The following is a 57671-nucleotide window of genomic DNA, read 5'->3' on the forward strand; positions in this document are numbered from 1 at the left end:
CGCCATCAAGGCGGTGTCGCAGACGCGGCTCGCCTATGTCGTCACCGGAAATGCCGACGTCGATTCCATCGTCAAGGCCGGCATGGCCGGGCTGACGCTGTTCCTGGCGCAGCGCACGGCGCTGGAAGCCGGCGATCCCGTCGGCATCGATCCCGCCCGCGACGAACTGGCGTTCTTCCCGCTGATCTACTGGCCGGTGGTGCCGGGCGCGCCAAAGCCGCCGCAGGACGCCATCAACCGCATCGACGCCTACATGAAACAGGGCGGCACGGTCGTGTTCGATACCCGCGACGCCATCGAGGCGCCGCCGGGCGACAACGGCGCGTCGCAGACGCCGGGGATGCAAACCCTGCGCGAGATTCTTTCCTCGCTCGACGTGCCCGAGCTCGAGCCGGTGCCGCGCGAGCATGTGCTGACCAAGACGTTCTATCTGCTGCGCGACTTCCCCGGCCGCTTCAACGCCGGCCAGACCTGGGTCGAAACCCTGCCGCGCGAGGACGACGACGAGACCGCCTCGAAGCCGGCGCGCGGCGGTGACGGCGTTTCGCCGATCATCATCACCTCGAACGATCTCGCCGGTGCCTGGGCGATCCGCCCCGACGGCCAGCCGATGCTGCCGCTGACACCCGGCGAGCCGCGCCAGCGCGAATTCGCCTTCCGCGCCGGCGTCAACATCGTGATGTACACGCTGACCGGCAACTACAAGGCCGACCAGGTTCACGCGCCCGCCCTCATCGAACGGCTGGGACAGTAGAGCATGCAGTACGGTATCGCGTTTACACCCCTCGTTCCCACGCTCGTGCTGTGGATCGCACTCGCCGCGATCGTCGTGATCTCGACGCTGCTGCTGCTCGGCCGCGCGCGCGGGGCCGCGGTGCGCGCGGCGGCGCTGGCGCTGATCCTGCTGGCGCTCGCCAATCCTTCCTTCACCCGCGAGGACCGCGAGCCGTTGTCCTCGGTCGCCGCCGTCGTGATCGACAAGAGCCCGAGCCAGAATTTCGGCACGCGCAACGACGAGACCGCGAAGGCGCAGGAAGCGCTGGTCGATACCCTGAAGAAGATCAAGGGGCTGGAAGTGCGCGTCGTCGAGGCCGGACAGGCTGATGGCGAGACGGATGGCACCAAATTGTTCGGCGCGCTGTCCTCGGCGCTCTCGGACGTCCCGGTCGATCGCGTTGCCGGCGCGTTCCTGATCACCGACGGCCGGGTGCATGACATTCCCGCCAACGCCGCGGCTGTCGGCTTCCAGGCGCCGGTGCATGCGCTGATCACCGGCCGCAAGGACGAGCGCGACCGCCGCATCGCGATTTCGGCGGCGCCTCGCTTCGGCATTGTCGGACAGACCCAGACCATCACCTACCGGCTCGACGATCAGGGCGTCACCAACCAGCGCGCCAAGATCGTGATACGCCGCGACGGCGAGGTGATCAGCGAGCGCACGCTCACGAGTGGTCAGACTTCCAGTGTCGAGATCGACATCAAGCATGCCGGCCCGAACATCGTCGAGATCGAGGCCTCGCCGCTGGAGAACGAACTGACACTGGTCAACAACCGCGCCGTGGTCGCGATCGACGGCGTCCGCGACAAACTGCGCGTGCTGCTGGTGTCCGGCGAGCCGCATTCCGGCGAACGCACCTGGCGCAACCTGCTGAAGTCGGACGCCAGCGTCGACCTTGTGCACTTCACAATTCTGCGTCCGCCGGAGAAACAGGACGGCACGCCGATCAACGAGCTATCGCTGATCGCGTTTCCGACCCGCGAACTGTTCCAGCAGAAGATCAACGAATTCCAGCTGATCATCTTCGACCGCTATGCCCGCCAGGGCGTGCTGCCGATCGCCTATTTCGACAACATCGCCCGCTACGTCCGCGCCGGCGGCGCGGTGCTGGTATCGGCCGGGCCGGACTACGCCTCGACCACCAGCATCTGGCGCACGCCGCTGGATTCGGTGCTGCCGGCCGAACCGGTCGGCGTCACCGAAAAACCGTTCTATGCGCATCTGAGCGACGCCGGCAAGCGCCACCCGGTGACGCGTGGCCTCGAAGGCTCCGCCACCGAGCCGCCGCACTGGAGCCGGTTCTTCCGCACCGTCGAGACCCGCAACAGCGTCACCCCGCCTGTCATGACCGGCGCCGACGGCAAGCCGCTGTTGCTGCTGTCGCGCTTCGGCGAAGGCCGCGTCGCGCTGTTGCTGTCGGACCATATCTGGCTGTGGGCGCGCGGCTATGAAGGCGGTGGACCGCATCTGGACTTGCTGCGGCGGATGTCGCACTGGCTGATGAAGCAGCCGGACCTCGACGAGGAGGCGCTGCGCCTGCAGATCCAGGGCAAGGACCTCGTGGTGGTGCGCCAGACCATGGCCGACACCGTCGCACCTGTCACGGTGACCTCGCCGAGCGGCACCACAAAAGAATTGACCCTTGTTGTCGGCGATCCCGGCGAATGGCGTGCGACGCTGCCTGCGAACGAACTCGGGCTGTGGCAGGCGACCGACGGCACGTTGAAGGCGCTGATCAATGTCGGGCCTACCAACCCGAAGGAATTTTCCGAAGTCACCTCGACCACCGAGATGCTGAAGCCGCTGGCGCAGGCGACCGGTGGCGACGCGCGGCGCGTGGTCGATGGCACCAGCCTCGACATGCCCCGCATCGTGCCGGTCCGTGCTTCCGGCATCTATCGCGGCGACGGCTGGCTCGGCGTCAAGATGCGCGACGCCAGCGTCGTCAAGGGCGTCGGCGTGCTGCCGATGTTCGCAGGCCTGATCGGGCTGTTGCTGCTGCTCGGTGCTTTCGCAGCAACGTGGGTACGCGAGGGGCGGTAGGCGCGACTGCCACGCCTGCTCTATGTCCCTCATCCTGAGGAGCGGCCACTTGGCCGCGTCTCGAAGGATGAACAGCCCGGCCGTATCCTTCCAGGCTCGCCCAACGGTGCAAGTGCACCGCAAGGCTCGCACCGCCAGCGATAACGGCGAAGCCATTACGCGGGGATGACGGGTCGAACATCAGGCGGACATCACGCGCTGCTCCCGCCGTTGCATCAATCCCACATCACGCGCCGAACTATCGCCGCGCACCCGACCTACGGTTGACATCGCCCTTTCCTTCCGATGTTATAATATAACATTGGGACGAAGACCCGGATGAACTGGTTCCGAAAACATCTCAGAGGTGGCTCGCGGCTGGCGCTGTTTGCGCTCGCGATCCAGTTTGTGATGGCGTTTGGCCATTTCCACGGGTTGGCGGCGCAGGCCGCGCCTTCGATTCAGACCGGCGTAACGAACGCCGACTTCGCCCACACCGCAGGAATAGCCGCGCAAACGGCGGCCGATGAGGTCGCGCAGAAGCAGCAGCCTTCCACCCCGGACACCGATCAGCAACCGACGGATAATTGCGCGATCTGCGCCGTCATGTCGCTTGCCGGCAACCTGCTGTTCGCAACGCCGCCGCTGTTGCAACTGCCGCAGGCGGTCGAATTTCTCTATCTCACGACCGACGCCGAGTTCGTTCACCTGAACTCGATCTATCCGGCGTTCCGGTCCCGCGCACCACCCGCCTCCTGACATCGATTGATTGATGCGCCCTTCCGAAGCCGTTCGCATCAAGCGGGCCACTCTCAAGGGATAAATCGAAATCGGTCCGTCGCACATCGACGGCAAGGCGCTTCCAAAGGTTCGTCGATAACGCGAATTCCGGTGGCAGCCTCTCAGGATCGGACAATGACGCTCTCGTTAAGAACCACTCTCCTGCTCTCCAGTTCAGCGTCACTGCTGCTCGGCCTGGGAACCCCTGCAATGTCGCAGACCGCAGCTCCCGCGGCGGGCGGCTCTACCACGCTTCCAAAGATCGAGGTCGTGGCACCGCCGCGCGCCCAACCAACGCGCCGGCCCAAGGCGCGCGTCGTCACGGGGGTACGCCGCGAGACGCCCGCCGCACCGCCGCCGCAGACCGAGGCGCAAGTGGTCGCGGGCAAGAACGAGAAGTTTGACACGACGCGCCAGAACATCTTCGCGCCAACCGGCGCCAACTCCTCTCAGATCAACCACCAGGCCATCGAGGCGCTGCCGCAAGGCACCAATACGACGCTGGACAAGGTGCTATTGCAACTACCCGGCGTAACGCAGGATTCGGCCGCAAGCGGTGAATTGCACGTACGAAACGAGCACGGCAATCTTCAATATCGTATCAACGGCATCATGCTGCCCGACGGCGTCGGGGCTTTCGGGCAAATCCTCGACACCGGCATCGTCGGAAGCCTGGCGCTGCTTACCGGGGCGCTGCCGGCGCAATATGGCTTGCGCACCGCGGGCGTGCTGGACATCCAGACCAAGACCGACGCCTTCAACAACTCAGGCAGCGTCAGCGTCTATGGCGGCAGCCGCCAAACGATCACGCCGAGTTTCGAATACGGTGGCACCGCCGGACAAACCCAGTATTTCGTCTCCGGGCGCTATTTCACGAGCAATCTGGGGATTGAGAATCCGACGCCGGCGAAAGAAGCGATTCACGATCGCACCTCGCAGGAGAAAGGATTTCTCTATCTATCGACCGTGCTCGATCCCACCAGCCGCCTGACCCTGATCAGCGGCGTATCGAATGCGGCGTATCAGATCCCCAATAATCCGGGACAGCCGTCCAACTTCACGGCGTTCGGGGTATCCAACTTCGATTCGTCGATGCTCAATGAACGGCAGTACGAGACGACCCAGTTCAACGTATTGGCCTACCAAAAATCGATGGAGGATATCGACTACCAGGTCGCCTATTTCAACCGCTATAACCAGTTGCACTTTCGGCCGGATTTGGTAGGCGACCTCGTCATCAATGGCGTGGCCTCCGATGTCTACCGTCAGAGCGTTATCAATGGCATTCAGGAAGATACCGCCTGGCGCATCGGCTATGCTCATACTCTGCGGTATGGTTTTTCCGTGAGTGCGGAGCGCTCCCTGGTCACCAACATATCCACCGTGTTGCCGCTCGTTGATCCCGCCGATCCAGGCCAAGGCACGATCGATGCGCCGTTCCCCATACTCGATTCCAGCTCCAAGACCGGTTGGCTGCTTGGCACCTATCTTCAGGACGAGTGGAAGATCACCAATAACCTGACCTTGAACGCCGGGTTACGCTTCGACCAGATGTACCAATACGTCAATGCCAACCAGTTCAGCCCGCGTGTCAACGTGAGCTGGGTGCCAGTGGATGGCACCACCTTCCACGCCGGCTACGCGCGCACATTCACGCCGCCGCCGCAAGTGGTGGCTGCTCCGGTTAATCTGACGCTGGTCCAGGGCACATCGCAGCAGCCTGCCGTGCAGCAGAACGATCCGGTGCGGCCGGAGCGGGCGCACGTGTTCGACGCAGGTGTGGTTCAGAAGATCCTGCCGGTACCCGGCCTCGAGGTCGGGATCGATCTCTACTACAAGATCGCGCGCGATCTGCTAGACGACGGGCAATTCGGCGCGGCCTATGTGTTGTCCGGCTTCAATTATGACCGGGCCAATAACGCGGGTGTCGAGCTCAAGGCATCCTACACCAACGGCAACTTCCGCATGTATGGCAACCTCGCCTGGGCGCGCCAACTCGGCACCGACATCGTATCGAACCAGTATTTGTTCGACCCCGATCGTCTGGCCTATATCGCCACCCACTACATCTACACCGACCACAGTCAGACTCTGACCGCGTCAGCCGGTGCATCCTACCTCTGGAACGGCACGCGGTTCAGCGCGTCAATGATCTACGGCAGCGGACTTCGCTCCGGCTTTGCGAATACCGACCACGTGCCGTCCTATACCCAGGTGAATGTCGGAGTATCGCGCGAATATCTCCTCCCGGGATGGACCAAGCCGACGACGGTAAGGTTCGATGTCGTCAACCTGTTCGACAAGATCTACCAGATCAGGGATGGCTCAGGTATCGGCGTGTTCGCGCCGCAGTTCGGACCGCGACGCGGCTTCTATGTCGGCATCACGCAGAAGCTGTGACGCGTGCGCTTTCGCGTGAAGAAAACGCGTCAGAACAACGTCCAGAGTCCTGCAACTAGGACGAAGTCCTGATGCAGGGCATCGGCGTGCGGGCGTTCGCGAACTTGAAGTTTTAGCTGTGCTCCCTCGCCCCGCACTTGCGGGGTCGAGACGAGCGAAGCTCGCTCTTAGAACCTGTATGCTCGTGTGCAGTTTTGTTTTGTGCAATCGCACGCGAGACCGCGGGTGCAGCGCGCCCCCGGTCTTTCCCGCGCCCTCTACTTTTTGGGGGCGGCACGTGACGCAAAGCCCGGGCGCATCGCGCCGCGGCAATGCGGGGTCGTGCCCTCACGCTGTTTGACAATTGAATAGGAAACCGACCCGACATCGAGAATTCGTAGCCCGGATGAGCGAAACGATATCCGGGGCTGACGGCAGTTGCTTATCGTGCTGCACCCGCATATCGCTGCGCTCATGCGGGCTACGGGCTGCGGATGACGCGCCGCTATCTTGCCTTGGTCCAGTCGGGCTGGATCGCGCCGGAGACGTCGTTGAAGGCGCCTTCGACCAGTTCGGCCACCAGCAGGCGGCTGTAGTCGACCGGGCCCGGCATCGTCGCCCGTCCCTTCGGCACCGCCTTGAAGCCGACGCGGCTGTAATAGGCTTCATCGCCGACCAGGATCACCAGGCGATGTCCCTTGGCCCTGGCATCCCCGAGCGAACGATCGAGCAGCATGCGCCCGACGCCGCGGCTGCGGAACGGCGGCTCGACCGTCAACGGCCCGAGCATCAAGGCCGGCGTATCGCCGATGCAGACCGGCAACTGACGCACCGAGCCGACCATCAGCGTGCCGATCCGCGCCGTGAACGACAGATCGAGCAGATGGTCGACGTGTTCGCGCAGGCGGTAGGCGCTGAGCACGAAACGGCCGGGCCCGAAGGTGCGTTCGTGCAGGCGCTCGATCGCCTGCGCGTCCTTTGGCGTTTCGGCCAGGATGGTGACGGAGAGTTCGCTCATGATGAGGCGCGGGATAGCATCTGGCGGCGGCGCGGTCCATCGGCGGAAGCGCCAAAATTCCGCGTTGCCTTAATCCCTGTTGATGGCGGGCTGGGACAAATAGGCCAGCAGCTTCATCTCGCGGCGGCCGCGCGTCACCGTATCCAGCACCAGCCCGGACGAGACCGACAGCACCGCCAGGATCATCAGGCCCATCGACAGCACCGCGGTCGGCAGCCGCGGTACGAGACCTATCTCGAGATAGGTGACGACGACGGGGATCGCGAGCCCGATCGAGACCAGCATCAGGAAGATGCCGATCACGGTGAAGAACCGCAGCGGCTTTTCCGACCGGTACAGTTTCAGGATGGTGCCGAGAATCCGGAAACCGTCTTGCCAGGTGTTCAGCTTGCTGACCGAACCTTCCGGCCGCGCGTAATACGGCGTCTCGATTTCGATAGCCGGCAACGCCAGTTCGAGCGCGTGGACGCTGAGTTCGGTTTCGATCTCGAAGCCGTCGGACAGCACCGGAAAGGATTTGACGAAGCGGCGCGAGAACACGCGGTAGCCGGACAGGATGTCCTTGAAGGCCTGGCCGAACACCGTCGAAAGGAAGCTGGTCAGCATCCAGTTGCCGGTGCGGTGGCCTGGCCGGTAGGCGGCGACCGACTGGTCGACGCGAAAGCCCACCACCATGTCGAGATGATCGCTGACCAGGCGATCGATCATGTGCGGAGCGCTCGGGGCGTCATAGGTCGCATCGCCATCGACCAGCACATAGACGTCGGCGTCGATGTCAGCGAACATGCGCCGGACCACATGGCCCTTGCCCTGGCGGCGCTCGCTGCGCACCACCGCCCCGGCCGCGCGCGCCATCTCGACGGTGCGGTCCCTTGAATTGTTGTCGTAGACGAATATCTCGGCCGCCGGCAGCGCCTTTCGAAAGTCGGCGACCACGGTCGCTACCGCGGTTTCCTCGTTGAAGCAGGGCACCAGAACCGCAACCCGCAACGCTGGTGTCGTCATCGCAGGCCCGCCGAATCACGTTTGTCCATGGGGCGTTTATACCGCAATCGGGCTTTGGCCGGTTGTGCGAAGGCGGCGTAATTCACGACCGCTCAGCGCCAGGTCGAAACCGGCGTCACGCCGTCGAGCACTTCCGCGATCCGCAGCCGCGTACCCGTGGTGGTATCCGCCGGCAGCGCGGTTGCATCGTAGAATCCGCACTCCACGATCTCGCGGTTCGGCTCCGGCAGGCGGTCCTGCCGGAACTGCCTGACCACATAGACCGCTACATGGTCGCGGGGCGATACGTGGCTGTTGAAGAACAGGCCATGCAGGGCCGGTTCGCCGACCAGTTCGATCCGCCCCTCCTCGATCAGTTCGCGCCGCAGGGATTCGAGGAAGCTCTCGCCGACCTCGACACCGCCGCCCGGCAGATGCCAGCCGGACACGTAACTGTGCCGGACCAGAAATACCCTGTCATCGGCATCCAGCACGACACCGCGAACGCCGAGCGTCATGCCGCGGGCGATCCGCCAGTAAAGATGAAACACCTGCCGCAATTGCGGCTCGATACGCTTTCGCAAGGTTTGCAGAGCGGTCACAGATCCCCCGGATGGACAGACGTCACGTTTGATCCTTATATCTCAGCATGATCGCGCGACAGCTCCATATCACGGGCCAGCCGGCGGAATGCCTATGACAGCCTTCACGCTGGCGCATCTGTCCGACCCGCATCTGCCGCCGCTGCCGGCGGCCCGCCTGCGCGATCTCGCCGGCAAGCGTGCGCTGGGTTATCTGAACTGGACCCGCAACCGCCACAAATATCACCGGCGCGAGGTGCTGGATGCGCTGGTCGCCGACATGCAGGCGCAGCGGCCGGACCATATCGCCGTGACCGGCGACCTGGTCAATCTTGCCCTCGAAGCGGAATTCGCCCCCGCGCAGGCCTGGCTCGAAGGCGTCGGCGCGCCGCAGCATGTCACCGTCATTCCCGGCAATCACGACGCGTATGTGCGCGCCACGCAACATCGTTTCGCCGGCGCCTTCGGCGACTATCTGCGCGGCGACGCCGGAACGGAAGGTGAAGCGTTTCCGTTCCTGCGCCGGCGCGGCCCGCTGGCGCTGATCGGCGTGTCCTCGGCGGTGCCGACGCCGCCGCTGATGGCGACCGGCAGGCTCGGCCGCGCGCAGCTCGACACGCTCGACCGTCAGCTTTCGCAATTGTCGGCTGAAGACGCCTTCCGGGTGCTGCTGGTGCATCATCCCCTGCACTCGAAGTCCCGCATGAAGCGGCTGACCGATTCGAGCGGCTTGCGCGCGGTGCTGAAGGCGCGCGGCGCCGATCTGGTGCTGCACGGCCACGACCATATCCATTCGACGATGTGGGTCGAAGGGTCCGACAAGCAGATTCCTGCGATCGGCGTTCCCTCCGCATCGGCGCTGGCGCACCGGCATTATCCGGCCGCGGCGTATAATCTGTTCTCGATCGAACGCGACGGCAACCAATGGCGTTGCTTGCAGACCGTGCGCGGCATCACGGATGGTCTGCGCGTCGAGGAAATCAGGCGGACGCAACTCATCTGACGTCATTGCCTGCAACAAACGCGAAGCGTTTGTGCAAGGGAGCACCGCGACGAAGCAATCCACTCTTCGTCGTGCGGCAAGATGGATTGCTTCGCTTCGCTCGCAATGACGGTCAGAGATTCCGCAAGCTCGCGAACAACGCCAGCGCGAACAGTGCCAGCACGCCGAAGAGGAAGCCGAGCACGAACGTGCCGAACCCGCGGCGGCGTGGCTTTGGCTCCGCCACCGGCTCGGCCAGCGGCGTTGCCACCATCGCATGCTCGCGCTCGATCATGCGGCGTGCGACATAACTGGTGACGGCATCGACGATGACGGGCACGTCATGCGATTCGGCGAGCACGATGCGGCCGAACCTGGTGTCCTGCACGAAGCGATAGATCCGCTTGTCGCGCCCCATCACGACATGGGCGACCACGTCGATCCACAGCCTCGGCGTTTCGCCCTGGCTGACGCCGCGATCGAACAAGTCGACCTTCTCCGGCACCTGGGCAAACAGCGGATCGAGCGCCTCGTTCAGGATCTCGAGCCGCGCGACTTCGGCGTCGCGCAGTTCGACGACGACGCCGGTGCGATCGGCGGCCTCGATCCGGGCCTGGCGCAACGCGTCGCGCAGCCGCGTCGGTCGCGTTTCGCGGGCCTCGTTGCCGGTGTTCTGCGCGTCTGACATTTGCAAGCCGCCTTTGTCCTGAAGGGGGTGGGCCCGGTTAACCTATCAGTAACCGCAACTAGCGCAAAGGTCTTTTATTTTCAATGGCTTACGGCGTCGCCAGCCTCAGGACTCACCGAACACAAGCAAGCGCAAGGCGAAGGAGACGATCGTTCGGCCTGTCCGCAAATTGCAGGCGGCCCCACCCGGAAATCCGGATGGGGCCGCCTGTCCTTGGCGTTTCCCTAGATTCTAGTTGCAGCCGGCCGATCAGGCCGAGACGCGCGAGGGCTCTTCCACGATCGAAAAGCGTACGCCGGCCTTGTGACGGTTCTCTTCAGAAACCGTACGCCAGGCGTCCTCGGCTTCCTTGCGGGTCTTGAACGGACCCTGCACCTGGGCCGAGCCTTCCACGAGCTTGTGGAAGTTCATCGATCCGAACTCGCCGCCAATCACCCAGAAATTGCTGTTCGTCATGGTCGTCTCCTATCGTTACCGTTAGCCGAACTGGTTCATCGTGTTGTGGGCGCCGCCCGCCTTCAGCGCGGCTTCCCCGGCGAAGTATTCCTTGTGATCGTCGCCGATATCGGAGCCGGCCATGTTCTGATGCTTGGCGCAGGCGATACCCTGACGGATCTCCTGGCGCTGAACATTCTTCACATAGCCCAGCATGCCCTGCTCGCCGAAATACTCCCTCGCGAGATTGTCGGTCGACAGCGCTGCCGTGTGATAGGTCGGCAACGTGATCAGATGGTGGAAGATGCCGGCACGCTTGGCCGAATCGGCCTGGAAGGTGCGGATACGCTCGTCGGCTTCAATGGCCAGCGGCGTATCGTCGTATTCCACCTTCATCAGCTCGGCACGATTGTACTTGCTGACATCCTTGCCGGCTTCCTTCATCGCGTCGTAGACCTGCCAACGGAAGTTGAGCGTCCAGTTGAACGAGGGCGAGTTGTTGTAGGCCAGCTTCGCGTTCGGAATGACCTCGCGGATGCGGTCGACCATCTTGGCGATCTGCTCGATATGCGGCTTCTCGGTCTCGATCCACAACAGGTCGGCACCGTTCTGCAGCGAGGTGATGCTGTCGAGCACGCAGCGGTCTTCGCCGGTGCCGGCGCGGAACTGGTAGAGGTTGCTGGGCAGCCGCTTCGGACGCATCATCTTGCCGTTGCGGTTGATGATGACATCGCCATTGCGGGCGTTGTCGGCCGTCACTTCCTCGCAATCGAGGAAGCTGTTGTACTGATCGCCGAGGTCGCCGGGCTTGTGGCTGACAGCGATCTGCTGCGTGAGGCCGGCACCCAGCGAGTCGGTACGGGTCACGATGACGCCGTCTTCGACGCCCAGTTCGAGGAACGCGTGGCGGCAGGCACGAATCTTCGCGATGAAGACCTCGTGCGGCACGGTCACCTTGCCGTCCTGGTGGCCGCACTGCTTTTCGTCAGACACCTGGTTTTCGATCTGCAGGGCGCATGCGCCCGCCTCGATCATCTTCTTGGCGAGCAGATAGGTCGCCTCGGCATTGCCGAAGCCGGCGTCGATGTCGGCGATGACGGGCACGACATGGGTCTGGAAGTTGTCGATCTTTTCGATCAGCGCCGTTTCCTTTGCCTTGTCGCCGGCCTTGCGGGCGGCGTCGAGGTTGCGGAAAATATCGTTGAGCTCACGGGAGTCCGCCTGACGGAGGAAGGTGTAGAGCTCTTCGATCAGCGCCGGCACCGAGGTCTTCTCGTGCATCGACTGATCCGGAAGCGGTCCGAACTCGGAGCGAAGTGCTGCGATCATCCAGCCGGACAGATACAGATAGCGGCGATCGGTCTTGCCGCCGAAATGCTTCTTGACCGAAATCAGCTTCTGCTGCGCGATGAAGCCATGCCAGCAACCGAGCGACTGGGTGTATTTGGTGGGATCGGCGTCATAGGCAGCCATATCGCTGCGCATCAGCGCCGCGGTGTACCGGGCGATGTCCAGGCCGGTCTTGAAGCGGTTCTGCAGACGCATGCGCGCCACGGCTTCGGCGGTGACGCCGTTCCAGGTCGGCTGGGTCTTGAGAAGCGCCTCGGCAGCTCCAAGCTCGCTCAGATAGGAAGCCGGTCCCTGGATAGCCTGGTCGCCGATGCCGCGTGGCTGATAGTTCATTTGCGTGATCCTTTAATCGACATTCTTGACAGTGCATTGCGAAACGTGCCGAGAGGTAAACGCTAAAAAGCTAAATTCGTATAGTCTGCTTGCGTTTGAATGGTGATGTTGTGTAACATCTAAACTTGTCATAGATGTCATTTTGTAAAGTTAGTCACAAAATGGGTCAGGAAAGCTGTCATGCCCGCTGATTCCGGAAAGAAGCTGTTTGTCGGGCCGAGATTCCGGCGAATCCGCCAGCAACTCGGCCTGTCGCAGACCCAGATCGCCGAGGGGCTTGGCATTTCTCCGAGCTATATCAACCTGATAGAGCGCAATCAGCGCCCGGTTACGGCGCAGATCCTGCTCCGGCTGGCCGAGACCTATGACCTCGATCTGCGCGATCTCGCCACCGCCGACGAGGATCGCTTCTTTGCCGAGCTGAACGAAATCTTCTCCGATCCGCTGTTCCGCCAGATCGACCTGCCGAAGCAGGAACTCCGCGACCTCGCCGAACTGTGCCCCGGCGTGACCCATTCCCTGCAACGGCTCTACGCCGCCTATACCGAAGCCCGCCGCGGCGAGACGCTGGTGGCGGCGCAAATGGCCGACCGCGACGAGGGAAGCCGATTCGAAGCCAACCCGATCGAGCGTGTGCGCGACCTGATCGAGGCCAACCGCAATTATTTCCCCGAGCTCGAAACCGCCGCGGAAAACCTCCGCGACGAACTCAACGTGCCGGCCGAAGGCCTGTTCGCCGCACTGGCGGCGCGCTTGCGCGAAAAGCATTCGATCGTCACCCGCATTATGCCGGTCGACGTGATGCGCGAGACGTTGCGGCGGTTCGACCGTCATCGCCGGCAACTGCTGATTTCCGAGTTGGTCGATGGCTCGGGGCGCAGCTTCCAGCTCGCGCTGCAGATCGGTTTGACCGAATCCAGCACCGCCATCGACGCCATCGTCAACCGCGCCGGCCCGCTCGACGACACGCCACGCCGGCTCTACCGGATTACGCTGGCGAATTATTTCGCCGCGGCTGCGATGATGCCCTATCAGGCGTTTCACGCCGCCGCCGAAGCGCTGAGCTACGACGTCCATGTGCTGGCGCAGCGCTTCAATGCCGGCTTCGAACAGGTCTGCCATCGCCTGACCACGCTGCAGCGGCCGAATGCGCGCGGCGTGCCGTTCTTCCTGCTGCGCGTCGACAATGCCGGCAATGTCTCCAAGCGGTTTTCTTCCGGCACGTTTCCGTTTTCGAAATTCGGCGGCACCTGCCCGCTGTGGAACGTGCATTCGACCTTCGACACGCCGGACCGACTGCTCCGCCAGGTGATCGAACTGCCGGACGGCACCCGCTATTTCTCGATCGCGCAGATGGTGCGCCGCCCGGTGGCGCCGCATCCGCAGCCGCAGCCGCGCTTTGCGATCGGGCTCGGTTGCGAAATCCGCCACGCGACCAAACTCGTCTACGCTGCCGGAATGGATCTGGAGAAGGCCGAGGGGACGCCGATCGGCGTCAACTGCCGGCTCTGCGAACGCGAAAACTGCAGCCAGCGCGCCGAGCCGCCGATCACGCGGACGCTGATCCTGGACGAGAACACGCGGCGGGTGTCGTCGTTCGCGTTCAGTAACGCAAGAGAGTTGTGAGCCATCTAATCCGCTAATCCTTTAGCTTGGACAGGACAATCGAATGTTCGTCTCATTCTTCCCGCGCCCAAAGTTGTTCTTCATCTCCGCGATCGTGTGGACCGCGCTGGCGATGACACTCTGGTACAGTTTTGCCGCCGAGTTGATCGGCTCGTCGGCACCCGGGGTCGTCGGCGTCGATATGTTCTGGACGGCGCGCTCGCTGTGGTTCGATCTTTATTTTGTGCTGAGCGTCGCTGTCTTCACCGGCTTCTGGATGTGGTTCGCGCCGCATCCCTGGACGCCATGGTCGATCGTGGGCTCGGCGCTGATCCTGTTCGCCACTTACTTTCAAGTTCAGGTAAACGTCGCCATCAACGCCTGGTTCGGGCCGTTCTACGATCTGGTCCAGGCCGCGCTTGCGAAAACGAGGCCGGTGACGCTGCCGGAGTTCTACGGCCACATATCGACCTTCGCCTCCATCGCCGTGGTCGCGGTCGTGGCCGGCGTGATGACGCGCTTCTTCGTCAGCCATTACATCTTCCGCTGGCGCACCGCGATGAACGACTTCTACATCGCCAACTGGCCGCGGCTGCGCACCATCGAGGGTGCCTCGCAGCGCGTGCAGGAAGACACCATGCGGTTTGCCAGCACCATGGAAAGTCTCGCTGTCGAACTCATCAGTGCCAGCATGACGCTGCTGGCGTTCCTGCCGGTGCTGATGAAGCTCTCCAGCAGCGTCACGGAGCTGCCGCTGGTCGGCTCCATCGCCTATCCACTGGTCATTGCTGCGGTGCTCTGGTCCGTGCTCGGAACCGGTTTGCTGGCGTTGATCGGCATCAAGCTGCCCGGCATTGAGTTCTTCAACCAGCGGGTCGAAGCTGCCTACCGCAAGGAACTGGTGCTCGGCGAAGACGACACGGCCCGTGCCGATCCACCGACCCTCAACGAGCTGTTCATCAACATTCGCCGGAACTATTTCCGGCTTTATCTGAACTTCCTGTACTTCAACGTCGGCCGCATCGTTTATCTGCAGATTGACGCCGTTTTCGCCTACATCCTGCTGGGACCCACCATCGTGGCCGGCAACATCACGCTTGGCACCATGAACCAGATCATCAGAGCGTTCGGGCAGGTCCGAACCTCGTTTCAATATCTGATCACCTCCTGGAGCACCATCGTCGATCTGATCTCGATCTATAATCGCCTGCGTGCATTCGAGGCCACGCTCCACGGCGAACCGCTGCTCTCGATCGAGTCCGTGGCGGACCCGGCGGGGTTGTGATTCGGTTTTGGTCATCATCGCGAGTCACCGGGGCGGCGTCAGGCGCCGCCCCAAGCCGCTTCAATCCGCGAGCGCGAACGCCTTGCACCAGCCATCCTTGCTGACCTCCCCCTCCACCACCTTGCAGCCGCTTGGCGGCTCGAACAGCGTGCATAATCCGCAGCTATAAATGCCGTTTGGCGTGTCCCGATACTCGGCCTGCTGCCGTGTCATCTTGTCCGACGCTTCGGCATGCGCGATCCGGGACCAAAGCCCCGCCGTTGCAACCCCGGCCGCCGCGCGCATGATCTTTCGCCGCGAGGGGTTCGATCGCTGTTCAGCCATGAGGCTTCTCCTGTCGTTGCGCGGATATTGTAATGCGCTCTCCCCGTCATTGCGAGCCAACGGGTCGCGCGAACGCGCGCCCGATGACGGTTGATGGATACAACTTCGCATTCTCGCGGCGCATCAAACAGAAAGGCCCGCCGTCAAGGCGGGCCTTTTGTCGACGGATCGCGCGAAGATCAGATCGCGCTGCCGTAGTAGTCGTTGACGGCGCGGGTGCGGGTCGCGTCGCCCCAGTTCCATGCATTGTCGTTGCCGTATTTCGGCGCGCCCTTGAGCTGCGCCTCGGTCACGCCGGTGATGTAGCCGCCGAGCGAGGTGTCGTACTTCAGCGTTTGCCACGGCAGCGGATAGTGATCGTCGCCGATGCCGAGGAAGCCGCCGAACGACAGCACCGCGTAAGACACCCTGCCGCTCTGCTTGTCGATCATGACGCGTTCGATCGAACCGATCTTGGTGCGATCGGCGCCATAGACCGCAGTTCCCTCGACCTTGTCGCTGCCGATCAGATTGCCTTGTTCCCGTACTTCCGTAACCATGTGTCTTCCTCCATGTGTGAGTAGATCGAGGAAAACGACGGGCGCGGTCAAACGTTCCTGTGGTGACATCAATCAGAATGACGCGTCGGGTGCGCGGTGCGGGTTCCTGTGTTACGTTTTGTACCGAGCAACTGAATCGGTCGCTCGTGCCAAGATGACTTTGGGGAGGCCGCATGCGTTCGGTTCTATTCGCACTCGCGCTGTTGTTGATCGGCGGCAGCGCTGTCGAAGCGGCCTGCACCTGCCTGTGCGTCGACGGGCAAATGCAGCCCGTGTGCGATAGTGGGATCAACCCGCCAAAGGTCTGCCCGCCGACGGTGTGCCGGCCTCCGAAACCGTCGGTCGCTCCGGTCATCCCGCCGAACGTGCTGCCGCTGGGTGGGTCGGAGTGCAAGCAGGCCCAGGTTTGCGATACCTCGGGCAAGTGCGTGTGGGAACAGGTCTGCCGCTGAGGCGCAGGGTCTAGGTCGGCGCACAGGCCGTGCTGATGATTTTTCCGGTTTCACTGAAACGGAAATGGGTGCGAACGGACCGGCCGTCGTGATCCCTGTAATCCAGCGACACGCCGCCGGCCTCGGGCAACAACGCATCGATCGCAAACGCGCCCGGCACCGGCTCCTTCAACTTCGGAAGCCAGTAGCGTTCCACGCCGGACTTGCCGCGAAAGCTGCCGCCTTCGCAACAGTCGACCTTGGCCGCATCGTCGTAGAGATCGACAAGGGCTGCGAGACTGCGCTGCCGGCAGGCGTCAATCCAGTCCACCACGGTACCAATCGGATCGAAAGCCATTGAAGAGTTCGACATCATCCACCTCGCGTACCGGCGCCCGCAGCCAAAACTAACGGTAGTGCGATGAACCGGCTGTGAACCGGCCGTTCGCTCGAAAACGCGATCGAGGGAACTTACCTCTCGCGCGGTTGTTTTCATTGCAGCTTCCCCGGAGGAACCCAGCATGAAATTTGCCATCATCGCGCTCGCGGGTGCCGCACTTTTCGCAAATTCGATCGCGCTGGCGCAGAACGCCAGCACGGGTTCGACCACGACGACCGGCGATGCCGCGGTTTTCCCCGCCACTTCAAATCCAGCCAACGCCGGTTCCAGCAGCGAAAACCGTGCAAGCCCCGGCGCAGGTATTGCCAGCGGCGCCATGAACAACGGCACCACCGGTGACACGATCGGAACCGGGCATGGAACGCCGGTGGCTCCAACGACTGGAACTGGAACGGCGCCCGCACCGGCGGGGCGCAACTAGACCGCGGCTGCGAACCCCATCAACGCTCTGCTTCGACGCGCTGTGCCGTAAAAGTCCCGTTCGGCTGATGGAAGATCACTTCGTCGATGGTCGTCCCTTCGCCGCGGAATTCGACGGTAAAGCCTTCCAGTTCGACAATGCGGAACCTGCGGCCCTGCTCGGGCGCCAGGCGATAGGCCGGTTGGAAGTCGGGCTTCAGCACCAGCCCGCCTTCATCATCGAGCGTCACGCGATGCACGGTCGCGCCACCCTTGAACTGGCCGACGCAGCGCGCGCGGAAGCCCGCATCGAGGCAGTCGCCGGACGCCTGGCGCGCGAACACGATATCCTTGACCATCGGCTCGAGCGAGGTCGAGAGGCTGACGATGTTGCCGTTGCGATCGGTCAGGAAGGTGATGGCGAGCCAGTCCGGCAAAAGGCGGTCCGGCGCCTCCGGTAGTTCGAACGTCTCGTAATGACGGTGCAACAGCGGCGCGAACATGCCGCGCCATGACCAGTGCAGCGCGCCGTCCTGGTAGCGGACCGACATCACGCCATAGGCCGGATGTTCGTAGTCGGCGGCGTAGGCGCCAAGTTCATGCGCGGGTCGCGTGTTCTTGTGGCGGGCTTTTTCCCGCGCATCCTTGTCGGCCTGCAGATGGGCGATAAACTCGTCGCGGCGCTTCCTGGCCCGCCCGCGCCAGTCGATCGGCTCGCGGCCGCGCAGCCGGTCGAGGATGTACCAGGTCAGGGCGGACGTCACCTCGCTCTGACTGCGGTTGGTGAAAACGGCAACGCCGATGCCATGATCCGGCAGCATCGCCATCTCCGTTCCCCAGCCGGGCCAGCCGCCGCCGTGCCGCACCAGCCGGTCGCCGCGATAGGAATTGCACTGGAAGCCGAGGCCGTAGTGCGCTTCGCCGAACTCCGCCTCGCCGGGCTGGGAGATGTAGACGCGTGCCGCATGCAACTCGCCGACCAATGCCGCCGGCAGCAAACGCTCGCCGCCGAATTCGCCCTTGCCGAGATGCAGCCGCATCCAGTTGGCGAGGTCTTCGACCGAAGTATTGATTGCGCCGGCAGCCGTGGTGCGGATCGGCAGGCGCATCGCCGGCAGCCGCGTATCCTCATGCATCATGTACGGCCGCGCGGCGTTCGCTTCGGCTTCGAGGTCCTCGAGGCTGAAGCCGACCTTCATGCCGAGCCTGTCGGTCAACCGTGCGCGGACGAACGCCTCAAAGCTCTGGCCGCTGAGCCGCTCGATCAGAAGGCCCGCGACGTTGTAGCCGAGATTGCTGTATTGCCAGGTGGAGCGGATATCGCGGCTCGGCTCGAGATACCGCATCGGGCCGAGCATTTCGGCAGGCGCCCGATCGCCGGCAAAGTGCACCTAGTCATGGCGCGGCAAACCCGAATGATGAGACAGCAGGTCGCGCACGGTGACGCGGTCGGTCGCGACGGAATCGTGCAGCCGAAACTCGGGCATGTAGTCACGCACCGGCTTGGTCCAGTCGAGCCGCCCTTCATTGTGCAGCAACGCGATCGCGGTCGCGGTGAAGGATTTGGTGATCGAGCAGATCACGAACTGCGTCGCCGTCGTCATCGGCAGATCGCGCTCTACATCGCGCACGCCGTAAGCCCGCGTCAGCGCCACCTTGCCGTCCTGCACCACCGCAAGCGCGGCACCCGGCACTTTCCAGTCGGCCATGACGCCGGCAGCGAGTTGATCGAGTTCGGGGATCAGGGCAGGGATCAGAGACTGGATCGGCGCGTGAGACGCTTCGGGAAAGGAGCTCATGGAAACTCTCTTCGTTCAACCATCAACAAACGGCGCCCCCCACAGCAAGGGCGCGGCGGTGTTCCGGCAAGTCAGTTTCCCGACCGGCCAGCCGTTCGTCAGCGTGGAAGGAGATCGAAGAAAATTGTCAGCATGGGTTACGTCCTCAGCGTGCCCCACAAAATTACATGGGGTGAGGCTTCCGTCCAGCAGCGCCGGCGGCAACACGCCGAGGGTTACGAAGAATTAATGCGAACTTGCAGGATGGGTGGAGCCAACGGGGCCGGCCGAAGGCCGGACCCGTTGGCTCCACCCATCCTACTGGATCGCGCTACCCCTCGATCACTTCCAGCACCTTCGGCGGCGACATCGGCAGACTGTAGAAGCGCTTGCCGAGCGCCTGGTGGACGGCGTTGGAGATGGCGGACATCACAGGGATCAGCGGCACTTCGCCGACGCCCTTGACGCCCTGCGGGTGTTTCGGATTCGGCACCTCGACCATGATGGTGTCGATCATCGGCAGGTCCGAACACACCGGCATGCGATAATCGAGGAAGCCGGGATTATCGACCTTGCCCTGCTTGTTGTAGATGTATTCCTCGTTCAGCGCCCAGCCGATGCCCTGGCTGACGCCGCCCTGCAACTGGCCTTCGACGTAACTCGGATGCACGGCGCGGCCGACATCCTGGATCGCGGTGTAGCGGATCACTCTGACAATGCCGAGTTCGACATCGACCTCGACGTCGGCGATGTGGGTGCCGAAGCCGCCTTCGGCGCCAACCGTATTGAGCTGCACGCCGGCGCCGATCGGTCCGCCCATCGACGGCGCCTTCTCGGCCAACTCGGCCAAGGTCAGCGGTTCGAACTGGCCGGCGTTCGGGCTGACCGGATGCGCCGCGCCGTTTTCCCATTTCACCGCTTCGGGATCGATGTCCCAGATCTTCGCCGCGCGTTCGCGCAGCGTGTGGATGACCTTCTCGGTCGATTGCGTCACCACGATCGAGGACGCGAACAGCACGCGGCTGCCGCCGGTGAGGTTCGAGAAGCCGATCGTCGCGGTGTCGCCGATCAGCACCGAGATGCGGCGGTAATCGATGCCGAGCAGTTCGGCGCAGATGTTGGCGATGCCGGCGCGGGAACCGCCGATGTCGGGATGGCCGGTGGTGACGACGACGTTGCCGTCCTCGGTGATGTTGACCTGCGCCGAGGATTCGCCGCCGGCGTTGAACCAGTAGCCGGAGGCGACGCCCCTGCCCTGAAACTTGCCGAGCGGCGCCTTGTAATGATCGGAGTCGCGCGCGGCCTCCAGCGTCTCGACATAACCGATGCGCGGATAGACCGGGCCGTGGGCGGCTTTTGTCCCTTCCTTGGCCGCGTTCTTCAGGCGCAGCGCCAGCGGATCCATCTTCAGCGCTTCGGCGAGCTCGTCGAGCACACATTCCACGGCATAGGCGCCGATCGGTGCGCCCGGCGCGCGATAGGCCGCGACCTTGGAGCGGTTCGACAGCACGTCGAAACCTTCCGAGAGAACATGCGGAATATCGTAGGGCGCAAAACTACAACCAACCGCGCCGCGGATCGGCGAGCCCGGAAACGCGCCGGCCTGCAGATAGAAGATGCCGTGCGCGGCGACGATGGTGCCGTCCTTTTTCGCGCCGATCTTCACCGTGCTCTTCGAGCCCGATGTCGGCCCGGTCGCCCGCATCACTTCCTCGCGGGTCATCACCATCTTGACCGGACGGCCGGATTTCTTCGCCAGCATGGTCGCCAGCGGTTCGAGATAGACGATGGTCTTGCCGCCGAAACCGCCGCCGATCTCCGCGGGAATGGCGCGGATGTCGCTCTGGTTGATGCCGGTGAGGTACGAGGTCATCGCCCGCACCATGAACTGGCCCTGGCTCGAGCTCCAGATCGTGGTCTTGTTGTCGGCGGCGACCGAAATCAGACAGGCGTGCGGCTCGATATAGCCCTGATGCACCGGGCGCGTGGTGAAGGAGCGTTCGACCACGATCTCGGCTTCTTCGAAGCCTTTTGCGATGTCGCCCTTCTTGACCTCGAGTCGCCCGGCGATGTTGGACGGCTTGCCTTCGAACTTCACGAAGTCATGAAGGATCGGCGCGTCGGGCTTGAGCGCATCGTCGATCTCGATCGACCATGGCAACACTTCGTAGTCGACCTCGATCAACTCGCAGGCTTTTGCCGCGATCGCCTCCGACGTGGCGGCAACCGCGGCGATGGGATGGCCGGGAAACAGCGCCTTCTCGCGCGCCATCACGTTGCGGCACATCCAGCGCATGTCCTGGATGCCGAGCATCACGGACTTGTCGAGCGGGAAATCGACGATGTCCTTTGCGGTAACCACGGCCTGCACACCAGGCAGGGCCTCCGCCTTCGAGGTGTCGATCGATTTAATCCGCGCATGCGGATGCGGGCTGCGCAACACCTTGCCCCAGATCATGCCGGGCATGGTGGTGTCGGCGGCGAACGCCGCGCGGCCGGTGACCTTGTCGACGCCGTCAGGGCGAATGGTGCGCTGGCCGATCCACTTGTTGTTGGTGACGACGTTCATCATTGTGCTGCCTCCCGCATATCAGCGGCGGTTTCCATTACTGCGCGAACGATCTTGTCATAGCCGGTACACCGGCAGAGGTTGCCGGCGAGCCAGAAGCGAACCTGCTCCTCGCTCGGATTGGGATTTTTCCTGAGCAGCGCGTCGGACGCGATCAGCATGCCCGAGGTGCAGATGCCACACTGCAGCGCCGCCGATTCCAGGAATTTCTGCTGCAGCGGGTGCAACTTGTCGCCATGCGCCATGCCCTCGATGGTGCGGATCTCGTGGCCTTCAGCCTCGACCGCAAGCATCAGGCAGGAACAGACCAGCTGGTCATCGAGCGTGATCGAGCAGGCGCCGCAGTCGCCGGAAGCGCAACCTTCCTTGGAACCGGTCAACCCAAGCGGGCCGCGCAGCGCGTCGAGCATGGTGTCTGACGGTTCGCACAGATATTCCATCGGCTCGCCGTTGATGGACGTGGTGACGTGAACTTTGGCCATGAAAATGATTTCCCGAATTCAATTAGTTTGGGCGCGCTTCGCCGCGATCAGGGTCGTGCGCTTCAACAGCACGCCGGCCACCTTGGTGCGGTAGACGATGGTGCCGCGCTTGTCGTCAATCGGACGGCAGGCGGCGGAGCAGGCACTGGCTGCTTTCGCCAGCGCGGCGTCATCGAGCTTGCTGCCTACAAGCGCCTTCGCGGCGTCTTCCACCAGCAGCACCGTCGGCGCCACGGCACCGAGGCCGACCCGGGCGGCGGTGCAGACGCCGTCCTTCATGGTGAGGCTGACGCCGAGGCCGACGACCGCGATATCCATTTCGGTGCGCGGGATCATGCGCAAGTAAGCATCGCTGGAGCCGGGGGCGCGCGGCGGCAACGTGAAGCTGACCAGGATTTCGCCGGGCTTTAAATTGGTGCGGCCGGGACCGGCCGGCACGTCTTCGACCTTGATGTCGCGGCGGCCGTTCGGGCCCTGCACCGTGACGATAGCGCCGGCCGCGACCATCGCGGGCACGCTGTCGCCAGCCGGTGAGCCGTTGCAGAGATTGCCGCCGGCCGACGCCCGCCCCTGGACTTGTTTGGAGCCGATCAGGTTGACAGCCTCCAGCACGCCGGGCCAGATCTTGCCAAAACTGTTGTGCTCGGCCAGCGCCATGCCCGACACGGCGGCGCCGATGCGAAACCCGCCATCCCTCGTCTGTTCGATGGAGGTCAGGTCGGGAATTTTCTTGATGTCGACGATCAGGCCCGGCTTCACCACGCCGGCGCGCATCTGCACCAGCAAATCGGTGCCACCGGCCAGAATGCGCGCGGCGCTGCCTGCGGCGGCAAAAGCGCCAATCGCTTCATCCAGCGTCGCTGGCGCCATGTATCGGAGTTCCGTCATACCGTTCCCCGTCTCCCTGATCTGTGCGCCCCATATGGGCGGCGGCCCTTTTTCGACCTGCGCCACAAGCCTACACGGCGAGAACGGGTTGGAACAGCCTCCGGGCTGCGGCTCTGATGGCAGGCTCCTATGCGCTTAGCGGGGCTTGCGGGACGATATTGCTCCGAGTTTTCGGCCGTAGGGCGGCATCCCTGCTCTTTTCATCCCTCGCATCTGCTCAACCGGCACCCGCCCCTGTTCGGCCTGCGCAGCCGCGACCGGCTGCGCCAAGGCCGCCAGCCGCAGCCGTCCCGGGCCAGCCGGTAGCAACGGCGCCCAGCCTGCGCGCGGCGGCCTGTCACAATGGGATGTCGTTCGACCGTTTCCTCACTGAGCTGAAGCAGCAGGCGATCGCGGCCGGCGTGTCGCAGCGCGCACTTAGCGAGGCCGCGCCCTACCTCGTCTACGACCAGAGCATCGTCAACCGCGACCGCGGCCAGCGCGTGTTCGGCCAGGTGTTCACCGAATTCGCACGGCGCAGGGCATCCGACAGCGCGGCCCAGCAGGCGCAGGCGCGGGTCCGGATGTATGCGGCAGCGTTCAACCGCGCCGAAAAGGAATATGGCGTGCCGCCGGCCGTGATCGCCGCGTTCTGGGGGCTGGAGAGCAGTTTTGGCGCCGAGCTCGGCAATCTGCATACGCTGCCGTCGCTGGTATCGCTGGCCTATGACTGCCGCCGCTCGGAGATGTTCCAGAACGAGACCATCGCGGCGCTGAAGATTGTCGATCGCGGCGATCTTACGGCAAGCGAGATGATCGGCTCGTGGGCCGGCGAGCTCGGGCAGACGCAATTCCTGCCGACGCATTATTTCAACTATGCGGTGGACTATGATGGCGACGGCCACCGCAACCTGTTGCGCAGTGCGCCCGACGTGATCGGCTCAACCGCCAACTACATCGCCAACGGCCTGAAGTGGCGGCGCGGCGAGCCGTGGCTGCAGGAAGTGCGCGCGCCGCAAAACCTGGCTTCAAGTTTTCCTTGGGACCAGGCCGACCTGACGATAAAATTGCCGCGCTCGAAATGGGCGCAGCTCGGCGTCACCTATACAGATGGAAAACCGCTGCCCAACGACGACATGCCGGCCTCGCTGCTGCTGCCGATGGGCCGCACCGGACCTGCGTTCCTCGCTTATGCAAATTTCGCGGCCTATACCGAGTGGAATAATTCGCTGATCTATTCGACCACCGCGGGCTATCTCGCCACCCGCATCGCCGGTGCAGCACCGATGCGGCAGCCCACGGCGCCGGTGGTGCAATTGCCGTTCAACGAGATCAAGGAATTGCAGCAGCACCTGGTGCGCGCCGGATTCAATGTCGGCAAGGTCGACGGCGTACTCGGCCAGCAGAGCCGGATTGCGGTGAAGACGATGCAGGCGAAATACGGGCTGCCGGCCGATTCCTGGCCGACAGCCGAATTGCTGGCGCGGATGCGCAGCGCGCCGAGGTAGAGCCGTATCGCTCCCTCGCCCCGATCTTGCGGGGAGAGGGTTGGGGTGAGGGGCTCTCTCCACGAACTTTGTCGCCAATGGATAGACCTGTACCCCCTCACCCGGATTGCATCTATCGATGCGATCCGACCTCTCCCCGCAAGCGGGGCGAGGTGAAGTAGCGACGACACGGAAAATAATTCACCGTGATCGGCGGTGTTCGGCAGTTGCATTTTGCTACTGGCCGCCCCACCTGCAGCACGCAGTCTCTGCACGCAACGATATTCCACAACACGAAAAGAGCATCATATGTCTTTCTACGACGCCACCGTGCCGGCTTATCTTCAGGTTCTCGGCAGCCTTTCCGGCCTGCTCACCAAGGCCGAGGCGCATTGCGCCGCCAAGAAAATCCAGCCCGAGGTGCTGCTCAATTCGCGGCTTTATCCGGACATGCTGCCGCTCTCCAAGCAGATCCAGCTCGCCACCGATTTCGCGACCCGCGGCTGCGCCCGCGTCACCCATAGCGACGTGCCGCAAACCCCCGATACCGAAAAGACCTTTGAGGAATTGCGCGCACGGCTCGCCAGGACCATCGACTACGTCAAGTCGTTCAAGCCCGCACAGTTCGAGGGCGCCGATACCAAGGACGTCACCTTCCCGATGGGTCCGGAAAAAACGATGACGATGAAGGGCCAGCAGTTCATCTCGAACTTCTCCCTGCCGCAGTTCTACTTCCATGCAGCCATCGCCCACGGACTGCTGCGCCACAACGGCGTCGAAGTCGGCAAGCGCGATTTTCTCGGAGCGAATTGACGGCCGCCCCTCATGGTGAGGAGCGCGAAGCGTCTCGAACCATGAGGCCACAGGCGGGCCTACATCCTTCGAGACGCGGCCAATCCCCGCTCCTCAGGATCAGGAGAAACGATAATGCCACCCGGTTTCGCCAGACGAGACCGGGTGACATCGCCTCAAGCATCATGACGTGCTAGTGCTCTCCCCAACAAGAAACTCAGGGAGAGCCAACCGATGTCCACCACCACGCACGCCCCTCAAAAAATCGATCCGTCCGCCTCGCTGCATGCGGAATCGCTTGGCCTTGCGAAGAGCCATGGCCGCCTCGCCGGCCGCCGCATCATCGTGGTCGGCGCCGGCCAGCGCAAAATCATCGACGAGGAGCCGCCGATCGGCAACGGGCGGGCGATGTCGGTGTTGTTCGCGCGCGAGGGCGCGCATGTCGCCTGCATCGACGTCAGCAAGGAAGCCGCCGACAACACCGTGGCGCAGATCGCGCGCGAAGGCGGCAAGGCCTTCACCGATGTGGTCGATGTCTCCGACATCGCGGCGATCGCGCCCGCGGTCGAGCGCTGTGCGAAGCAGCTCGGCGGCCTCGATGGGCTTGCGCTCAACGTCGGCATTTCCTGCGGCCTGTCGCTGCCGAAAATGACGGCGGAGGCTTGGGACAAGGATTACGCCGTCAACGTGCGCAGCCACATGCTGTTCGCGCAGAAGGCGCTGGAGATCATGGCGCCGGGCGGCGCGATTACACTCACCTCGTCGATGGCGAGCCAGCGCGGCAATGGCCGCAACCCGGCCTATGAATCCTCCAAGGCGGCGCAGATCGCACTTGGCCGGGCCATTGCCCGCGCCGGTGAAGAAAAGGGCATTCGCTGCAATGTGATCGCGCCGGGCTTCATCGACAGTCCGATGGGCCGCGACGCCAGCCGCAGGCGGGCCGATCGCGCCCTGACGGTGCCATTCGGCCGCCAGGGCACCGGCTGGGAGGTCGCCTATGCTGCGCTGTTCCTGATTTCGAATGAATCATCCTACGTCAACGCGCACACGCTGTTCCTCGATGCCGGCCATATGGGCGGGATCGTGCGCGGCTAATCTGCGCCAACAGGATGGCTGGGGCATTGCACTGCACGCGGCAATGCCCAACTGTTCCCTACCCGCCAACTTTCCGGAACCTAACAACATGAGCCAGACCAAACTGTTCGAGCCCTTCAAACTCGGCCCGATTACGCTGCCCAACCGCCTCGTCATGGCGCCGCTGACCCGCAACCGCGCGATAGCGCCCGGCATGGTGCCGAGTCCGCTGGCGGTGGACTACTACGGCCAACGCGCCTCGGCAGGATTGCTGATATCAGAAGCCAGCCAGGTTTCGCAGCAGGGCCAGGGCTATCAGGACACGCCCGGCATCTATTCCAAGGAACAGGTCGCCGGCTGGCGCGAGGTCACCGACCGCGTCCATGAGAAGGGCGGACACATCTATATCCAGCTCTGGCACGTCGGCCGCATCTCGCACGATTCGCTGCAGCCCGGCGGCGGCAAGCCGGTTGGGCCCTCGGCGATCCGCGCCAAGGGCAAGACCTTCGTCAACGGCACCTTCACCGACATTTCCGAACCGCGCGCGCTCGAGCTTTCTGAAATCCCAGGGATTATCGAGGACTTCAAGCGCGGTACCGCGAACGCACTTGAAGCCGGTTTCGACGGCGTTGAAATCCACGGCGCCAACGGCTACCTGCTCGACCAGTTCGCCAAGGACGGCGCCAACAAGCGCACCGATGCCTACGGCGGATCGATCGAGAACCGCGCCAGGCTGATGCTCGAAGTGTCCAAGGTGGTGGCGGCCGTCGCCGGCGCCGATCGTACCGGCATACGCATCTCGCCGGTGACGCCGGCCAACGACGTTTCGGATTCCAATCCGCAGCCGCTGTTCGATCATATCGTGGAAGGGCTCAACGCGCTGAAGCTGACCTACATTCACGTCATCGAAGGCGCTACCGGCGGCCCGCGCGATATTGCGCCGTTCGACTATGCGTCCCTGCGCAAGCGCTTCAAGCAGGCGTATATCGCCAACAACGGCTACGATTTCGATCTCGCGACGAAAGTGCTGGCCGAAGGTGCGGCCGACCTGATCGCGTTCGGCAAGCCGTTCATCTCGAACCCCGACCTGGTCGAGCGCCTGAAGAAGGGCGCGCCTCTGAACGCGTTCGACAAGGCCACGTTCTATGGCGGCGGCGCGAAGGGATATACGGATTATCCGACGCTCGAGGCTGCGCAGGCGGCGGAGTAACGGACTGTCATGCCCCGCGAAGGCGGGGCATCCAGTAATCACTGACGCCGGTGATTGAACCGCAAGGCCGCTGCGTACTGGATCGTCCGCCTTCGCGGACGACGACGGCAATCGTGGTGCCCACGACAACGCGTAATCGGGATAGGGGGGAGCCTCACAGCTCCGCCCCTCCCACACCACCGGACATACGGGTCCGTATCCGGCGGTTCGGTGGATCATGCGGTCTGTGGTGCCGCGACGGAAGTTAGGCCGAGTGCACTGAAGAACGCGATTGGCATGGCGATGGTGAGCGCGGGGCTGTTTGCGAGCCGCCAAGGGCCATGTGGGCTGCCGGCGGTTTGTGCCGCCAGATCCCGGCCGACGCCGCAACGTCGCAACTCGGCAAAGCGAGTGTCACCCCGTTTCCATTGTTTCCAGGCGATGGCGCGCAACCGCCGCCTGAGCCACTCATTAAGCGCGCGCAACACTGACGGTGTTTGGCAGAAGCCGAAGTAGCCGCGCCACCCGATCAGGTAGACCGACAGCTTCTTGACGATCTGCGCGAGGCTTTGCCCGCACGTGCGCCGCGTCAGCTCCCGGACTTTTGCTTTGAAGCGGGCGATCGCCTGCGGCGCGATGCGCCGCCGTGGCTCTTTCCCGCCGGTGAAGCTGAAGCCCAGGAACTTGCGGACACTCGGTTTGGCGACCGCGCTCTTGGCTTTGTTGATCTTGAGCTTGAGACGCTTTTCCAGGAACTTCTCGATGCCGGCCAGTACCCGCTCGCCCGCCTTCTGACTGCGCACATAAATGTTGCAGTCATCAGCATAGCGCACGAAGCGGTGACCGCGCTTCTCCAATTCCTTGTCCAGCACATCCAGCATCAGGTTCGACAACAGCGGCGAGAGCGGTCCGCCTTGCGGCGTACCCTCCTCCGTCGGACTGACCAGTCCTCCCTCCATCACCCCCGCATTCAAGAATGCGCGGATGAGCTTCAGGAGGCGCTTGTCAGCGACCCGCTTGGCAACCAGCCCCATCAGGATGTCGTGGTTGACCCGGTCGAAGAACTTTTCCAGATCGATATCCACGACGACGGCATGCCCGGACGCGATATACGCCTGCGCCCGTTCCACCGCCTGATGCGCCGAGCGGCCCGGCCTAAAGCCGAAGCTTGTCTCGGAGAACGTTCCGTCCCGGTCCGCTTGCAGCACCTGCATCACCGCCTGCTGGATGAACCGGTCGAGCACCGTCGGAATGCCGAGCGGCCGCAGGCCGCCCGACGCCTTCGGTATCTCCACCCGCCGCACCGGCTGTGGCTGGTAGGTGTCCTCAAGCAGTTGGGCTCGGATCGCGAGCCAGTGCTCCTTCAGGTAGGCCGGCAGTTCGCCGGCGGTGATCCCGTCGACGCCCGCCGCACCCTTGTTGCGCGTTACTCGCGCCAACGCTTTCTTCAGGTTCTCACGCTCGATCACTACTTCCATCGACGGTCCCGCGACCGCCGGGCGTTCGAGACAGGCTTTCGCCGTGCCGGCTTCAGTCCCTTGGGAGGGGGCGCTTCGGGCTTCACCCGACGCGTCGCGGCCCAAGTCCAGTGTTTGCTGTGTCTTCTGCTGCACGGTCTGCACGAGATTGCCGCTCTACTGACCTCTTCCACCGTTCAGGCCTTCGGCGGCGCGCGACCGCCTACTATGCCCTCTGCTGACTTCTGCGCGGCGATCAGGCCGCCTTACGACAGCCTCAGTCCCGTTGCCGGGACACCGCGCAGACCTCCCGAGGTAAGACCGACCGCCTTCGCCGCACGCCCGCCGGATTTACCACCCCGGCCCTTGATGACCATGGACTTCGCGATCATGTGCTCGCTCGTCCGCCCGGGTAGGCCTCGTTATCCGGTACTTGTCCATCGAGCCGCGGTTTTGCTCCACGCTTTCTTCAGACCCCACCTCGCGGTGACGCCCTTGCGCTTCACTAATCCTTCGCCGTCATCAGGCTGGATAGAGGACTTCCACCTCCAAGCTGTCGTTCATACTCGGCACACACAAAAAAGGCCGGGATCGCTCCCGGCCTTTCGCTTTCCCGTTCCGTCATGCCCCGCCACCGGGTCTCGCCCTCGACCGGCCCGATGATAAGCTCCGCAACGATGCAATCCGGCCTTCCCGCGCTGCTCTGGATGGCTTCGCTTCGCTCGCAATGACGGCTAGGATGAACCGCGCAGCCGCAGCGTTCGTCTTCGTCGGGGAGCATGGTCGAAGGATATGAGCCGGAACACCGCCGAGGACATCGCGCGTGATGCGACCGCAGCCTTTAACTCCGGCCAGCCCGACCGGGCGCGCAAGCTATGTGAGGAAGGTCTGACGCATCGGCCGGGCGAACCGATGCTCCATCATCTTCTCGCCGCCGTGCTGTTTTCCAAGGGCGAGGTTGAATCCGCCCGTGCCCATGTCGAGGCCAGCCTTGCCAGGCGGCCGGACAATGCGGCCGCGCGCCTCCTGGCGGCGCGCATCGCCCGCACCGCGGCGGATTTCGACAGCGCATTGTCGCATCTGGACCTGATCATCGCAGCCGCGCCCCAGCGGGAAGCCTTTCTGGAGAAGGCGCGAACGCTTGACCAGGCAAGTCTTCACCAGACGAGCCTTCGCGAACAGGCGCGCGAGGCGTGGCGGGCCATTCTGAAAGTCATTCCGCAGAGCCAGGAGGCCGCAGCGCGGCTCGGGCGGCTGGCATGGGAAGATGGCGACCATGCTGCGGCGCTGCCCTTGCTCGAGCGCGCAACCGAGGGCGACACGCCGGCGTCCACCTGGTTCGATCTCGGCCTCGTCCGCCAGGATTTGCGCGACTACGCCGGAGCCGCAACCGCCTATCGGCGTGCCGTCGAGGCAAAGCCGGACTTCGCCGAAGCCGCGCTCAACCTCGGCGTGGTGCTGCAGGAGAGCGGCGATATCGACAACGCCATGCAGGCCTACGCGCAAGCCTATCGCCTGCGCCCGCAAACCTTCGGCACCATCGCGATGGCGCTGACCTCGGCACCCCACGGCCGCCTGTGGATCGATGAGGCAGCGCTGCGCCGTTCACTCACGCAATGATTTCGCTGATGGAAACGCGCCAGGACAAAGGATCGCCGCTTCGGTTCTGATTCAATCGGAACCGGGAGATGTCAGCCTGCCGCGCCGCGCGCGAAAACGCTTGCGGTAGACGCCGGGGCTGGCCAGCACGTCGGCGACGGTGCTGCTGTAAGCCGTCTTGTGAACCTCGTCGAAGCATTCGAATTCGAGTTGCGGCGCCGCGCGCGGGACCGCAAAGCACTGCGCCACAGGCGTGCCCTTCGGCAGCACGCCGGAAAAATCAGGCTGGGTCCAGATCGCCGGAAAATTGATTCCGCCGTCGTGGAAGCGATCGGAATCCACCAATCCCGAGATCAAGCGAAATGGCAGGTCATCGCGATTGACCGGATGGGTTGCGAACAACGACCAGCCGGGTTCAAGTTCGATGGTCCAGAAACTGTTGAATTTGATCGCGGCCTGACCGGCCTTCGCAAACGGCGTATCGGGGAACTGGGCCGGGACATGAAAGCTCAAGGGAGCGCGCGGATGTCCTGATGTCAGCGGCTCGGGAATGTCCCAGGCCCACGAAAACGAACCGCTGGTGACGGCAACATCGCAAGGCAGCAGTATCTGGACGCCGTAAGCCATCGCATCAACAAAGGGCGGGCATTGCTTGACGGTTCGGATTTCCCGTCCGTGGATCTCCGAGTGGGCCTTCGCCGGCATTGCCCGCAGCCAGTCGGGAAGCGCGCTGCGCGCCGGAATCGGCCGCGGCAGATGATCTGACAATGCGGGGTCGCAACGGAACACCATGCGCATGGCGGACTCCTTCAGGCTGGCGGCCGATATGGTGCGGCGACGACGGGCGAGCGTCAATGACGCGATGCGCCCATCAGCGCAATGACGGCGTACCCGGACTTGACAGACGTGGCACATCGCCATTGCGATGACAATCGGGATAGGGGGGAGCCTCACAGCTCCGCCCCTCCCACACCACCGGACATACGGGTCCGTATCCGGCGGTTCGGTGGATCATGCGGTCTGTGGTGCCGCGACGGAAGTTAGGCCGAGTGCACTGAAGAACGCGATTGGCATGGCGATGGTGAGCGCGGGGCTGTTTGCGAGCCGCCAAGGGCCATGTGGGCTGCCGGCGGTTTGTGCCGCCAGATCCCGGCCGACGCCGCAGCGTCGCAACTCGGCAAAGCGAGTGTCACCCCGTTTCCATTGTTTCCAGGCGATGGCGCGCAACCGCCGCCTGAGCCACTCATTAAGCGCGCGCAACACTGACGGTGTTTGGCAGAAGCCGAAGTAGCCGCGCCACCCGATCAGGTAGACCGACAGCTTCTTGACGATCTGCGCGAGGCTTTGCCCGCACGTGCGCCGCGTCAGCTCCCGGACTTTTGCTTTGAAGCGGGCGATCGCCTGCGGCGCGATGCGCCGCCGTGGCTCTTTCCCGCCGGTGAAGCTGAAGCCCAGGAACTTGCGGACACTCGGTTTGGCGACCGCGCTCTTGGCTTTGTTGATCTTGAGCTTGAGACGCTTTTCCAGGAACTTCTCGATGCCGGCCAGTACCCGCTCGCCCGCCTTCTGACTGCGCACATAAATGTTGCAGTCATCAGCATAGCGCACGAAGCGGTGACCGCGCTTCTCCAATTCCTTGTCCAGCACATCCAGCATCAGGTTCGACAACAGCGGCGAGAGCGGTCCGCCTTGCGGCGTACCCTCCTCCGTCGGACTGACCAGTCCTCCCTCCATCACCCCCGCATTCAAGAATGCGCGGATGAGCTTCAGGAGGCGCTTGTCAGCGACCCGCTTGGCAACCAGCCCCATCAGGATGTCGTGGTTGACCCGGTCGAAGAACTTTTCCAGATCGATATCCACGACGACGGCATGCCCGGACGCGATATACGCCTGCGCCCGTTCCACCGCCTGATGCGCCGAGCGGCCCGGCCTAAAGCCGAAGCTTGTCTCGGAGAACGTTCCGTCCCAGTCCGCTTGCAGCACCTGCATCACCGCCTGCTGGATGAACCGGTCGAGCACCGTCGGAATGCCGAGCGGCCGCAGGCCGCCCGACGCCTTCGGTATCTCCACCCGCCGCACCGGCTGTGGCTGGTAGGTGTCCTCAAGCAGTTGGGCTCGGATCGCGAGCCAGTGCTCCTTCAGGTAGGCCGGCAGTTCGCCGGCGGTGATCCCGTCGACGCCCGCCGCACCCTTGTTGCGCGTTACTCGCGCCAACGCTTTCTTCAGGTTCTCACGCTCGATCACTACTTCCATCGACGGTCCCGCGACCGCCGGGCGTTCGAGACAGGCTTTCGCCGTGCCGGCTTCAGTCCCTTGGGAGGGGGCGCTTCGGGCTTCACCCGACGCGTCGCGGCCCAAGTCCAGTGTTTGCTGTGTCTTCTGCTGCACGGTCTGCACGAGATTGCCGCTCTACTGACCTCTTCCACCGTTCAGGCCTTCGGCGGCGCGCGACCGCCTACTATGCCCTCTGCTGACTTCTGCGCGGCGATCAGGCCGCCTTACGACAGCCTCAGTCCCGTTGCCGGGACACCGCGCAGACCTCCCGAGGTAAGACCGACCGCCTTCGCCGCACGCCCGCCGGATTTACCACCCCGGCCCTTGATGACCATGGACTTCGCGATCATGTGCTCGCTCGTCCGCCCGGGTAGGCCTCGTTATCCGGTACTTGTCCATCGAGCCGCGGTTTTGCTCCACGCTTTCTTCAGACCCCACCTCGCGGTGACGCCCTTGCGCTTCACTAATCCTTCGCCGTCATCAGGCTGGATAGAGGACTTCCACCTCCAAGCTGTCGTTCATACTCGGCACACGCAAAAAAGGCCGGGATTGCTCCCGGCCTTTCGTTATTCGTGGATGGCCGGGTCAAGCCCGGCCATGACATCTACGATGTCACTTCGCTTCGGCGCGCTTCGGCGGCGATGCCGGCCACGACTTGATCAGCGTGTCGTAGTCGATGGTTTCGCCCTTCGGCTTCTCGTTGGCCAGCTTGCGCTGGGGCGCGATGTTGCCGTCCTTGGCAGACTTCGCGAACCAGTACTCAGCCGTTTCCTTCTTGTTGAGCTTCGGTCCGCAGGCACCCTGCACCCCCGACTTCTCAAGCCGTTCCATCACCGAGTCCTGCGCGGCTGCGAGCGAGTCCATCGCCGCCTGCGGCGTCTTCGCACCGGACGACGCATCGCCGATGTTCTGCCACCACAATTGCGCAAGCTTCGGATAGTCAGGCACGTTGTTGCCGGTCGGCGTCCACTGCACGCGCGCGGGCGAGCGGTAGAACTCGATCAGACCGCCGAGCTTCGGAGCACGCTCCGTGAACGACTTGTCCCAGATATCGGACTCACGGATGAAGGTGAGACCGACATGGCTCTTCTTCAGCGACACCGACTTGGACACGATGAACTGCAGGTAGAGCCAGGCTGCCTTGCGGCGATCAACCGGGGTCGACTTGAGCAAGGTCGCAGAACCCACGTCCTGATAACCCAGCTTCATGCCGTCCTTCCAGTATGAGCCGTGCGGCGACGGAGCCATACGCCACTTCGGCGTGCCATCGGCGTTCATGACCGGCAGACCGGGCTTCACCATGTCGGCGGTGAAAGCGGTGTACCAGAACACCTGCTGGGCAATCGCGCCCTGCGAGGGAACCGGTCCCGATTCGGAGAAGGTCATGCCTTGCGCCTGCGGCGGGGCATACTTCTTCATCCAGTCGAGATACTTGACGATCGAATAGACCGACGCCGGTCCGTTGACGTCGCCGCCACGCTCGACGGACGAGCCGACCGGACGACAGCCTTCCATTCGGATACCCCATTCGTCGACCGGAAGTCCGTTCGGGATGCCCTTGTCGCCGTTGCCGGCCATCGACAACCACGCGTCGGTGAAGCGCCAGCCCAGTGACGGATCCTTCTTGCCGTAGTCCATGTGGCCATAGACGCGGACGCCGTTGATTTCCTTGATATCGTTGGTGAAGAACTCGGCGATATCTTCATAGGCCGACCAGTTCACGGGGACGCCGAGGTCGTAGCCGTACTTGGCCTTGAACTTCGCCTTGTACTCCGGATTGGAGAACCAGTCGTAGCGGAACCAATAGAGGTTCGCGAACTGCTGGTCGGGCAACTGATAAAGGTGTCCATCCGGCGCGGTGGTGAAGGACTTGCCGATGAAGTCGTTGACGTCGAGCATCGGATCGGTGACGTCCTTGCCTTCCTTGGCCATCCAGTCCGTCAAGTCGACGGCCTGACCGTAGCGGAAGTGCGTTCCGATGAAGTCGGAGTCGTTGATCCAGCCGTCATAGACATTCTTGCCCGACTGCATCTGGGTCTGGATTTTCTCGACAACGTCACCTTCCTGGATGATGTCGTGCTTGACCTTGATGCCGGTAATTTCCTCGAAGGCCTTTGCAAGCGTCTTCGATTCATACTCGTGCACGGTCAGGGTTTCGGAAGTGACGTTGATCTCCATGCCCTTGAACGGCGCAGCGGCCTTCATGAACCACTGCATTTCCTTCATCTGGTCGTCCTTGGACAACGTCGATGGCTGAAATTCAGAATCGATCCACTTCTTGGCAGCAGCTTCGTCCGCCAATGCGGGCGCGGTGATCGCAGCGGATGCTGCCATCAGCGCGACTGCGCTTGTCATCATCAAAACTCGGGTCCTGATCGCAGGCCCTTTGCTTCTCTCTAGACGTCGCATTTTTTGGTTCCTCCGGTTGCAGCGACAAACAATACCCAGGCCCGGGTTGACCCCGGATCTGCTCTTCTTCGCTGCTCAGACGGTGCGGAAAATCGCAACGGCCGAAGCAAGCGAAATCACGGTAGCGAGCCACAGGCTCGATATTTCAACGCCCTCCCCGATCGGCAGCGTGAAAAGCGTATCGGTGCCTACAAAGGCCATCCACAGCAGATGGATGACGGCGGCGAGTATCAGCGAAACGAACAGGCGGTCGCCGCGCGTCGTCGGAATGCGCAAGATGCCGACGCGTTCGGCTTCGGGATAGGCCACCGCGAGCCATGTCATCACGCCCAGGGTGAGCGACAGCATCACGAAGAAGATCGCGGTCGGCACCGTCCAGGCCATCCATGCGATGTTTTCCATTGGTGCGCCCTCCTACACCCGGCCGAGCGCGAAGCCGCGCGCGATGTAGTTACGAACGAACCAGATCACGAGCGCTCCGGGGATGATGGTCAGGACGCCGGCCGCGGCCAGCAAACCCCAGTCCATACCGGCGGCTGAAACCGTGCGCGTCATGATCGCCGAGATCGGCTTGGCGGCCACCGTCGTCAGCGTGCGCGCCAGCAGCAGTTCGACCCAGGAAAACATGAAGCAGAAGAATGCCGCGACGCCGATGCCGCTGGCAATCAACGGCACCAGGATCTTGATGAAGAAGCGCGGGAACGAATAGCCGTCGAGGAACGCGGTCTCGTCGATCTCGCGCGGCACGCCCGAAACGAAGCCTTCGAGGATCCACACCGCCAGCGGCACGTTGAAGATGCAGTGCGCGAGCGCAACCGCCCACGGCGTATCGAACAGCCCGATCGCCGAATAGAGATTGAAGAACGGCAGCGCGTAGACCGCCGCCGGCGCCATCCGGTTCGACAGCAGCCAGAAGAATAGATGCTTGTCGCCGAGGAAACGGTAGCGCGAAAATGCGTAGGCCGCCGGCAACGCCACCGAGATCGAGATCACGGTGTTGATGACGACATATTTCAGCGAGTTGATGTAGCCGGAATACCAGCTCTCGTCGGTAAAAATGCGCATATAGTTGGCGATGGTCGGTTGATGCGGCCACAGCGTCATGGTCGAGACGATCTCGGTATTGGTCTTGAAGCTCATGTTGACGAGCCAGTAGATCGGCAACAGCAGGAAGATCAAGAACAGCGAGATGATGAGGCGGCGGCCGGGAATCGAATGCATCACGCGACTCCCTCTTTGCGCCCGCGATCGGTGCCGGCGTTGGTCATGACGGTGTAGAACACCCAGCAGACGATGATGATGATCAGGTTGTAGACCAGCGACAGCGCCGCCGCCTTGCCGAGATCGAACTGTCCGAGCGCGATCTTGACCAGCTCGATGGAAACGAACGTGGTCGAGTTGCCCGGCCCGCCGCCGGTCACGACGAACGGTTCGGTGTAGATCATGAAGCTGTCCATGAACCGCAGCAGCACCGCGATCAAGAGCACGCGATTCATCTTCGGCAACTGGATCGCCTTGAACACCGCCCAGCGCGAGCCGCCGTCGATCTGCGCCGCCTGGTAATAGGCGTCGGGGATCGACTTCAGGCCGGCGTAGCACAACAGCGCGACCAGGCTGGTCCAATGCCAGACGTCCATCACGATGACGGTGGCCCAGGCGTCGAACTCGTTGGAGACGTAGTTGTAGTTGATGCCGAGTCCATTGAGCGTATAGCCGAGCAGGCCGATGTCGGGCCGGCCGAAAATCTGCCAGATGGTCCCGACCACGTTCCACGGAATCAGGAGCGGCAGGGCCAGAATCACGAGGCAGGCGGCGACCGACCAGCCCTCGCGCGGCATCGACAGCGCCACCACGATGCCGAGCGGCACCTCGATCGCGAGGATCACGGCGGAGAAGAACAGGTTGCGGCCGAGCGAGGCCAGAAAGCGCCCGCCGAGATCGGTCGAGGGATCGAGCAGTTCCTTGAACCAACCGACACCGTTCCAGAAAAACTGGTTGTTGCCGAAGGTGTCCTGCATCGAATAGTTCACCACCGTCATCAGCGGCAGGATCGCGGAGAACGCGACCACCAGGAACACCGGCAGCACCAGGAACCAAGCCTTCTGGTTGACCGTCTTGTCCATCAGGCAACCCCCTCGACCAGACGGCTGTCGGCATAGACGTGAACATGGCTGGGATCGAACACCAGCCCGACCGTGTTGTCGGAGACCGAAAATCCCGGCGGCACGCGCGCGGCAAACTTGGCGTCGCCGATGCGAACGCGGGCGAAGCGGACGCGGCCGAGGTCGTCGATGCGCTCGATATTGGCCGACAACAACCCTGAGGCGGGAGCCGCCACGTTGACGAATTCCGGCCGCACGCCGATCTCGATCTTGGCCCCCGCCGGCAGCACGCCGTAATTGCGATGCAGGCCGATGGTGTGGCCGTCGATCCGCGCCTCGTGGCCGCTCACCATGGCCGGCACGATGTTCATGCCGGGCGATCCGATGAAATAGCCGACAAAGGTATGCGCGGGCTTGTCGAACAGTTCGGCCGGCGTGCCGCTCTGCACCACCCGGCCGTCATGCATGACGACCACGGTATCGGCAAAGGTCAGCGCCTCGGTCTGGTCGTGGGTGACGTAGATCATCGTGAGGTCGAGGTCGCGATGCAGCGCCTTGAGTTTCGAGCGCAACTGCCATTTCAGTTCGGGATCGATCACGGTCAGCGGCTCGTCGAACAGGATCGCGGCGACGTCGGAGCGGACCAGTCCGCGGCCGAGCGAAATCTTCTGCTTGGCGTCCGCCGTGAGCCTGGTGGCCTTGCGGTCGAGATAGGGCGTGAGATCGAGCAGGTCGGCGATCCGTTTGACCCGCGCGTCGATGTCGGCCTTCGGCACGCCGCGGTTCTTCAGGGGGAACGCCAGGTTTTGGCCGACCGTCATGGTGTCGTAGATCACCGGAAACTGGAACACTTGCGCGATATTGCGCTTCTGGGTTGACAGCGGTGTGATATCGGCGCCGTCGAACAGGATCTGGCCGCTTGAGGGCGCCACGATGCCGGAAATCAGGTTGAGCAGCGTGGTCTTGCCACAGCCGGACGGCCCCAGCAGCGCGTAGGCGCCGCCCTGGCGCCAGGTCATGGTCACCGGCTTCAGCGCAAATGATTCGACTGGCGCATCATTGCCGCCGTAGGAATGCGCGAGATCGACGAGGTCAATGCGGGCCATTTTGCATTTTCCTCAAGTGGAGGCCGGCGCCGCGACCAGGCGGTCGGCGGCGTCGAACACGAAGACATTGTCGGGATCGAGCACGGCATCGAGTACATGGCCGGGCTGGTATTCATGCACGCCCTGCAGCACCGCCACCCAATTGGATGCATCGCGATTGAGATGCACAAAACTTTCCGAACCGGTGATCTCGGTCACCGTAACGGTGGCCTGGAACGCATGGCGGCCGGCGATGCCGTTCGCAACCTCGAGCTGGTGGGCGCGGAAACCTACGCGATACGGACCATCGGAGAGCGAAGCGTAAAGCCCGGTCGCCGGCGCCTGGATGCCGCCGGCATATTGCACGAAGCCGTTTTTCTTCTCGATGCCGACGAGGTTGAGCGGCGGATCGGAGAACACCTGCGCCACCCGCAGCGTGTCGGGACGACGATAGACTTTCGAGGTGTCGCCGGCCTGCAGGACCTGGCCTTCCCACATGCAGAGCGTGTCGCCGCCGAGCAGCAGGGCCTCGGAGGGCTCCGTGGTCGCATAGACGAAGATCGCGCCCGACGCCTCGAAGATGCGCGGCAGTTCGGTGCGCAGCTCCTCGCGCAGCTTGTAATCGAGATTGGCGAGCGGTTCGTCGAGCAAAACCAGGTCGGCGCCCTTGACCAGCGCGCGCGCAATTGCCGTGCGCTGCTGCTGGCCGCCGGACAGTTGCAAGGGCGTGCGCTGCAGATACGGCTCCAGCCGCAGCAGGCCTGCCGCCTCCTGCACGCGCTTTTCGATCTCGCCGCGCGGCTTGCCTTGAACGCGCAACGGCGAGGCGATGTTCTCATAGACCGTCAGCGAGGGATAATTGATGAACTGCTGGTAGACCATCGCGACCGAGCGTTGCCGCACGTCCGCGCCGGTAACGTCCTTGCCGTCGACCAGCACGCGGCCTGTGGATGGCTTGTCGAGACCGGCGAGCAACCGCATGATTGAGGTCTTGCCCGACAGCGTCGGTCCGAGCAGCACGCTCAGCGTGCCCCGGTCGAGCGTCAGCGAGACGTCGCGAATGGTCGGGATGCCATCCACGGTGCGCGTGACATGTTCGAGCGTGACGCTCATGTCCGTCCTCCCGCTTCACGTAGGGGACGTTCGCCAGAGGCACGGTTGGCCGCGATCCATGCGTCGAGCGCGGCGATTTCGTCGGATGACAGCCGCAGGCCCAACTTGGACCGTCGCCACACCACGTCTTCGGCGGTGCAGGCCCATTCCACCGACATCAGGTACCTGACTTCGCTCTCGGTCAAGCCGGCGCCGAACGACTGGCCGAGATCGGCCATCGATTTCGCGTTGCCGAGAACCTTAAGCGCGCGGGTGCCATAGGCGTGCGCCATCCGGTTGGCATGGGCGGTCGAGAGAAACGGATATTTCCGCACCAGTTCCGCGGTCAGGGCCGCAACCGCCGACACATCCATGTCGCCACCGGGCAACGGCTGCTTGCCGGTCCAGCCTTCCCTGGCCTTGGCGCTGCGCAAGTATGGCGCGAGCCGTTCCAGCGCCTCTTCCGCTAGCCGCCGATAGGTCGTGATCTTGCCGCCATAGATCGACAGCAGCGGCGCGCCGCCGGGGGTATCGAGTTCGAACACGTAGTCGCGGGTCGCAGCCTTGGCTTCGCTGGCGCCGTCGTCATACAGCGGACGGACGCCGGAATAGGTCCAGACCACGTCTTCCGGCGTGACCGGATTTTTCAGATACTCGCTGGCGGAGGCGCAGAGATACTGGATTTCCTCGGTTGACGCCTTCACCTTCGAAGGGTCGCCGTCGTAATCGCGATCGGTGGTTCCAATCAGCGTGAAATCGTCCTGATAGGGGATGACGAAAATGATGCGGCCGTCGGCGTTCTGGAACATGTAGGCGCGGTCGTGCTCATAGAGCTTGCGCACCACGATGTGGGAGCCCTGCACCAGCCGTACCTTGGCGCGCGCGTTGACGCCGGAGCCCGACGACAGCACCTGCTCGACCCAGGGACCGCCGGCATTGACCAGCGCGCGCGCTTGGATGGTGCTGCGCACGCCGCTGATGGTGTTCTCGACGGTGACCTGCCAGATGCCGTCAACCTGCGTGATCTCGACCGCGCGGGTGCGGGTGTGAATTTCCGCGCCGCGATCGGCCGCATCCCGCGCCGTGAGCACGACCAGGCGCGCGTCGTCGACGAAGCAATCGGAATATTCGAAGCCCTTGGTGTAGCGGTTGGCGATCAAGGGTTTTCCCACCTCGTCATGGGCGAGATCGACCGAGCGGGTCGGGGGCAGCAAATGCCGGCCGCCGATGTGATCGTACAGAAACAACCCCAGCCTGAGCAGCCAGGCCGGCCGCAAGCCGGAATGGTGCGGCAAAACGAAACGAAGCGGACGGATGATGTGGGGCGCGATCTGCCAGAGGATTTCGCGCTCGATCAGCGCCTCGCGGACCAGCCGGAACTCGTAATATTCGAGGTAGCGCAGCCCGCCATGCACCAGCTTGGTCGACCAGGACGACGTCCCGCTCGCCAAGTCATTCATTTCGCAAAGGAAAACGGAATTTCCCCGGCCCGCCGCATCGCGCGCGATGCCGCAGCCGTTAATGCCGCCTCCAATGATGGCGAGGTCGAATACCTTGTCCAACGAACGCTTCCCCGGCGGTCGCCTCTTCACTTCGGCGATTTCGCTTTCGGATTGGATTAAATCACAACGGAAAACGAAAGCAAGCAAAAGTGGGAACCTAGCGGCGGAATTCGTCGCGACAGCGCAGGTTGGCTTCGAGCGAGCGGGGGCTACATCCTTCGAGACGGCGCGGAGCCTGTCATCGGGCGCGCATTCGCGCGACCCGTTGGCGCCTCCTCAGGATGAGGTCCAAGAGCAAAACCAGCCGAGAAAACCTGGACCCCCGGTGAGGAGCACGGCGAGGCCACGCGTCTCCGGACGAAGCTTCGCTTCGCCTTGAGGACCATGAGGCCGAGATCGGGCAGCAGCTCTTTGCTACTTCAAACGCACGACCGTCGAAGGCTCCGCCGCCGGCTCGTCGATATCAGCGGCCGGCTTGTCCATCGCCTCGACCACCTCGATGCCTCGGCTGTGGCAGATATTGGCGAGGCCGGCGGGCAACGCAGCGTCGGTGACGAAGGTCTGGATCTGGCTGATATGGGCGATGCGCACCGGCGCGCTTCGGCGAAGCTTGGTGCTGTCCGCCACCAGCATGACACTGCGTGCGTTGGCAATGATCGCTTGCGCCGCCTGCACCTCGCGATAGTCGAAGTCGAGCAGCGCGCCCTCCTCGTCGATCGCCGATGCGCCGATGATGGCGTAATCGACCTTGAACTGACCGATCAGGCTGATCGCGGTGGAACCGATCACGGCGCCGTCGGCACGGCGCACCGCGCCACCAGCCACGATCACCTCAATGCGCGGGTGCCTGTAAAGCAGCATCGCGACATTGAGGTTGTTGGTGATGACGAGCAGGTCCTCATGCGAAGTCAGCGCGCTCGCGACTTCTTCCGTCGTGGTGCCGATGTTGATAAACAGCGAACAGCCGTTCGGAATCCGCGACGCCGCGGCGATCCCGATCGCCCGCTTCTCCTCGGCGGCGACGAAGCGCCGCGCCTCATAGGCCAGGTTTTCGACGCCGGAAGCGATGATGGCGCCGCCATGGATGCGGGTCAGCGAACGCTGGTCGCAGAGATCGTTGAGGTCCTTGCGGATGGTCTGCGCCGAAACCTCGAAACGCCGGGCAAGATCCTCCACGATCACACGGCCGGAGGCGCGGGCGATATTGAGAATTTCAGTCTGGCGGTTGGACAATCCGGCCATGGCAGCACCCTGGAAATGAGGCCCTCATGGTGCGGCTGTTCTGCGATGCGGTCAACGAGGCAGATCAGCTGCAAGGGCGGCCGGCCGGGCCAAACAACGAATCCTGGTTAAGACGATTGGCGCCGGAAGCGGTACCTGCCGTTCGCAACCGCACCATGCACAATCCTCGACAAGGCAACGCGCGGCTGCAACACTGGTTTCACAACCAAAAATGGAGGAAGCGATGAACATCGATCGACGTCAGCTCGCCCTGCCTGCTCTCGCGCTCGGCCTGCTCAGCATTGTTCCAGCCTTCATTACCCCAGCCTTCATTACTCCGGCCTTGGCCGGCGCCGATGAAGATGCGGTTGCGAAGAACGTCGAGGCATTCCGCAAGGCCCAGATATCAGCCAATGCCGAGGTGCTCGCCTCGCTGTGTGCCAACGAACTTAGTTACAGCCACTCCGACGGCCGCGTCGAGGACAAGGCGACCTTCATCGCCAATGCCACCAACGGAAAATCGAAAGTCCTGTCGCTGGAATATCAGGACGTCAAGATTGCCGTGGTCGGCCCGGCGGCGATCGTGCGCTTCCATTGGGTGGGCGAAGCTGAAGCCGTTGCGGACGGCAAGAAGAGCTCCACCAATCTGCACATCCTGATGAACTGGCAGAAGCAGGGTGCGGACTGGAAACTTCTGTCGCGAGCATCGACCAAGCTCTGACGGCGCACCGCCGTTTTCCGGCGGGCCCCGTTTCGCAAAGCCGGTGATTACGCCGCCGTCGGCAGCACGCCGCCCGCAAGACGGGTTGCCGCGCGCTCGGCCTCGCGCGCGTTGCGAAACAGCTGGCCTTCCAGCCGGTTGAAACGGTGCGACGCAGCGAAGAACTGGAAGCCGCCAGGACCGCGCACGACAATGCCCGCAGGTTGCGACGAAACTTCGATGATGAACGTATTCGACATTGCCCAGCCTTGGTTGATTCGCTGCCGACAACTGATTTATGGACTGATTGTTCCGGGCGTATGACGAAGCCGTCGCCGCGTGCAGCCGCGTCACGTTACACGCGAAGCAGGCGATGACGCCGGTCGGCGTGCGGACGCCATCGCATCTCAGATCCCGACAGGCGCATTTTTGCCTTATTGCCCGCGAATTGCCGCGCCGCAGGCTTGACCCGCGACCAGGCGGCCCCTGTGTTCCCGGCGAATCTTTGCTATGAAGGAACCGATAGCAGGGAGAATGAACATGAACTCGAAATTTGCGCTTTCGGCGCTTCTGGCCCTCGCGATCTGCGGGCCGGTCCAGGAGGCCGCGGCGCAGGATGCGGTCGGCGGTGCGATCGTCGGCGGCGTGCTCGGCGGGATCGTCGGCGGCGCGGTCGGTGGCCGCGGCGGTGCCGCAGCAGGCGCGATCCTCGGAGCCGGCACCGGTGCTGCGATTGCGGCCCAGGGCGAAGCACGGCCCGGCGGCTACCGCTATTACCAGAACGGTTGTTACGTCGAGCAGCCCGGCGGCTGGGTGGCGGTTTCGCCGCGCTACTGCCAGACCGCGGGATATGACGGTCCGCCGCCGCGGGCTTATGTCGAACCGCCGCGCCCGCGCTGCACCTATTCGCCCTCCTACGATCCGCGCCGCGGCACGTTCATCGGCCGCGACGGCTATGAGCGCCCCTGCCCGTAGGGCTTGGTCGACTCTGACTTGATCGGACGCAGCAACCACCTCGCATCACATGCGAGGTGGTTTTCTGTTTGGGAACGCCGTCGCACTCACGCCGGAATCGGCGGTGGCCCGGCCTGCGTGATCGGCTGCGGACGGCCCTGTTCGTCGATCGAGACGTAGGTGAAGTTGCCGTCGGTCACCAGGATCGGTTGCGTTTCCTTGCGCCGGACCACCCAGGCTTCGATATGGACCGTGACCGAGGTCCGGCCGACCCGCACCAGATTGGCGTGAACGGAAACGAGATCGCCGACATAGACGGCTTTACGAAAATTCATCGCCTCGATCGCAACCGTCACGGCGCGGGATTTCGCGACCTTGGAAGCGAACACGCCGCCGCCGATATCCATCTGACTGAGCAGCCAGCCGCCGAAGATATCGCCGTTCTGGTTGGTATCGGCCGGCATCGCCAGCGTGCGGGTACAGAGATCGCCACGCGGCTCGGTCTCGGTATTCAGGGGGGCGTGAACAGGCGCATCGGTCACTTGAAATTCTCCCAGCCGGCATCGGGCGTAAACCGGCCGCCGAATTTTTCAGTGAGCGCCCGCAGGGCCGAAACCACGTTTTCCACGCCGCGGCTGCGCGCATAGTTCAACGGGCCGCCGCGGAACGGCGCATAGCCGGTGCCGAAAATGACCGCGCCATCGACCACGTCGGCATTGTCGACGATGCCCTCGCGCAGGCAGGCGACGCAGACATTGGACATCGGCAGAATCAGCCGGTCGATCATCTCAGCCGAAGGCGGCGCGGCCGAGGGTGACGAGGCGGTGGTGTCGGCCTTGCCGTCCTTCCAGACGTAAAAGCCCTTGCCGGACTTGCGGCCAAGTTCGCCCCTGGCGACCTTTTCGCGCAACCAGGCCGGCGTCGGCGGCAGCATGTCGCCGAACTTCGAGCGCAGCATGTCGCCGACGTCGAGGCAGATATCGAGGCCGACCTGATCGGCGAGTTCGATCGGGCCCATCGGCATGCCGAACTTCTTGGCCGCGGCATCGATGACCGACTTGTCGACCTTCTCGTCGAGCATCACCATCGCCTCCAGCATGTAAGGCGTCAGCGCGCGGTTGACGAGGAAACCCGGCGAACTCTTCACCGGCAACGGCAGCCGGTCGATGGCGCCGACAAAGGCCAGCGCTTCCTTCAGCAGTTGCGGATCGGTGGCGTCGTGGCTGACGACCTCGACGAGCTGCAGCCGCGACACCGGGTTGAAGAAATGCAGCCCGAGCAGCCGCTCGGGCTTTTGCAGCGTGGTGCGCAGGTCCTGCAGCGGAATGCTCGACGTGTTGGTGGCAAGGATGGCGCCCGGCTTCATCTTCGGCTCCAGCCCGGCATAGACCTTCTGCTTCAGCTCCAGCTTTTCCGGCACCGCCTCGATGATCAGATCGGCGTTGCGAACGCCTTCGGCCTGCATGTCCGGCATCAGCCTGTCCAGCGCATCCCTGACATCGGTGCGCTTGCGCAGGATCTTGCCGAACAATTCCGACGCGCGCTTGATGGCGCCGGCAATCGGCTCCGGCTTCATGTCGGCGAGCGTGACCCGCATATCCTGGCTGGCGCACCAGGCGGCGATATCGCCGCCCATCGCCCCGGCGCCGATGACATGAACGTGTGCGATCTTGTTGCCGGTGCCGGCGAGCTTCTTCATCTGCTCGCGCAGGAAGAACACCCGGATCAGGTTCTGCGCAGTCGGCGTCACCATCAACCGGGCAAACGACGCCTTCTCGGCGTTGAGCATCGCCGCCTTGTCGCCGCCGTGCTTTTCCCAGAGGTCGATCAGCGCGTAAGGCGCGGGATAGTGCTCCTCGGGTGCGGCCTTGCCGGCCTCGGCGCGCATCCGCGAGGCAAGCAGCCCGCGCACCGGACCGAGGTTGAGAACGGTGTTGAGCAGCCCGGGCCGCGCGCGCGTGAGGCGGCCGGACATCGCGTCCTTCACCGCATTGCGGACATGCCGCTCCTGCGTCACGGCGTCGACCAGTCCGAGCGATCGCGCGTTGCGTGCATCGATGGTCTTGCCGGTCAGCATCAAGGTCATCGCCTGCATCGGATTGACCAGATGCGTAAAGCGCACCGTGCCGCCAAGGCCGGGATGCAGGCCGAGCATCACTTCCGGGAAACCAAAACGGGCATCGTCGATCGCGATCCGCATCTGGCAGGCCAGCGCCACCTCAAGGCCGCCGCCGAGGCAGAAGCCGTGGATCACGGCAACCGTCGGAAACCGTAGCGCCTCCATCCGGTCGATCACTGCATGCGCGCGATTAATTTGGGTCTCGACCGCGCCGGCATCGGTAACGCCGCGAAATTCGTTGACGTCGGCGCCGGCGATGAAGCCGGATGTCTTGGCGGAGCGAACGACAAGCCCGGTCGGCCGCGCGGTTTCGAGTTCGGCCAACACCTTGTCGAGTTCCTCGATCAGATCGGCTGACAGCGTGTTGGCGCTGGCGCCCGCGCGGTCGAACAACAGCCAGGCGACGCCGTCCTCGTCGCGGGTCAGCTTGAAATTCTTGTAGGGTCCGCTGGCATCGGGTTTCGGCCCGAGTTCGAGCACGCGATCGCCGAGAAGGTCCATGATCCTTGAATCCATGATCACACCGTCTCTATCAGCATCGCGCCACCCTGCCCGCCACCGATGCATTCGGTGGCGATGCCGCGCCGTGTACCCAGCCGCTTCATGGCGTTGACGAGATGCAGCACGATGCGGTTGCCGCTGCAGCCGACGGGATGACCGAGGCTGATGGCGCCGCCATCGACGTTCATCCGGGACTGATCGATCTCACCCGCAGCACCTTCGAGGCCGAGAATTTCCTTGCAGAACTTTTCGTCCTTCCAGGCGGCGAGACAGCCCAGCACCTGCGTTGCAAAGGCCTCGTTCAATTCCCAGGTCTCGATATCCTGCAGGGTCAGGCTGTTGCGCTTGAGAAGCTCGGTTGCCGACAGCACCGGCCCGAGGCCCATGATCCCGGGATCGAGCGCCGACCACTGGCTGTCGAGGATCACCGCCTTCGGCGTCAGGCCGTGCTTGGCGACGGCCTCTTCGGAAGCCAGGATCACCCAGGACGCACCGTCGGTGATCTGCGACGAATTGCCGGCGGTGACCTGGCCCCAGGGCCGCTCGAACACCGGCTTCAGTTTCGCCAAGCTCTCCGGCGTCGAGTCCGGCCGCACGCCGTCGTCGTGGTCGTAGAATTTGCCGTCGCTGCCGAACGCGGTTTCGACTTCGCCCTTGAGCCAGCCTTGTGATTGCGCGTTAGCCAGCCGCTTGTGGCTTTCGGCGGCATAGGCGTCCGACTGCGCGCGGGTGACGCCGAAGAGATGCCCGACCACTTCGGCGGTCTGGCCCATGTTGAGTTCGGTAATGGGATCGGTCAGCCCGCGTTCGAGACCGATGATCGGCTTCAGATAGCTCGGCCGCAATTTTAGCGCGGCCATGATCTTGCCGCCGATCCCCTTGGCGCCGGCAAGCCCCGCGAACCAGCGTACGCCCTGCTGCGGCCACACCAGCGGCGCGTAGCTCAACGCCTCGGAGCCGCCGGCCAAAATCAGGTCGGAGACGCCCTCGCGGATATAGCGGTAGCCGGTGTCGATCGACTGCATGCCGGAGCCGCAATTGATCTGCACGGTGAAGGCGACCATCTTCTCGCCCATGCCGAGCCGGAGTGCCGCGACGCGGGCCGGGTTCATCTCGTCGGCAATGACGTTGACGCAGCCCAAAATCACCTGGTCGAAAGCCGTGGGCGCAAAGGGCTGCCGCGCCAGCAACGGCCGGCCGCACTGCACGGCGAGATCGACCGGGGTGAACGGGCCGGGACCCGAACGTGCTTTCAGGAACGGCGTCCGGCTGCCGTCGACGATAAAGACCGGTCGCGCCATTAGCTCGCTGCCCTCTGCTCACCCAGTTCCTGGAAAAACTGATGCACCTCGGCGGGCTTCTTGTAAATCGGCGACAGCACTTCGGGCGCGAAATCGTCGACTTCAATCACCTTAGCAACGGCCTCATGCGCCGCCGCCAGCCGCTCGCCTTCGGCCTGGGTAATGACGCCCTTCTGCACCGCTTCCTTCCAGTCGTGCAGGCGCGCGGCGTGCATCTGCTTTGAAATATCCTCCGCAGCGGTCACCAGCAGGAACGCTTTCTCCAGCCGGGCAACGCCGCCATCGTCGTCGACATGCGAGAGGTCAGGCGTTAGCCTGTCCCGCGCCGCCGACGGCTCCAGCACCAGTTGCGCGCATTCGTGCACCACGCGATCGGACGGGCCGAGCACGTTGGCACCGAACGGCTGAATCAGGAATTTCAGGATCACCGCCACGAACCGGTTCGGCAGATTGCCGAGGATTTCGGCGAGACGGTTCTCGATGGTACGGAAACCGCTCGCCATGCACCATTCGAGCGCGGGAAGGTCCGCGCTTTGCCGTCCCTCGTCCTGCCAGCGCTTCAGCGCGGCCGACAGCAGATACAGTTCGGACAGAATGTCGCCGAAGCGCGCCGAGAGCATTTCCTTGCGCTTGAGCGCGCCGCCCAGGGTCAGCAGCGCCATGTCGGCGCACAGCGCAAATGCCGACGAATAGCGCGAGAGCTGGCGATAGAACCGCGTCGCCTCGCCGGCATCGGGTGCCGGCGCAAACAGCCCGCCGCTCCAGCTGCGGCCCCAAGCGCGGAACATGGTCATAAAACTGTGACCGACGTGGCTCCAGAACGCCTTGTCGAAGGCGTCGAGGCCCTTGGCATGATCCTGTTCGCCGAGCGCGTTCATCTCCTCCAGCAGATAAGGATGCGCGCGGATCGCGCCCTGCCCGAACACGATCAGGTTGCGGGTCAGGATGTTGGCGCCCTCGACGGTGATGCCGACCGGCACCGACCGGTAGAGATTGCCCATGTAATTCTGCGGGCCGTCGATGACGGCCTTGCCGCCGTGGATGTCCATCGCGTCGTCAATCGCGATCCGCATCCGCTCGGTGGCGTGCAGCTTCATGATCCCGGAAATCACCGCGGGATGATGGCCCTGGTTGAGCGCCGCACAGGTCAGCCGTCGCGCCGCGTCGAGCAAATAGGCGGTGCCGGCGATGCGCGCGAGCGGCTCCTCGATGCCTTCGAACTTGCCGATGGAAATGCCGAACTGCTCGCGAATGCGGGCATAGGCGCCTGACGTGCGCGCGGCATAGGCAGCACCCGCCGCGGACAATGACGGCAGCGAAATGCCGCGGCCGGCGGCGAGCGCCGTCATCAGCATCTTCCAGCCCTGGCCGAGACGTTCTTGCCCGCCGATGATGTAGTCCATCGGGATGAAGACATCGTGGCCCCAGTTCGGGCCGTTCTGGAACACCTGCATCGCCGGCAGATGGCGATGGCCGATCTGGACGCCGGGAAGATGCGTCGGGATCAGCGCCACCGATATGCCGAGGTCTTCTCGTTGACCAACGAGATGATCGGGATCATAGGCCTTGAAGGCAAGCCCAAGCAGCGTCGCGACCGGTCCCAACGTGATGTAGCGCTTGTGCCATTTCAGCCGCAGGCCGATGACTTCGCGGCCTTCGAACTGGCCCTTGCAGATGATGCCGGTGTCGACCATCGACGCCGCATCCGAGCCGGCCTCGGGACTGGTCAATCCGAAACAGGGAATATCGCGGCCGTCGGCCAGCCGCGGCAGCCATTGTTGCTGCTGCTCCTTGGTGCCGAAGCGCATCAGGAGTTCGCCCGGCCCGAGCGAGTTGGGCACCATCACGGTGACGGCTGCGGTCAGCGACCGCGACGAAATCTTGCGCACCACTTCGGAATGCGCGTAGGGCGAGAAACCAAGCCCGCCGTGCTCCTTCGGGATGATCATGCCGAAGAATTTTTGGGCCTTGATGAAGGACCAGACTTCCGGCGGCAGGTCGCGCCATTCCCAGCAGATCTTCCATTCGTCGAGCATGGCGCAGAGTTCGTCGACCGGGCCGTGGAGGAAGGCGCGTTCCTCGTCGGTCAACGTGGCCGGCGCGGTCGCCAGCAGTTTCGACCAGTCGGGATTGCCGGTGAAGAGGTCGGCGTCCCACCAGACATCGCCGGCTTCCAGCGCCTCGCGCTCGGTGTCGGACATTGTGGGCAATACGCCGTGCGCCCAGGAGAAGATCGGTTTGGTGATGAAGTCGCGGCGGAAGCTCATGGCGATCACCTCATGGTTGGCGGCACGGCTGGCACCGCACCTCGGCCAAACGACGGCTCATTCTAGCTGATGGCGCGGGATTCGGGGCGTCTGGCGTCGGGAATGAAGCGAAATTGATGAACCAACCAATAACGGCGGTGACCCGTTTCGGTTCCGAAAAGTCTGCATTTTCCGTCGCTTGAGCGGGATTGGCGTATTTCGTCGCCGGGGGGAAATCCGATCTGCGGCCGATCGGCTGAGAACACTGCTATGATATGGCTCACCTTGTCCGGTCCAAATCTCCGCCAGATCGATCAATTCGATCACCAAACGAATAAGCCTCATGGTGACGTTGGCTCATCATACGATCTTCCGACCCCGAGCGTCGTACGCCCGATCAATCGGGGTTGCGGCGGTCTCGGCGGCGATCTGGGCCGCCGTCGGGACCAGCCGTGCGGCCGACACGCCTGCCCCATCGCCGGACAAGCTCGATCGCATCACCGAATTCTTCAACCACGAAATTGCCTCCGGGAAATTGCCCGGCGCCGTCGTGTTGATCCAGCAGCACGGCAAGCCGGTCTATCTGAAGTGTTTCGGCGTCCAGGACGTCGCGACCATGGCGCCGATGACTCCCGATACGATCTTTGCACTGCATTCGATGACAAAGCCGATTACAAGCTTCGCGGCGATGATGTTGATCGAGGCCGGCAAGATGTCGCTCTCCGATCCGGCATCCAAGTTCATCTCGGGATTTGCCGATGTGAAGGTCGGGGTCGCGGCAGATGGAGCGGCTGCACTGAAACTCGTTCCGGCGGACCGGCCGATCACGATCGCCGACTTGCTGCGCCAAACGTCGGGCATCACCTACCAGTATATCGGCGGCAAGTTGATCATGAAGGCCTATTCCGAATCCGGGCTTTTCAACGGGCGTTACGACAACAAGACGTTTGCCGATCGCATTGCAAAATTGCCGTTGGCGCGGCAGCCCGGGACGCTCTGGCGTTACGGCCATTCGACCGACGTCATCGGCCGCATTATCGAGATCGTATCCGGACAGACGCTGTATCAGTTCGAAAAGCAGCACCTCTTCGATCCGCTGGGCATGACCAGCACCAAGTTCGTCCTGGACGACGCTGGAGAACGCGCACGAATGGCGGAGCCGTTGCCGGGCGACACTATCCTGAAAGACGCCGAGACCGAACGCCGCGCCCATCCGGAATGGGAATCCGGCGGTGGCGGACTGGTATCTTCCCTGACCGACTATGCCCGCTTTGCGCAGATGCTGCTCAACGGCGGCCAGCTTGACGGGAAACGGTATCTTGGCCCGGCGGCATTCAAGACGATGACATCGGACCATGTCGGAGCCGATTCCGGTGTCGCGCGGGACTATTACTATTTTCCGGGCGATGGCTTTGGCTACGGTTATGGCCTCGCCGTGCGCACCGATCCCGGCAATGCCCGACCGCCGCCGCCGGGCTCGATCGGCGAACTTAAATGGGACAGCGGCAGCGGCACTTATTTCGGCGTCGATCCGAATCTCGACATGATCTACATCCTGCTGGAGCAGACCCAGAACGAACGCGCACGCATCGTGCCCGCTTTCAAAAAGCTGGTTTACGACGCATTCGGCAAGGACAATTGATCAATCCGGGCGGATCATCTCGAACATGTCTTCCGGCTTGACGGTGAAATAATCGCCGCGGCGGCCGGCGCGCACGATCGGGCGAGCCAGTGCAGTAATATAGACGCCGTCCTTGATCATGGCCTTGTCGATATGGACGGCGACCACTTCACCCAGCGTCAGCCAGGCATTCGCCTTCTCGCCGTTGGCGCCCTGCAACTGGATGATCTGGGTCAGCTTGCATTCGAACGACACCGGGCTTTCCGCGACCCGCGGCACGTTGACGAGCTTGCCGGGCACTGCCGTCAATCCGGCGATCTGAAACTCGCTGACGTCGGGCGCGACATGGGCGGCCGTCGCGTTCATGTGTTTCGCCAGGTCCAGGGTGGCGAGATTCCAGACGAATTCGCCCGTATCCTTCACGTTCTGGACGGTGTCTTTCCAGGACGTCGAAGAAAAGCCGATGATCGGCGGCGTATAGCAAAAGCCGTTGAAGAAGCTGTAGGGCGCGAGATTGACGTTGCCCTTGCCGTCCCGCGAGGAAATCCAGCCGATCGGGCGCGGCGCGATGATGGCGTTGAAGGGATCGTGCTTGAGGCCGTGGCCGTTCTTCGGTTCGTAGCTGTGCAGGTCTTTGCTCGTCACGGCAGGCGGTCCTTATGGCTTACTTCCGGACCGCTCCTTTAGCACGCGGCGAAAGACTTGCCAGAATGAAGTCGATCATCTGGTCGATCGACGGGCCCGGCTTGTTGGCGGTCTGGGCGATCATTTGCGGATGGAAGAACTTGATCATGGCCGAGCAGGAACACAACGCAGCCACCTGCAGGTCAGCTACCTCGAATTCGCCGGCCGCGGCGCCTTGCGCGATGACGTTGCCGATGGTCCGGGTGATCAGCTCCATATGGGCGACGCAGACACCCCAATCCTCTTCCATCGCGATCTCGACCATCTCATGCATCTTGGAATCGCCGACATAGCGTTCCGAGTTCATGCGATGGATGGTCGTCATGAGCTCGCGCAGGCGCGGCGCTGCCGGCCCCGCACGGTCGGCGATCCGTTGCGCCTCGATCTCGACCTCGCCCATCAGGCCGCGCGCCACGCCTTCGTGGATCGCCTTCTTCGAATCGAAGAAGCGATAGACGTTGGCCGGGCTCATCCGCAGTTCCTTTGCGATGTCGGCCACCGTGGTCTTCTGGTAGCCGATCTGCCGGAACAGACGCTCCGCCACCACGAGAATCCGTTCCCGGGTGTCGGTTTCGATATTTTCCGAAATCAGCGTCATGTCAGAACACAATCTTCAATTATTCCGCCGCATCGGCAAGCGGAAATGCGAGCGGAGGCGTCACCAGATCCTTGGCCGGATGCTGCGGCGCAAGATCAGGCTGTTCGATTTCGCCGCTTTCTTCCAGGCTCTTGCGGAACCAGAGGGCGTAGAGGCCCGGCAGGTACAGCAAGGTCAGGAAGGTTGCAACAAACAAACCGCCCATGATGGTGATCGCCATCGGGCCCCAAAAGGCGGAGCGCGACAGCGGGATCATGGCAAGGATGGCGGCGAGCGCCGTCAGCACCACCGGCCGGGCGCGCCGGACGGTGGCTTCGACGATGGCTTCCCGGCGCGTCAGGCCGTGGGCGACGTCGGACTCGATCTGATCCACCAGGATCACCGCGTTGCGCATGATCATGCCGGCCAGCGCAATCAGCCCAAGCAGCGCCACGAAGCCGAACGGCTGGTTGGCGACGTTGAGCCCGAGCGAAGCACCGACGATGCCGAGCGGCGCGGTCAGGAACACCAGGATCAGGCGCGAAAAGCTCTGCAACTGGATCATCAGCAGCGTCAGCATGACCAGCACCATCAGCGGAAACAGCACGAAGATCGAGGCATTGCCCTTGGCGGATTCCTCGAACGCGCCGCCCGCCTCGATCCGGTAGGCCGGCTCGAGGTGATCGCGGATTTCCTGCAGTTTTGGCGAGATCTGGCTGGTGATGTCGGGTGCCTGCACGCCGTCGACGACGTCGCTGCGCACGGTGATCGCCATGTCGCGGTTGCGCCGCCACAGGATCGGGTCCTCATGCGCGTATTCGATTTTCGCGATCTGTTGCAGCGGCACCGCAACGCCGTTGCGTGACGTCACAGTGAGGTCACCGACGCGGCCGAGATCGAGCCGTTCGGACGGCACCGCGCGCGCGATCACGCCGACCTTCTCGATACCGTCGCGGATGGTGGTGACCGGCGCGCCCGAGATCAGCATGGCGAGCGCCTGCGAGACGTCCTGCGGGGTGAGGCCGAGCGCGCGGGCGCGGTCCTGGTCCACCACCAGTTTCAGGTAAGGCGACTGTTCGTTCCAGTCGAGCTGAACGTCCTTGGTCTTGTCGTTCTGCCGCATCACGTCGCGCACCTTGTAGGCGATGTCGCGCACCGTGTTCGGATCGGGGCCGATCACGCGGAACTGGACCGGGAAGCCGACCGGCGGGCCGAAATTGAAGCGATCGACGCGCACCCGCGCCTCGGTCAGTTCGCCGTCATCGACCGCCTTCTCCAGCCGCGCCTTGATCCGCTCGCGGGCCTCGACGTCCTTGGAGACAATCACGATCTCGGCAAAAGCCTCGTTCGGCAGTTGCGGATTGAGGCCGAGCCAGAACCGCGGCGAACCCTGGCCGATATAGGAGGTGTAGGTCGCGATATCCTTGTCGTCCTTCAGCAGCGCCTCGGCCTTCTTGACGGATTTTTCCGTGACATTGAAGGCGGTGCCCTCGGGCAGGCGCAGCTGCAGGAACAGTTCGGGGCGTTCCGACAGCGGGAAGAACTGCTGCTGGACATGGCCGAAGCCAACAATCGAGAGTGCGAACACGCCGACGGTCGCCAGCACCACCTTGACGCGGTGATCGACGCACCACTGCACCACGCGGCGCAGGCCGCGATACATCCGCGTCTCGTAAACCGCGTGCGGATCGTGGTTGTGGCTGACGGTGATGTTCGGCAACAGCTTGACGCCGATATAGGGCGTGAAGATCACAGCGACGAACCAGGAGGCGACCAGTGCGATCGCCACGATCCAGAAGATGCCGCCGGCATATTCGCCGACCGCCGAATTGGCAAAGCCGATGGGGAGGAAGCCAGCGGCCGTGACCAGCGTCCCCGTGAGCATCGGAAACGCAGTTGATTCCCAGGCAAAGGACGCCGCGCGCACGCGGTCCCAGCCCTGTTCCATTTTCACCACCATCATCTCGACGGCAATGATGGCGTCGTCGACCAGAAGACCGAGCGCGATGATCAGCGCGCCGAGCGTAATCCGATGCAGATCGAGCGACATCGCATTCATGACGATGAAGACGATCGCCAGCACCAGTGGCACCGAGGCCGCCACCACGATGCCGGTACGCCAGCCGAGTGCGACAAACGAAACGAACAGCACGATCGCCAGCGCCTCGATGAAGGAATGCACGAACTCGCCGACGGCGCGCTCGACCACCTTCGGCTGGTCGGCGATCTGATCGACATTGATGCCCTGCGGCACCGCAGCCATGAATTCCGCGACCGCCTTCTCGACGTCCTTGCCGAGTTCGAGGATGTTGGCGCCCCGGGTGGTGACCACGCCGATACCGAGCGCGGGCTTGCCTTCCTGGCGGGCGATGAAGGTCGGCGGATCGACATAGCCATGCGTGACGGTTGCGATGTCGCCCAGACGGAACACACGGCCGTTGCTTTCGACCGGCGTTTCGGCCACCGCCTTGACGCCGTCGAGCGCGCCGGTGACGCGCAGCGGCACGCGCTGCGACGAGGTTTCCACCGTACCGGCCGGGGTCACGTTGTTCTGCTTGGCCAGCGAATCGAACAGCGCCTGCGGCGTGATGCCGAGCGTGGCGAGCTTGGCATGCGAGAACTCGACGTAGATGCGCTCGTCCTGGGTGCCGTAGAGATCGACCTTGGTGACGCCCGGCACCTTCAACAGCCGCTGGCGCATGCCTTCGGCGGCCTTCTTCAACTGCGCGTAATCAGCGCCGTCGCCGGTCATCATGTAGAGGATCGAATCGACGTCGGAGAACTCGTCGTTGACGACGGGACCGAGCAGGCCCGCCGGCATCTGGCCCTGCACGTCGGCAAGCTTCTTGCGCAGCAGGTAAAACAGATAGGGCACGTCCTTTGGCGGGGTCGAATCCTTGAAGGTGACCTGCATCGCGGTGAACGCCGGCTTGGAATAGGTCTGCACCTTTTCGAAGAACGGCAGTTCCTGCAGCTTCTTCTCGATGGGATCGGCGACCTGGGTCTGCATTTCCTGGGCGGTAGCGCCCGGCCAGATCGCCGAGACGTTGACCACCTTCACCGTAAAGAACGGATCCTCGGCGCGGCCGAGCTTCTGGTAGGAGACGAAGCCGGCCGCACCCAGCGCGATCATCAGGAACAGGATCAGGGTCGGATGGCTTACCGCCCAGCCCGAGAGATTGAAGCGCTTCATGTCACTCTCCAATGCTAGTCAGGCTTAGAACGACAGCGACGAAACAACCCGGACCTTCTGGGCCGGATCGAGCTTCTGTACGCCGAGGGCTACGACCTTCGCGCCTTCAGGAACGCCGCCGGTGATCACGACGGAATTGCTTTCATAGGACTTCACGGTGATCGGCTTCAGCACCACTTCGCCGGAATCTCCGACGATGTAGAGCGAGGGATCGCTGCCCTGGCTGAACAGCGCCGACAGCGGCAACCTTGCCACCCGCTCGGTGGCGGGATCGGACAGGGTCAGCGTCGCGGTCATGCCGAGCGAGACCTTGTCGCCGGCTTCGGGCAGCGAGAATTTGGCGAGATAGGTCCGCGTCGCCGGATCGGCCGAGGGGGCCACCTCGCGCAGCTTCGCGGCGTACTTCTTGTCGGCATCCGACCACAGCGTCACGGTGGCGACGCCTTCCTTGGCGCGACCGACCAGCGTCTCGGGAATCGCGACCACGGCTTCCTTCTCGGCAAAGCGCGCGACGCGGATCGCGGTCTGGCCGGAAGCCACGACCTGGCCGGGATCGACCAGGGTCGCGGTGACGACGCCCCGGGTGTCGGCCACCAGCGTGGCATAAGAGAGAGAGTTCTTCGTCAGCTCGACCGAGCGCTCGGCACGGTTGAGGCGCGCGCGGGCCTCATCGGCGGCGGCGCGGCTCGTATCCATCTGCGCATCCGTGGTCCAGCCTTTGACCCTCAGATCCTTGGCACGCTGTTCGGCGGCACCGGCCTGCGCCAGCACGCCGGTGGCGGCGGTGAATTCGGCCACGGCCTGCTCGGCCTGCAGCTTCAGATCGACCTCATCGAGGGTGGCGAGCGGCTGGCCGACATCGACGGTCTGGCCGACTTCGACCATACGTTTTTCGATCTTGCCGGGAACCCGAAAACCCATGTCGGTTTCGATCCGGGGCTTAATGGTGCCGACGAAACTCCGCTCGGGCGACTCCGCCTCGTAATGCACGGTCGCGACCAGAACCGGGCGCCCGGGAGCAGCCACCTCGGCCGCCTTTTCATTGCAGCCGGTCAGCGCAAATACTGCCAGCGCCAACGCGGCCCCGGTCAAGAGCCTGTAATAGCTAGAAAAAATGGAACGGGCGAACATCGGACTCTCCATCGCGGATCTGATGAAGAGTGTCGAATACTAACTGATGAATGTCAATATTCGTCAGTGATCATGAATTCGTGATGGGAAACGGGGTTAAGGGGTGGTTCGCGGGCCTCATACTAGCTGTCGTCCCCGCGAACGCGGGGACCCATAGCCACCGGCTTCGGTGATGAAGGAAGGTGTCTGTCCGTGTGTCCCTCACGACAGCCGCGGCGTATGGGACCCGCGTTCGCAGGGGCCAGACGACACCGTCGTTCCGGGGCGATGCGCAGCATCGAACCCGGAAGTTCGAGATTCCCCGATGCGCAATTGCGCATCTGAGGTTCGCGCTTCGCGCGCCCCGGAATGA

At 63.4% G+C, this 57671-nt stretch carries 51 protein-coding genes and 1 pseudogene (1 of these 52 only partly in view); 18 read left to right on the top strand and 34 right to left on the bottom strand.

Annotation, left to right across the window (positions count from 1 at the left end):
- From BLR13_RS09300 to BLR13_RS09315, 4 genes are all read left to right on the top strand, one after another.
- Positions 1-754, top strand: partial view of a DUF4159 domain-containing protein gene (locus tag BLR13_RS09300; protein ID WP_074831725.1) — the 3' end only. The gene continues 2075 nt to the left of window position 1, outside the view; 754 of the gene's 2829 nt are visible here — the last part of the coding sequence; its start codon lies beyond the left edge, outside the window; it ends in the stop codon at positions 752-754.
- A 3-nt stretch (positions 755-757) separates the two neighbouring features.
- Positions 758-2821 carry a hypothetical protein gene (locus BLR13_RS09305; protein ID WP_074825246.1) on the top strand — a complete coding sequence of 688 codons (2064 nt, stop codon included), beginning with the start codon at positions 758-760 and terminating at the stop codon, positions 2819-2821.
- A gap of 318 nt (positions 2822-3139) precedes the next feature.
- Complete coding sequence (locus tag BLR13_RS09310; protein ID WP_074825245.1) at positions 3140-3559, top strand: DUF2946 family protein; 420 nt, start codon at positions 3140-3142, stop codon at positions 3557-3559.
- A 156-nt stretch (positions 3560-3715) separates the two neighbouring features.
- Positions 3716-5980 (top strand): TonB-dependent receptor, encoded by a 2265-nt coding sequence (locus tag BLR13_RS09315; RefSeq protein WP_074825243.1) that lies wholly within the window; start codon positions 3716-3718, stop codon positions 5978-5980.
- A gap of 484 nt (positions 5981-6464) precedes the next feature.
- On the opposite strand, the gene BLR13_RS09320 is transcribed toward BLR13_RS09315, so the two are convergent.
- The 3 genes from BLR13_RS09320 to BLR13_RS09330 form a co-directional block, all read right to left on the bottom strand.
- Positions 6465-6977 (bottom strand): GNAT family N-acetyltransferase, encoded by a 513-nt coding sequence (locus tag BLR13_RS09320; RefSeq protein ID WP_074825242.1) that lies wholly within the window; start codon positions 6975-6977, stop codon positions 6465-6467.
- A gap of 69 nt (positions 6978-7046) precedes the next feature.
- A complete protein-coding gene (locus BLR13_RS09325; RefSeq protein ID WP_074825240.1) occupies positions 7047-7982 on the bottom strand; it encodes a glycosyltransferase family 2 protein in 936 nt (311 codons plus the stop codon).
- A 92-nt stretch (positions 7983-8074) separates the two neighbouring features.
- On the bottom strand, positions 8075-8563 hold the full coding sequence (locus BLR13_RS09330) for an NUDIX domain-containing protein (protein ID WP_074825238.1): 489 nt from the start codon (positions 8561-8563) through the stop codon (positions 8075-8077).
- 94 nt (positions 8564-8657) lie between these two features.
- Here BLR13_RS09330 and BLR13_RS09335 point away from each other — a divergent pair, with 94 nt between their 5' ends.
- On the top strand, positions 8658-9545 hold the full coding sequence (locus BLR13_RS09335) for a metallophosphoesterase family protein (RefSeq protein ID WP_074825236.1): 888 nt from the start codon (positions 8658-8660) through the stop codon (positions 9543-9545).
- 112 nt (positions 9546-9657) lie between these two features.
- On the opposite strand, the gene BLR13_RS09340 is transcribed toward BLR13_RS09335, so the two are convergent.
- The 3 genes from BLR13_RS09340 to BLR13_RS09350 all read right to left on the bottom strand — a co-directional run bounded on the left by BLR13_RS09340 (position 9658) and on the right by BLR13_RS09350 (position 12330).
- Positions 9658-10212 (bottom strand): hypothetical protein, encoded by a 555-nt coding sequence (locus BLR13_RS09340; RefSeq protein WP_074825234.1) that lies wholly within the window; start codon positions 10210-10212, stop codon positions 9658-9660.
- A gap of 249 nt (positions 10213-10461) precedes the next feature.
- A complete protein-coding gene (locus tag BLR13_RS09345) occupies positions 10462-10668 on the bottom strand; it encodes a DUF4170 domain-containing protein (protein WP_074825232.1) in 207 nt (68 codons plus the stop codon).
- A gap of 21 nt (positions 10669-10689) precedes the next feature.
- Positions 10690-12330, bottom strand: a complete 1641-nt coding sequence (locus tag BLR13_RS09350) for an isocitrate lyase (protein WP_074825230.1) — start codon at positions 12328-12330, stop codon at positions 10690-10692.
- Between the two features lie 180 nt (positions 12331-12510).
- Here BLR13_RS09350 and BLR13_RS09355 point away from each other — a divergent pair, with 180 nt between their 5' ends.
- Positions 12511-13956 (top strand): helix-turn-helix domain-containing protein, encoded by a 1446-nt coding sequence (locus tag BLR13_RS09355; RefSeq protein WP_074825228.1) that lies wholly within the window; start codon positions 12511-12513, stop codon positions 13954-13956.
- Positions 13957-13999: 43 nt separating this feature from the next.
- A complete protein-coding gene (gene sbmA, locus BLR13_RS09360) occupies positions 14000-15220 on the top strand; it encodes a peptide antibiotic transporter SbmA (RefSeq protein WP_074825227.1) in 1221 nt (406 codons plus the stop codon).
- Between the two features lie 60 nt (positions 15221-15280).
- Here the strand turns inward: sbmA and BLR13_RS09365 are convergent, their stop codons facing one another.
- Both BLR13_RS09365 and BLR13_RS09370 read right to left on the bottom strand, forming a co-directional pair.
- Positions 15281-15544, bottom strand: coding sequence for a hypothetical protein (locus tag BLR13_RS09365; protein ID WP_074825225.1), 264 nt, complete (start codon positions 15542-15544; stop codon positions 15281-15283).
- Between the two features lie 179 nt (positions 15545-15723).
- Positions 15724-16083, bottom strand: coding sequence for a PRC-barrel domain-containing protein (locus BLR13_RS09370; protein ID WP_074825223.1), 360 nt, complete (start codon positions 16081-16083; stop codon positions 15724-15726).
- A 173-nt stretch (positions 16084-16256) separates the two neighbouring features.
- On the opposite strand from BLR13_RS09370, the gene BLR13_RS09375 reads away from it, so the two are divergent.
- Positions 16257-16535, top strand: coding sequence for a hypothetical protein (locus BLR13_RS09375; protein ID WP_074825221.1), 279 nt, complete (start codon positions 16257-16259; stop codon positions 16533-16535).
- 10 nt (positions 16536-16545) lie between these two features.
- Here BLR13_RS09375 and BLR13_RS09380 read toward each other — a convergent pair whose 3' ends face one another.
- A complete protein-coding gene (locus tag BLR13_RS09380; protein WP_074825220.1) occupies positions 16546-16872 on the bottom strand; it encodes a hypothetical protein in 327 nt (108 codons plus the stop codon).
- A 163-nt stretch (positions 16873-17035) separates the two neighbouring features.
- Between BLR13_RS09380 and BLR13_RS09385 the strand changes: the two genes are divergently transcribed.
- Positions 17036-17335: a hypothetical protein gene (locus tag BLR13_RS09385; RefSeq protein ID WP_074825218.1), complete on the top strand. Its 300-nt coding sequence runs from the start codon at positions 17036-17038 to the stop codon at positions 17333-17335.
- A gap of 19 nt (positions 17336-17354) precedes the next feature.
- Here the strand turns inward: BLR13_RS09385 and BLR13_RS41635 are convergent, their stop codons facing one another.
- The 5 genes and pseudogenes from BLR13_RS41635 to BLR13_RS09405 all read right to left on the bottom strand — a co-directional run bounded on the left by BLR13_RS41635 (position 17355) and on the right by BLR13_RS09405 (position 23030).
- Positions 17355-18077, bottom strand: coding sequence for a DUF3471 domain-containing protein (locus BLR13_RS41635; protein ID WP_283806924.1), 723 nt, complete (start codon positions 18075-18077; stop codon positions 17355-17357).
- Positions 18069-19112, bottom strand: a pseudogene (locus tag BLR13_RS41640) (serine hydrolase domain-containing protein); the annotation flags it as partial. The gene BLR13_RS41635 and the pseudogene BLR13_RS41640, both read right to left, overlap by 9 nt.
- Before the next feature lie 310 nt (positions 19113-19422).
- The gene (locus tag BLR13_RS09395; protein WP_074831723.1) at positions 19423-21660 is read right to left on the bottom strand and encodes a xanthine dehydrogenase family protein molybdopterin-binding subunit; all 2238 of its coding nucleotides are present in this window, start codon (positions 21658-21660) and stop codon (positions 19423-19425) included.
- A complete protein-coding gene (locus BLR13_RS09400) occupies positions 21660-22142 on the bottom strand; it encodes a (2Fe-2S)-binding protein (protein WP_074825216.1) in 483 nt (160 codons plus the stop codon). The genes BLR13_RS09395 and BLR13_RS09400 overlap by 1 nt, the downstream gene beginning before the upstream one ends.
- Before the next feature lie 18 nt (positions 22143-22160).
- Positions 22161-23030 (bottom strand): FAD binding domain-containing protein, encoded by an 870-nt coding sequence (locus tag BLR13_RS09405; protein WP_074825214.1) that lies wholly within the window; start codon positions 23028-23030, stop codon positions 22161-22163.
- A 347-nt stretch (positions 23031-23377) separates the two neighbouring features.
- On the opposite strand from BLR13_RS09405, the gene BLR13_RS09410 reads away from it, so the two are divergent.
- The 4 genes from BLR13_RS09410 (at position 23378) to BLR13_RS09425 (ending at position 27572) form a co-directional block, all read left to right on the top strand.
- Positions 23378-24517, top strand: coding sequence for a lytic murein transglycosylase (locus tag BLR13_RS09410; protein WP_083387625.1), 1140 nt, complete (start codon positions 23378-23380; stop codon positions 24515-24517).
- A gap of 288 nt (positions 24518-24805) precedes the next feature.
- Entirely contained in the window at positions 24806-25309 is a 504-nt protein-coding gene (locus BLR13_RS09415) for a DUF1993 domain-containing protein (RefSeq protein WP_074825212.1), read from the top strand.
- Positions 25310-25522: 213 nt separating this feature from the next.
- Positions 25523-26383, top strand: coding sequence for an SDR family NAD(P)-dependent oxidoreductase (locus BLR13_RS09420; protein WP_074825210.1), 861 nt, complete (start codon positions 25523-25525; stop codon positions 26381-26383).
- An 88-nt stretch (positions 26384-26471) separates the two neighbouring features.
- Positions 26472-27572: an alkene reductase gene (locus tag BLR13_RS09425; protein ID WP_074825208.1), complete on the top strand. Its 1101-nt coding sequence runs from the start codon at positions 26472-26474 to the stop codon at positions 27570-27572.
- A 215-nt stretch (positions 27573-27787) separates the two neighbouring features.
- Here the strand turns inward: BLR13_RS09425 and ltrA (BLR13_RS09430) are convergent, their stop codons facing one another.
- Positions 27788-29173, bottom strand: coding sequence for a group II intron reverse transcriptase/maturase (gene ltrA / locus BLR13_RS09430; RefSeq protein ID WP_244525127.1), 1386 nt, complete (start codon positions 29171-29173; stop codon positions 27788-27790).
- Between the two features lie 627 nt (positions 29174-29800).
- On the opposite strand from ltrA (BLR13_RS09430), the gene BLR13_RS09435 reads away from it, so the two are divergent.
- A complete protein-coding gene (locus BLR13_RS09435) occupies positions 29801-30628 on the top strand; it encodes a tetratricopeptide repeat protein (protein WP_074825204.1) in 828 nt (275 codons plus the stop codon).
- Positions 30629-30679: 51 nt separating this feature from the next.
- Here the strand turns inward: BLR13_RS09435 and BLR13_RS09440 are convergent, their stop codons facing one another.
- The 10 genes from BLR13_RS09440 to BLR13_RS09485 form a co-directional block, all read right to left on the bottom strand.
- On the bottom strand, positions 30680-31405 hold the full coding sequence (locus tag BLR13_RS09440) for a hypothetical protein (protein WP_074831719.1): 726 nt from the start codon (positions 31403-31405) through the stop codon (positions 30680-30682).
- 213 nt (positions 31406-31618) lie between these two features.
- Entirely contained in the window at positions 31619-33004 is a 1386-nt protein-coding gene (ltrA, locus tag BLR13_RS09445; RefSeq protein ID WP_244525128.1) for a group II intron reverse transcriptase/maturase, read from the bottom strand.
- Positions 33005-33493: 489 nt separating this feature from the next.
- Entirely contained in the window at positions 33494-35236 is a 1743-nt protein-coding gene (locus BLR13_RS09450; protein WP_244525235.1) for an ABC transporter substrate-binding protein, read from the bottom strand.
- Positions 35237-35365: 129 nt separating this feature from the next.
- Positions 35366-35692, bottom strand: a complete 327-nt coding sequence (locus BLR13_RS09455) for a DUF2160 domain-containing protein (RefSeq protein WP_074825200.1) — start codon at positions 35690-35692, stop codon at positions 35366-35368.
- Between the two features lie 12 nt (positions 35693-35704).
- Positions 35705-36511: a carbohydrate ABC transporter permease gene (locus BLR13_RS09460; protein WP_074825198.1), complete on the bottom strand. Its 807-nt coding sequence runs from the start codon at positions 36509-36511 to the stop codon at positions 35705-35707.
- Positions 36511-37413 (bottom strand): carbohydrate ABC transporter permease, encoded by a 903-nt coding sequence (locus BLR13_RS09465; RefSeq protein ID WP_074825196.1) that lies wholly within the window; start codon positions 37411-37413, stop codon positions 36511-36513. The genes BLR13_RS09460 and BLR13_RS09465 overlap by 1 nt, the downstream gene beginning before the upstream one ends.
- On the bottom strand, positions 37413-38498 hold the full coding sequence (locus BLR13_RS09470) for an ABC transporter ATP-binding protein (protein ID WP_074825194.1): 1086 nt from the start codon (positions 38496-38498) through the stop codon (positions 37413-37415). The genes BLR13_RS09465 and BLR13_RS09470 overlap by 1 nt, the downstream gene beginning before the upstream one ends.
- 12 nt (positions 38499-38510) lie before the next feature.
- The gene (locus tag BLR13_RS09475) at positions 38511-39590 is read right to left on the bottom strand and encodes an ABC transporter ATP-binding protein (RefSeq protein ID WP_074825191.1); all 1080 of its coding nucleotides are present in this window, start codon (positions 39588-39590) and stop codon (positions 38511-38513) included.
- Positions 39587-41131, bottom strand: coding sequence for a glycerol-3-phosphate dehydrogenase (gene glpD, locus BLR13_RS09480; RefSeq protein WP_074825189.1), 1545 nt, complete (start codon positions 41129-41131; stop codon positions 39587-39589). Before glpD ends, BLR13_RS09475 begins: the two co-directional genes overlap by 4 nt.
- Before the next feature lie 354 nt (positions 41132-41485).
- Positions 41486-42313, bottom strand: a complete 828-nt coding sequence (locus BLR13_RS09485; protein WP_074825187.1) for a DeoR/GlpR family DNA-binding transcription regulator — start codon at positions 42311-42313, stop codon at positions 41486-41488.
- Positions 42314-42339: 26 nt separating this feature from the next.
- Between BLR13_RS09485 and BLR13_RS40020 the strand changes: the two genes are divergently transcribed.
- Complete coding sequence (locus BLR13_RS40020; protein WP_143039768.1) at positions 42340-42540, top strand: hypothetical protein; 201 nt, start codon at positions 42340-42342, stop codon at positions 42538-42540.
- Positions 42537-43013: a nuclear transport factor 2 family protein gene (locus BLR13_RS09490; RefSeq protein ID WP_074831718.1), complete on the top strand. Its 477-nt coding sequence runs from the start codon at positions 42537-42539 to the stop codon at positions 43011-43013. The genes BLR13_RS40020 and BLR13_RS09490 overlap by 4 nt, the downstream gene beginning before the upstream one ends.
- A 47-nt stretch (positions 43014-43060) precedes the next feature.
- Here the strand turns inward: BLR13_RS09490 and BLR13_RS09495 are convergent, their stop codons facing one another.
- Complete coding sequence (locus tag BLR13_RS09495) at positions 43061-43252, bottom strand: hypothetical protein (protein WP_074825185.1); 192 nt, start codon at positions 43250-43252, stop codon at positions 43061-43063.
- Positions 43253-43532: 280 nt separating this feature from the next.
- Here BLR13_RS09495 and BLR13_RS09500 point away from each other — a divergent pair, with 280 nt between their 5' ends.
- The gene (locus tag BLR13_RS09500; protein WP_143039767.1) at positions 43533-43967 is read left to right on the top strand and encodes a BA14K family protein; all 435 of its coding nucleotides are present in this window, start codon (positions 43533-43535) and stop codon (positions 43965-43967) included.
- Between the two features lie 86 nt (positions 43968-44053).
- Here the strand turns inward: BLR13_RS09500 and BLR13_RS09505 are convergent, their stop codons facing one another.
- From BLR13_RS09505 to BLR13_RS09520, 4 genes are read right to left on the bottom strand one after another with little or no spacing between them, the layout of a single operon-like run.
- The gene (locus BLR13_RS09505; protein ID WP_074825182.1) at positions 44054-44488 is read right to left on the bottom strand and encodes an acyl-CoA thioesterase; all 435 of its coding nucleotides are present in this window, start codon (positions 44486-44488) and stop codon (positions 44054-44056) included.
- Entirely contained in the window at positions 44485-46581 is a 2097-nt protein-coding gene (locus BLR13_RS09510; RefSeq protein WP_074825180.1) for a 3-hydroxyacyl-CoA dehydrogenase NAD-binding domain-containing protein, read from the bottom strand. Before BLR13_RS09510 ends, BLR13_RS09505 begins: the two co-directional genes overlap by 4 nt.
- A gap of 2 nt (positions 46582-46583) precedes the next feature.
- The gene (locus BLR13_RS09515; RefSeq protein WP_074825178.1) at positions 46584-47867 is read right to left on the bottom strand and encodes an acetyl-CoA C-acetyltransferase; all 1284 of its coding nucleotides are present in this window, start codon (positions 47865-47867) and stop codon (positions 46584-46586) included.
- Positions 47867-50134 carry an acyl-CoA dehydrogenase gene (locus tag BLR13_RS09520; RefSeq protein ID WP_079587931.1) on the bottom strand — a complete coding sequence of 756 codons (2268 nt, stop codon included), beginning with the start codon at positions 50132-50134 and terminating at the stop codon, positions 47867-47869. Before BLR13_RS09520 ends, BLR13_RS09515 begins: the two co-directional genes overlap by 1 nt.
- Before the next feature lie 322 nt (positions 50135-50456).
- On the opposite strand from BLR13_RS09520, the gene BLR13_RS09525 reads away from it, so the two are divergent.
- On the top strand, positions 50457-51755 hold the full coding sequence (locus tag BLR13_RS09525) for a serine hydrolase domain-containing protein (protein ID WP_083387623.1): 1299 nt from the start codon (positions 50457-50459) through the stop codon (positions 51753-51755).
- Here the strand turns inward: BLR13_RS09525 and BLR13_RS09530 are convergent, their stop codons facing one another.
- From BLR13_RS09530 to BLR13_RS09545, 4 genes are read right to left on the bottom strand one after another with little or no spacing between them, the layout of a single operon-like run.
- On the bottom strand, positions 51756-52379 hold the full coding sequence (locus BLR13_RS09530) for a flavin reductase family protein (RefSeq protein ID WP_074825176.1): 624 nt from the start codon (positions 52377-52379) through the stop codon (positions 51756-51758).
- Positions 52380-52398: 19 nt separating this feature from the next.
- The gene (locus BLR13_RS09535; protein WP_074825174.1) at positions 52399-53016 is read right to left on the bottom strand and encodes a TetR/AcrR family transcriptional regulator; all 618 of its coding nucleotides are present in this window, start codon (positions 53014-53016) and stop codon (positions 52399-52401) included.
- 19 nt (positions 53017-53035) lie between these two features.
- A complete protein-coding gene (locus tag BLR13_RS09540) occupies positions 53036-56188 on the bottom strand; it encodes an efflux RND transporter permease subunit (protein WP_074825171.1) in 3153 nt (1050 codons plus the stop codon).
- A gap of 24 nt (positions 56189-56212) precedes the next feature.
- On the bottom strand, positions 56213-57319 hold the full coding sequence (locus BLR13_RS09545; RefSeq protein ID WP_074831713.1) for an efflux RND transporter periplasmic adaptor subunit: 1107 nt from the start codon (positions 57317-57319) through the stop codon (positions 56213-56215).
- Positions 57320-57671 lie beyond the last annotated feature (352 nt).

Origin of the sequence: Bradyrhizobium ottawaense, from assembly GCF_900099825.1 — a bacterium.
Classification (GTDB): domain Bacteria; phylum Pseudomonadota; class Alphaproteobacteria; order Rhizobiales; family Xanthobacteraceae; genus Bradyrhizobium; species Bradyrhizobium ottawaense_A.

What these genes read in the sequence shown, in the direction of transcription:
- BLR13_RS40020 (WP_143039768.1), top strand. Translation starts at nt 42,340, where the DNA reads ATGGTGCGGCTGTTCTGCGATGCGGTCAACGAGGCAGATCAGCTGCAA.
- BLR13_RS09535 (WP_074825174.1), bottom strand. Translation starts at nt 53,016, where the DNA reads ATGACGCTGATTTCGGAAAATATCGAAACCGACACCCGGGAACGGATT.
- BLR13_RS09440 (WP_074831719.1), bottom strand. Translation starts at nt 31,405, where the DNA reads ATGCGCATGGTGTTCCGTTGCGACCCCGCATTGTCAGATCATCTGCCG.
- sbmA (WP_074825227.1), top strand. Translation starts at nt 14,000, where the DNA reads ATGTTCGTCTCATTCTTCCCGCGCCCAAAGTTGTTCTTCATCTCCGCG.
- BLR13_RS09340 (WP_074825234.1), bottom strand. Translation starts at nt 10,212, where the DNA reads ATGTCAGACGCGCAGAACACCGGCAACGAGGCCCGCGAAACGCGACCG.
- BLR13_RS09375 (WP_074825221.1), top strand. Translation starts at nt 16,257, where the DNA reads ATGCGTTCGGTTCTATTCGCACTCGCGCTGTTGTTGATCGGCGGCAGC.
- BLR13_RS09450 (WP_244525235.1), bottom strand. Translation starts at nt 35,236, where the DNA reads ATGACAAGCGCAGTCGCGCTGATGGCAGCATCCGCTGCGATCACCGCG.
- BLR13_RS09355 (WP_074825228.1), top strand. Translation starts at nt 12,511, where the DNA reads ATGCCCGCTGATTCCGGAAAGAAGCTGTTTGTCGGGCCGAGATTCCGG.
- BLR13_RS09515 (WP_074825178.1), bottom strand. Translation starts at nt 47,867, where the DNA reads ATGGCGCGACCGGTCTTTATCGTCGACGGCAGCCGGACGCCGTTCCTG.
- BLR13_RS09325 (WP_074825240.1), bottom strand. Translation starts at nt 7,982, where the DNA reads ATGACGACACCAGCGTTGCGGGTTGCGGTTCTGGTGCCCTGCTTCAAC.
- BLR13_RS09320 (WP_074825242.1), bottom strand. Translation starts at nt 6,977, where the DNA reads ATGAGCGAACTCTCCGTCACCATCCTGGCCGAAACGCCAAAGGACGCG.
- BLR13_RS09405 (WP_074825214.1), bottom strand. Translation starts at nt 23,030, where the DNA reads ATGACGGAACTCCGATACATGGCGCCAGCGACGCTGGATGAAGCGATT.
- BLR13_RS09400 (WP_074825216.1), bottom strand. Translation starts at nt 22,142, where the DNA reads ATGGCCAAAGTTCACGTCACCACGTCCATCAACGGCGAGCCGATGGAA.
- BLR13_RS09525 (WP_083387623.1), top strand. Translation starts at nt 50,457, where the DNA reads ATGGTGACGTTGGCTCATCATACGATCTTCCGACCCCGAGCGTCGTAC.
- BLR13_RS09520 (WP_079587931.1), bottom strand. Translation starts at nt 50,134, where the DNA reads ATGAGCTTCCGCCGCGACTTCATCACCAAACCGATCTTCTCCTGGGCG.
- BLR13_RS09455 (WP_074825200.1), bottom strand. Translation starts at nt 35,692, where the DNA reads ATGGAAAACATCGCATGGATGGCCTGGACGGTGCCGACCGCGATCTTC.
- BLR13_RS09335 (WP_074825236.1), top strand. Translation starts at nt 8,658, where the DNA reads ATGACAGCCTTCACGCTGGCGCATCTGTCCGACCCGCATCTGCCGCCG.
- BLR13_RS09350 (WP_074825230.1), bottom strand. Translation starts at nt 12,330, where the DNA reads ATGAACTATCAGCCACGCGGCATCGGCGACCAGGCTATCCAGGGACCG.
- BLR13_RS09470 (WP_074825194.1), bottom strand. Translation starts at nt 38,498, where the DNA reads ATGGCCCGCATTGACCTCGTCGATCTCGCGCATTCCTACGGCGGCAAT.
- BLR13_RS09420 (WP_074825210.1), top strand. Translation starts at nt 25,523, where the DNA reads ATGTCCACCACCACGCACGCCCCTCAAAAAATCGATCCGTCCGCCTCG.
- BLR13_RS09415 (WP_074825212.1), top strand. Translation starts at nt 24,806, where the DNA reads ATGTCTTTCTACGACGCCACCGTGCCGGCTTATCTTCAGGTTCTCGGC.
- BLR13_RS09465 (WP_074825196.1), bottom strand. Translation starts at nt 37,413, where the DNA reads ATGGACAAGACGGTCAACCAGAAGGCTTGGTTCCTGGTGCTGCCGGTG.
- BLR13_RS09500 (WP_143039767.1), top strand. Translation starts at nt 43,533, where the DNA reads ATGAACTCGAAATTTGCGCTTTCGGCGCTTCTGGCCCTCGCGATCTGC.
- BLR13_RS09460 (WP_074825198.1), bottom strand. Translation starts at nt 36,511, where the DNA reads ATGCATTCGATTCCCGGCCGCCGCCTCATCATCTCGCTGTTCTTGATC.
- BLR13_RS09545 (WP_074831713.1), bottom strand. Translation starts at nt 57,319, where the DNA reads ATGTTCGCCCGTTCCATTTTTTCTAGCTATTACAGGCTCTTGACCGGG.
- BLR13_RS09435 (WP_074825204.1), top strand. Translation starts at nt 29,801, where the DNA reads ATGAGCCGGAACACCGCCGAGGACATCGCGCGTGATGCGACCGCAGCC.
- BLR13_RS09410 (WP_083387625.1), top strand. Translation starts at nt 23,378, where the DNA reads ATGTCGTTCGACCGTTTCCTCACTGAGCTGAAGCAGCAGGCGATCGCG.
- BLR13_RS09305 (WP_074825246.1), top strand. Translation starts at nt 758, where the DNA reads ATGCAGTACGGTATCGCGTTTACACCCCTCGTTCCCACGCTCGTGCTG.
- BLR13_RS09475 (WP_074825191.1), bottom strand. Translation starts at nt 39,590, where the DNA reads ATGAGCGTCACGCTCGAACATGTCACGCGCACCGTGGATGGCATCCCG.
- BLR13_RS09540 (WP_074825171.1), bottom strand. Translation starts at nt 56,188, where the DNA reads ATGAAGCGCTTCAATCTCTCGGGCTGGGCGGTAAGCCATCCGACCCTG.
- BLR13_RS09385 (WP_074825218.1), top strand. Translation starts at nt 17,036, where the DNA reads ATGAAATTTGCCATCATCGCGCTCGCGGGTGCCGCACTTTTCGCAAAT.
- BLR13_RS09485 (WP_074825187.1), bottom strand. Translation starts at nt 42,313, where the DNA reads ATGGCCGGATTGTCCAACCGCCAGACTGAAATTCTCAATATCGCCCGC.
- BLR13_RS09490 (WP_074831718.1), top strand. Translation starts at nt 42,537, where the DNA reads ATGAACATCGATCGACGTCAGCTCGCCCTGCCTGCTCTCGCGCTCGGC.
- BLR13_RS09510 (WP_074825180.1), bottom strand. Translation starts at nt 46,581, where the DNA reads ATGGATTCAAGGATCATGGACCTTCTCGGCGATCGCGTGCTCGAACTC.
- BLR13_RS09345 (WP_074825232.1), bottom strand. Translation starts at nt 10,668, where the DNA reads ATGACGAACAGCAATTTCTGGGTGATTGGCGGCGAGTTCGGATCGATG.
- BLR13_RS09315 (WP_074825243.1), top strand. Translation starts at nt 3,716, where the DNA reads ATGACGCTCTCGTTAAGAACCACTCTCCTGCTCTCCAGTTCAGCGTCA.
- BLR13_RS09310 (WP_074825245.1), top strand. Translation starts at nt 3,140, where the DNA reads ATGAACTGGTTCCGAAAACATCTCAGAGGTGGCTCGCGGCTGGCGCTG.
- BLR13_RS09395 (WP_074831723.1), bottom strand. Translation starts at nt 21,660, where the DNA reads ATGAACGTCGTCACCAACAACAAGTGGATCGGCCAGCGCACCATTCGC.
- BLR13_RS09425 (WP_074825208.1), top strand. Translation starts at nt 26,472, where the DNA reads ATGAGCCAGACCAAACTGTTCGAGCCCTTCAAACTCGGCCCGATTACG.
- BLR13_RS09365 (WP_074825225.1), bottom strand. Translation starts at nt 15,544, where the DNA reads ATGGCTGAACAGCGATCGAACCCCTCGCGGCGAAAGATCATGCGCGCG.
- BLR13_RS09495 (WP_074825185.1), bottom strand. Translation starts at nt 43,252, where the DNA reads ATGTCGAATACGTTCATCATCGAAGTTTCGTCGCAACCTGCGGGCATT.
- BLR13_RS09380 (WP_074825220.1), bottom strand. Translation starts at nt 16,872, where the DNA reads ATGGCTTTCGATCCGATTGGTACCGTGGTGGACTGGATTGACGCCTGC.
- BLR13_RS09370 (WP_074825223.1), bottom strand. Translation starts at nt 16,083, where the DNA reads ATGGTTACGGAAGTACGGGAACAAGGCAATCTGATCGGCAGCGACAAG.